This is a genomic window from Vibrio sp. (assembly GCF_050299255.1).
Lineage (GTDB): Bacteria > Pseudomonadota > Gammaproteobacteria > Enterobacterales > Vibrionaceae > Vibrio.
Genome location: NZ_JBNKVP010000008.1, coordinates 1 through 57,671, shown reverse-complemented (window position 1 = coordinate 57,671; position 57,671 = coordinate 1). Strand labels below are relative to the sequence as shown.

The following is a 57,671-nucleotide window of genomic DNA, read 5'->3' as shown; positions in this document are numbered from 1 at the left end:
AGCTCTGACTCGTCCAGAGCTATCAGTCTTGGTCGCTTACGGTAAAATGGTTCTGAAGGAGCAGTTAGTCCACGATGACATCGCCAATGATCCATTCCATGCACAGCAGCTAGTCAATTACTTCCCAACTGAGTTACGTCGTAACTATTCTCAGTACATGGATAACCATCCGCTACGGGCGGAAATTATCGCAACGGCGTTGGCGAATCAGATGGTCAACGAAATGGGCTGTAACTTTGTCACCCGTCTGCAGGAAGAGACAGGGGCGACAGTGGTCGATATTGCCAACGCCTATGTGGCCACCCGAGAAATATTCGGACTGGGCGATATCATGCAGTCGATTCGCAAACTTGATAACATCGCCACCACTCGTGCCCAGTACGACATGCTGTACTTCATCCGTCGTACATTACGTCGTCTGTCTCGTTGGCTACTTCGTAACCATGCAGGTAAACAGAGCGTAGTGGAGCTGGTCGAATTGTATCAACAAGATGTGAATACCATTCGCGAAAACCACGACAGTATGCTGGTCGAATCTGAGGTAGAAGAGCACAATCAGTTGGCACAGAAATGGATCGAAAGCGGAGTGGAAGCTCAGTTGGCGAACCTGGTTGCCCGCATGCAAAGCTTGTTCTCGGCACTGGATATCTCCACAGTGGCCCGAGAGAAACAGAAAACTGTGCTTGAGACCGGTAAACTCTACTACAACCTGGGTGATCGTTTATCTCTGCATTGGTTCCTCAAACAGATCAATGCTCAGGCAATTGACAACAACTGGCAAGCTTTGGCTCGCGCCGCTTTCCGTGAAGATCTGGATTGGCAACAGCGTTTGTTGACCGCTCAGGTGCTAAGTTGCCATTGCGCTGACGAAAAAGAGTTCGATGTTTTGAAGGCTTTGGAAGAGTGGATCGAACGTAACCAGGTGTCGTTGCAACGCTGGGAAAGCGTACTGAACGAGTTTAAAGTCGGTTCGGTACACGAGTTTGCAAAATTCTCGGTAGCATTGAGGGAATTGGTGCTATTAAATTTGAATTGTTCGGCAAATGAGTAAATAATAAGGCCCCGTTTATACGGGGCTTTTTTCTTTCGGAGGCACAATGCTTTACCGTTTAGCCAGAACAGGCTTATTTCAACTTGACGCCGAGAAGGCGCACGATCTCGCAATAGAAAATTTCAAACGCTTTACTGGCACTCCACTTGATCTTTTTTACCGCCAACAACTTCCGCAACGACCAGTCGAATGCATGGGACTGACTTTCCGTAACCCTGTGGGTCTCGCGGCTGGGTTGGATAAAAATGGCGAATGCATCGAAGCATTTGATGCCATGGGTTTTGGCTTTGTGGAAGTCGGTACCGTCACGCCACGCCCACAACCTGGTAACGACAAACCACGTCTGTTTCGTCTGATTGAAGCAGAAGGCATTATCAACCGTATGGGTTTTAATAACCTGGGTGTGGACAATTTGGTAGAGAATGTCAAAAAAGCCAAATTTAACTGCGTCCTCGGCATTAATATCGGCAAGAACAAAGATACGCCGATAGAGAAAGGGGCGGAGGACTACTTGATCTGCATGGAAAAAGTTTATCCGTATGCAGGTTATATCGCCGTTAACATCTCATCACCAAATACACCGGGACTGCGCAGTCTGCAATATGGTGAAGCACTGGATTCACTGCTAGCAGAACTGAAAACCAAACAGGCTGAACTGGCCAAACAGCATGGCAAATATGTACCGCTGGCTCTTAAGATCGCGCCAGATCTGAGTGATGATGAAATTGATCAGATTTGCCAGTCGTTGATCAAAAATGACATCGACGGAGTGATCGCAACCAACACCACTTTAGACCGTTCACTGGTTGAAGGTATGAAGTTCGCCAACGAAGCGGGTGGGTTAAGTGGTCGTCCGGTACAATCGCGCAGCACAGAAGTCGTTCGTCGACTGCATGCCGAACTTGGCGATGCCGTGCCCATCATCGGGGTAGGCGGAATTGACTCTTATGTCTCGGCAAAAGAAAAGCTGCTGGCTGGGGCCAAACTGGTTCAGGTGTACTCAGGTTTTATCTACCACGGTCCAGGCCTGGTACGCGACATCGTCAAGAACCTGTAACTGGGTGACGCCGTAACCTGTTAATAATACATGGTTTTAATAGCTTGAAGAGGAAATGAGTGAAATCATTTCCTCTTTTTTTTTAATTTACCGCTTCTTACTATTTAGGTTAGCTACGGAAAGGTAACTAAACGTTTTACCTGATTGATACGCAACCGAGATTGGAACGATGCTCAAACCCAGTGACAAATGGACTTGGTATTATGACGACAGGGAAGGCCACCTGATGCTTGACCTGGGCGATGACATGATATTCAAGACCAATCTTCCAGAAAAGCTTCTCGTTGACTGTGCAATTGGTATCAACGAGTTTTCCGTTGATGATGCTTCGGCATTTCAAACCTTCAAAGAACAGCTGGCTCAATTACCGCTCAGTGAGCCAAGACAGGCCGAGCTGGCACTGTATTGTGCAGCTGCAAAGCGCTTCCATAAGCCTGTTCAGCCGAAAAGCTGGTTCTTTGATGCACAGCTTTCGTCAGAGATAGCCCCAGAAGAAGGGGATATCATTGAGTTGTCTAACGCATACAACCGCAGTCCGTTCATTGTTCTCGAAGTAGGAGAAACGGCAAGTTTGTGCGCTCTGATTGATTTAGAGTCATTCAAATTGACAGCAAACAAACAGCTTATATTTGGCCAGGCCATAAAAGTAATGCATGACCGGATGGCAGAAGTTCGTTACCAATTACCTAGAATTGCCATGGTCGGTTAATCCGGGTTGTCTATTTACAGGGGCGCTATCGCTCCCAGCGAATAGAAAACCAGCTAAAAATATTCCTTTGATTCGTTCCTTTGTTTCATTTCCTATCGGCCAACTGGCCGATTTTTTTTGCCTGCTGATTAGGTCCGGTAACTAACTTGGTCAATATTAAATCAAAAATGTGACCCAACTAGAAAGTAGGTCAAAAAATTTTTACCCCATTTCTGACTAATTCTACTCGGCACTTAGCCAGCCGACAGCCATAAATTCCCCCTTTAACGCCATTTTGTAACTTATTTACAGTGTAAAAACGCCTCTGGTATAGACCAAAAATGGTGTAAATAAGTATTCACTTCTGCTGTGAAGCAGATTTTTACATGTTGAGTGAGAGAATTTTCGCTTTGAGGTCAAACTGCCGGCAAGTTAGCCAGTTAGCAGAGGGATGAGAGAAAAAATCGGATAGGTTTAACGCAAGTTGGGTAATGTCAGTTATAATCATCGGCTAATTTTTATGATCGACAGAACGTTATGCACCAATATCTTGCGGTTACTTCAAATGGCCTGGAAAATTTGCTGGTTGAAGAGTTGACCGAACTCGGCATTAATAATGCAAAACCCGTACAGGCCGGCGTTAAATTTAAAGCCGACAATGAACAGATATATCGTTGTTGCCTATGGAGCCGGTTTGCGTCCAGATTCGTAAGAATTCTGGCTGAATTTAACTGCCAGGATGATATGGACCTTTACTTGTCCGCCTCAGCTATCAACTGGTCAGGGCATTTTGACTCTGATAAGTGCTTTGTGGTTGATTTCAACGGGACTAACCGTGAGATTCGCAACAGCCAATATGGTGCGATGAAGGTAAAAGACGCGATTGTCGATAGTTTTAACAAGAAGAACTTACCGCGTCCTTCGATCAATAAAGATCATCCAGATCTTCGGGTTCATGTGCGTCTGTTTAAAGACAACGCACTGCTGGGAATCGATATGGTCGGTAGCGGCTTACATCAGCGCGGCTACCGGACAGAAAAGGGGGCAGCACCGCTTCGTGAAACCCTGGCTGCTGCCATTGTGGCGCGAAGTGGCTGGAAACCTGGCGAAAACCTAATCGACCCTATGTGCGGTTCGGGGACGCTGCTAATTGAAGCTGCGATGATAGCTGCCAAGATTGCGCCTGGACTACAACGCGAAAAGTGGTGCTTTGAATCACTCAATGACTTCGAACAGTCCAGCTGGCTGGAGATCAAATCTGAAGCGAATGTCATGGCACGCCGTGGTGTCAAAAATGTTGACGGTAAGTTTTTCGGCTCCGATAAAGACGAGCGACTGATTAAAATTGCCCGTCAAAACGCCAAACGTGCTGGTGTCGAAGAGTTAATTGAATTTAACGTTGCTGATGCCACGACTCTGACCCGTCCACAAGATTGTGACAGCGGTGTCATCGTGTGTAATCCACCATATGGTGAACGTCTAGGCACCGAACCTGGCTTGATAGCCCTCTATACCGCATTTGGCGGTATGCTCAAATCTCAATTCGGCGGCTTCCGGGCATCTATCTTCTCAAGCTCGGACGAACTGCTGAGCTGTCTGCGCATGCGTGCTGACAAGCAGTACCGCCTGAATAATGGTGCGTTACAGTGTCACCACAAAAACTACACTATTGCCCAACGTCAAACGGAAAGCGACGCACCACAAGCACAGATCGCACCGGATTTTGCGAACCGATTGAAGAAAAACATCGCTAAAATCGGCAAGTGGGCCAAAAAGGAGCAGCTTGATTGCTACCGTATTTACGATGCCGACCTGCCGGAGTACAACGTCGCTATAGACCAATACCAGGATCATATCGTTATCCAGGAATACTCGGCGCCGAAAAATATTCCAGAAGAGAAAGCCAAGCGTCGCTTGACTGATATTATTCGTGCGACCATCCAGGTTACCGATACCGCCGCCGACAAAGTCATTCTTAAAGTTCGGGAAAGGAAAAAGGGCCGTAGCCAGTATGAAAAGCTGGCACAAAAGTCGGAAACTATGCAGGTAAAAGAGTACGGCGTGAAGTTAATCGTCAACCTGCACGACTACCTGGATACCGGCCTGTTTTTGGATCATAAACTTACTCGTAAACGACTGGGTGAAATGGCCAAGGGCAAAGACTTCCTAAACCTGTTCGCTTATACCGGTTCTGCAACCGTTCATGCCGCCTGTGGCGGAGCTAAGTCGACGACAACGGTTGATATGTCGAACACTTATCTGAACTGGGCAAAAGAGAACATGCAGCTGAATGGTCAAGTTGGTCGTCAACACCGTTACGAACAGGCTGACTGCCTACAATGGCTGGCGAAAGAAACCAATCAGTACGACCTGATCTTTATCGATCCACCAACGTTCTCGAATTCTAAACGTATGGAGCAATCATTTGATGTTCAGCGCGATCATATCGAGCTAATGACTCAGCTTAAGCGTCTGTTGAGACCAGGTGGTACCATAGTATTTTCCAACAATAAACGGCACTTCAAAATGGATGTCGGTAAGCTAGCGGAGTTATCGCTTCGGGCTACCAATATTTCGTCGCAAACGCTGCCACTCGATTTTGCCCGCAATAAGCAGATTCACAATTGTTGGATGATAGAACATATCGACTAGAGGCAATTCAGGTGATCAAACTTTACAGTACAGAAGGGTGCCACTTGTGTGAGATGGCCCAGGCACTGTTACAAAGCGCCAACGTGGAACAGCAGATCGAAGTGGTCGACATCGCCTTTGATGATGAGCTGTTTGAGCGTTACGGCGTCACGATACCAGTACTTAACTTCCAAGGGGCTGAGCTAAACTGGCCCTTTGACCTGCAACAATTACAACAATGGTTAGACGATAATGGCATTACTTACCATTCATAACGGCCAACTGGCATTTGGCGATCATCCACTGCTCGATAAAGCAGACTTTGCTTTGCAAGAAAATGAACGGGTCTGTTTGGTCGGTCGAAACGGGGCGGGTAAATCCACCCTGATGAAAGTTCTCGCCGGAGAAGTGCAGCTCGATGATGGCAAAATCCAGGTCATGCAGGATGTGGTGGTGTCGCGCCTCGAGCAAGATCCACCGCGTAATGAAGCCGGCACTGTACTGGATTACGTTGCAGAAGGCCTCGCCGAAGCGGGTGAGCAGCTTAAGATCTATCAAGATCAGTTGGATCTTGTCGCAAAAGACCCAAGTGAAAGCAATATCAATCGCTTGGCCAAAGTTCAGGAACAGTTAGAGCACAGTGGTGCGTGGCGTTTTGAAGACAGAATCAAAAACGTTTTGACGGCGTTACAACTGGATCCGCATACGTTACTGACCGACCTGTCCGGGGGCTGGCAACGCAAAGCGGCTCTTGCCCGGGCGCTAGTATGCGATCCTGATGTCCTGCTGCTTGATGAGCCAACCAACCACCTGGATGTAACTACGATCGAATGGCTGGAAACGTTTCTGAAAGATTTTCGTGGTTCGATCGTGTTTGTTTCGCACGATCGTGCGTTTATACAGTCGATGGCAACCCGTATTGTCGATCTGGACAGGGGCAAACTGGCATCTTTTCCCGGCAATTACCAAAATTACCTGACCGAAAAAGAAGAGCAGCTCCGTGTAGAGGAGATGCAGAATGCAGAGTTTGACAAAAAACTCGCTCAGGAAGAGGTTTGGATTCGTCAGGGCATCAAAGCGCGTCGTACTCGTAATGAAGGCCGCGTTCGAGCACTGAAAAAGTTGCGTGAAGAACGCCAGAATCGCCGCGAAGTGCAGGGCAAAGTGAACTTACAGATAGACGATGCAGCAAGATCCGGCAAGATCGTCTTTGAAGCGGAAAATCTTAATTTCGCCTTTGAAGGCAAAAAGATCATTTCAGATTTCAGCTTTACCATTCAACGTGGTGACCGGATCGCCCTGATCGGGCCTAACGGCTGCGGTAAAAGTACACTGCTCAAGCTGCTTCTGGACGATCTTAAGCCAGATTCCGGTCATATCCACTGTGGTACTAAGCTGGAAGTCGCGTATTTTGACCAGTATCGGGAGATATTGGACCCAGAGAAGACGGTTATCGACAACCTGGCTGATGGTAAACAGGAAGTGATGGTCGGCGGTAAACCACGCCACGCACTAAGTTACCTGCAAGACTTTTTGTTCGCGCCCAAGCGTGCCAGAACACCGGTACAAGCGCTTTCCGGCGGTGAGACAAACCGTGTGTTGCTGGCGCGTATTTTTCTAAGACCCAACAATTTGCTGGTTCTCGATGAACCGACCAACGATTTAGATATTGAAACTTTGGAACTTTTGGAAGATTTGCTTGCCAATTATCAAGGTACTTTGTTGTTGGTCAGCCACGATCGTCAATTTGTCGACAATACGGTAACTACCAGCTGGATCTTTGAAGGCGAAGGTAAAATCGAAGAGTTTGTCGGCGGCTATCATGATGCTCAGCAGCAACGTTCTCAGGTTAAAGCGTCCAGATTGGCTGAAAAACCAGCAGTTAAAGCCCAGCCGGTTGAGGAAAGTCCCAAAACTCAGCCAGTTAAGGCTAAAGCGAAAAAGTTATCCTATAAACTTCAGCGGGAATTGGAAGCTTTACCAGCTTTATTAGAACAATTAGAGTCAGAGATAGAAGATCTGCAGCAACAAGTTAATCATCCGGACTTTTTTAGTCAGTCGGTTGACACCACGCAGCCTATCTTGGACCAGTTATCTGCCAAGGAGCAGGAACTTGAAACTGCATTTGAGCGTTGGGAAGAGCTCGAAGCAATGCAACAGGAAAGCTAATTCATAATGAATTCTAAGACATACAAACTATCGTTAGTCGCAATCTCTATTATGGCGGCCAGCCAGGCCAATGCGGCTCTGTATGACATATATGAAATTGCAGTACCCGGTGAGATCACCGAATTTGCAGAAGTGCGTAGCGCCGCGATTCAACAAGAAGACGACGCTCAGAGCTGTTTTAGCCGTAGCTGTGATAACACTACCTATAAAGCCGCCGCAGAGACATACAACTGGAGTCCGGGTTTCGGCTATCGTGAAGAAGTTCCATATGCAATGGATAACCGCTTCCGTTACATCGTCAGCCGTCGTGACTTTGAACAGTATTGTATCGACCAATTGCGTTATTCGACCTGTTTAACCTGGTCAGAAGTGGAGTGGAACGGCTATTCACGTGAACGCGCGGGCAACTACGGCAATGCATTCTCTTTTGTTGAAAACGGCGATGTCTATGCCAACTACAACGCTGTGATCAACAGTATTGATAGCGACGGCGCTGCGATCGGTAATCAGCGAGTAGATGCAACGGTTCGCAATGAAGCATTTGTCGGAGCTTCTCCGTTGGTATATCCAACCAATGCAGCCCAGACCAGGGCCTGGAAAAAGAACGGCAATCTGGTTATCGGCAGTGTCTCGTTTTTTGAAGCTAATGACCGCAATAGCGAAAGCAACAAAACCTTCTACTCGCAGCCGGCAATCTGGGACGTTACCTCCCCGAATGATCCGGTTAGGTTATCTTTTGGATCTGGCGGATCCACCAAATCGAACGAGTTGTTAGGTCAGGGAAGCTTGCGGGATATTCTGGACGACGGCACCAATATCTATGCAGTCGGCTACAACACCTATAGCCGCCAGCGTATGGATGCCACGATTTTCTCTGTCGCATCGGCTGACTGGGACAATCCATCGTCCTGGCAAAGCAAACAGGTAGCCGATGCAACCAGTGGCGACAATTATCGTTTCTCCAACTCGGTCGTGACCGCAGTAAACCGCAACTACAAAGCGATCGGAAACGCGAAGCTGGCTGGCGATAAACCATCAAATGGTGCCGCGTCAAACTTACTGTTCTATATCGACGATATTCGTAATCCGCGTGCAACTTACTTTAGTGGTGGGATCTTCTTTGAAGGGGCTGGCGGTAAAGCAGGTGCCATCAACAACCATAACGAAATCGTTGGCCAGGTTGATGCCGAACAGATCCGTGAAGTCCGGGGCAAACAGCGTCGTAAACGCGGCTTCATCTATCCACTTGATAGTAACAGCAATGCCATATTCCAGGGGAAATCCTGGTTACTGGATGATCTGACCAATGATGGCAGCGCAAGTTCGGTAAACAACCAGTACCGTATTATCGATGCTACCGACATCAACGATGCAGGTGTAATCTCTGCAACGGCGATTAAGTGTGAAGGCGGCTATGATACTACGGCTCACAACTCTTTCTGTGGCCAGGGCAGTAAGCAAGAATCTATTGTCGCGATCAAACTGGTACCTAAATCCGCTGATACTTCGATCATCACACGCGGTGTGGACCAAGGATCTAAGGTGGAACGTAAGGGCGGTAGTCTGGGTTGGTTAGGACTTGGCTTGCTGGCGTTGATTGGGTTCCGTAGAAAATAGGTTAAATTTTATTCTAGGGCACTGCTTCACATTTTTGTGGCAGTGCTTTTTTTTGTGCTTGAGAATGACTCAGATTTGATCGATCCTTAATAACGGAGTCACAAAAACTCCATCAAATGTTAATAGTAGTACGTTAAGAAACACCCAATGTATGAGGACGACACTATGAAGAGACAAAAGCGTGACCGCCTGGAACGAGCTCAATCTCAAGGCTACAAAGCCGGATTGAATGGGCGTTCTCCTGAAGCTTGCCCTTATCAGCAAATGGATGCCCGGTCTTATTGGCTCGGCGGTTGGCGTGATGCCAGAGATGACAAACAAAATGGTCTCTATAAATAAATCTTTCTCCACATACAGAATAAGGAATGATAAGCCCCGTCACGGGGCTTTTCTTTTGCCGCAAATCTGGCGGGTTGGGTGGTCCATCAGGCAGAGTAAGTTTAACGTCTAGGGTTTTAGAAAAGATTTGTTACTTAAAATCCAGATACAAAAAAGCGGCCACAAGTGCCGCTTTTGTCAGTTCAACGTTATGAGAACTAAATTAGAATGCAGAAGTATCCTGGAACAGACCTACTTTCAAATCTTTCGCGACGTAAATTTCTTTTCCGTCAACCAGTACACGACCATCTGCCAGACCCATAACCAGTTTACGGTTCACAACGCGTTTCATGTGAATTTCGTAGGTAACTTTTTTCGCAGTTGGCAGGATTTGGCCTGTGAATTTCACCTCACCAACACCCAACGCGCGGCCTTTACCTTTACCGCCAACCCAGCCCAGGAAGAAGCCTACCAGCTGCCACATGGCATCAAGGCCCAAACAGCCAGGCATTACAGGGTCGCCAGGGAAATGGCAGTCAAAGAACCATAGATCAGGAGTAATATCTAACTCAGCTAAGATCAAACCTTTACCGAAATCGCCTTCAGTCTCAGACATTTTGGTAATTCTGTCCATCATCAGCATGTTTGGTGCTGGCAATTGAGGGTAACCCGGTCCGAACAGTTCACCTTGGCTAGACGCTAGAAGATCTTCGCGGTTATAAGATTCACGTTTGTTTTGCATTATCAATCACTCCAATTTTTGATAGGGGCATGTTAGTGAACACGTGTACGCTTAACAACTCCGATCAGTGCGATAAAAACCAGTTTTTGATGCGTTGCACAATTCCCTGTGAGTGGTCTTGTCTTTCATAATTTTCAATGCGTTGAGCAATCATACTCACGACACTGGATTCGTCATCACCACGGAACGGTTTACCCATAATAAGTGGGATTGCTTCATCCACATGTGATACCGACCAAATATGAAATTCCTCACGAGCAATACTATCGAGTACGTCTTGGTGCAGTGCCAGATTTCTTAAGTTCGATTCAGGTAAAATTACCCCCTGATTGCCTGTCAGCCCCTGATGTTTACAAACATGGTAGAACCCTTCAATCTTTTCATTGAGACCGCCAACGGCCTGGACCCGACCAAATTGGTCCACAGCGCCGGTCACCGCGATCTGTTGATTGATCGGGTATTCAGACAGCGCACTGACAAACGAGCAGAGTTCGGCTAGCGAAGCACTGTCACCATCTACCTCGCAATAAGATTGCTCAAACACCACAGAAGCGGAATAAGGTAACGGTTCCTCTAACTTTAGCGCACTGGAAACAAATGCCTGCATGATCATCATGCCTTTCGCGTGCAGGTTGCCACCAAGTTCTGCTTTCCGCTCTACATCGGAAATGTCGCCATCACCGAAGTGAATCACGCAGGAAATACGCGCAGGTTCACCATAGGATACCGGATGGCCAGGGACATCAATCACCGTTAAGCCATTAACCTGGCCGACGCGTTCACCGCTAGTCTCAATGATTACGTGACCGTCTAGGATGTCTGAAGCGACACGCTCTGGCAGATAAGACTCACGGGTATATTTGTGCTCGATAGCGCGTTCAATATCGGCCACATCAAGCTGCTGGCCATTACAATCCAGTGATGCTTCTTCGAACAGGGTCAAGTACCACATGATATCTAACGGCTGATAGCGTTGATCTTCGGTAAAACGCGCGCCTGCAACCAGAATACGCTTAACCGCGTCTGCGGTCAGTGAAGGGAACTGGTACTGCTGACAAATCCAGTTTAAAAAGCCAAGCAGGGTAACGATGCTGTCTGGATTGATTGATATCTCAGTTTCCAGTTCTGAGTACAGGCTCAGGCCGCCGTAGATGTCGTCATCGAGATAATCCACGTCAGCTAACTGATTTCGATCGCCCATGATGATCAGTTTGATATCAAAGCGCTGCTCTGATGTCTGACTTAAGGCTTTCTGCTTCGATAATTTTACCGCAGCGACTGGCTCACCAAGCATAGCTGCTTTCAGTACCGGCCAGACATGGGGATTGGCTAACAATAGATTGGCCGAGACAATCAGGTAACCGCCGTTGGCTTTTTCAAGCAGGCCAGGGGAATGCTGGATGACTTTGCCCTGATCGACTTCTTCACTGCCTAGAATATCCTTCATATCAAAAGATTCAGTCGCAACGACAGGCGCATCTGAAACTATGGAAGCAAGTTGTGTGGCAATCATTTTGCGATACAGTGAATTGTCAGGAGAGTTCACTAACAAAATTCGCGCGATACGTTGCATGCGAACGAATTGGTTCACAGCATCTAGAAATCGTGGTTGAGTTTGGCAATAGGTGACAGGTTCAATTTCAGCCAGTGTCTCAATGGTTGAATTTAGATTGTCGTATTGAGGGGTGACGGTACGCCAGGTTTCTTGCTTCATTAATAAAGAACGTTCTAAGTAAATTAGCGCCAGTATATAGAAAATACCCCAGCGGATATAGTCGGATTATTGTCGCGATTTTGAACAGCAAACATTGCTAAAGTCTAAAGCTTGAGTTACGCTGTCACCGTAACTGTGTGGAGTGGCTTCTCGATGAAATATCAACAACTTGAAAACTTAGAATGTGGTTGGAAATGGAATTATCTGGTCAAAAAATGGAAAGAAGGAGAGTCGATTACTCGCCATATTGATTCGAGTGAAGCAGAAGCAGCAGTTAAACAGTTGCTGGCACTTGAGCACAAACCTACTGAAGTGCTGGAGTGGATAGATAACAACATGGCTCTGGAATTGGATATCAAGCTAAAGCAAGCCATTCGGGCCAAACGTAAAAGACACTTCAACGCAGAACAGATTCATACTAAGAAGAAATCGATCGACTTAGACTATCGCGTTTGGGAAAAACTTTCGCATCAAGCTAATCAACTTGGCTGTACCTTATCTGATGCGATCGAATACTTGCTCTCTGAAGCCTCCAGAAGTGAAAAAGCAAGCAAAGCGGTTAGTAGTCTGAAAGAAGATCTGAGCAAGTTATTGTCTGACTAATCGGAGTATTAATGCCATGTTATACGTAATTTTGGTAGCAGCAGCGGTTATCTTTTGGCTTGTAGTTATCGACCGACCCGTGTTGAAGGTTAGCTTCAAATCGGGTGCAATCATCAAATCAAAGGGACATTTCCCACCCAAATTCAGACACAATGTCACTGAGATAGGCGAAATTGTGCCGTTCGACGGTGACATGAAAGTCTATCAGCAGCGCAGTGGTATGAAATTGGTGTTCTCAGATCAGGTACCAAAAAAGGTCCAGCAACGCATTCGTAATGTGTTTCCACATCAAGGCTTCAAATCGACCAGCGCGACTAAAAAAGCGCGTTAACCTTACCTTATCGTAACGGAAAGCCAGTGTAATGCACTGGCTTTTTTTGTGTATGAGCCCCTTATCCGTATGGCATTCAAAATTTATAATGCATGCCGATTCATAAGCATTTCCTGTGCTACGCTTTTTATATGTAGAGTTGAATACAGAGACAGATCTTTGCTGGTAACAAAGAAAAAATATACCAAAGAAGCAACAGCGTTAGCGGCCAAAATAACCAAGATGACGTTGGATCGTCACGCGAAGTGGTTGATAAATAGAAAATACATAATTGATCAGTCGGATGTGGACAACACCTTAAGCCGCCAAACCGAGTTTTGTGAAAGCGTAATTGTCTGTGAAGAAGAGCGGGTTTCGAGTAATCAACGTATTCTGCTTAAGTGCGAAACAGACAGAGTCGAAGAAAAACTGCGTAAATTGCAAGACAGGCAAAAGCTTCATCAAACCGTAATGGAAGCGGTTGTTCAACGTTGCCGAAGCCGAATGGAGCAGCTACTGACAGAAATGGACGCTCAACGTCTCTTTAACCGCTTTCCTGATTACACTCATTTTTTGCAAATAGCTTATTCATCTTCATTAACGTTTTCAAAACTAGAGACATTGATTACGTTAGACAATCAACTCAAAAACAATTTGCTGGAACTGGTCAACAACCCGGCTTTCTGCCAACGTACGGGGAAGAGTGTGCGCAATATCGTTGATCCCAAAATGGCATTAAGTTCGTTGGGTATAGATAATTGTCAGCTGCTGTTTCCGATACTAATGGCCAAGCCTTTACTCAAGTGGGATGATCCAATCACCAAGCAAATCGCCCCGAAACTTTGGCAGCATTTGATACTAACCGCCAATGTTTGCCGCATTCGGCTGATGGAATCGCAAGTGGACCATCCGGAGCAAGGTATAGTCCTGGGCGTTGTCAGAGCACTGGGTTATTTTGCCATCGTTAATAACTTTACACAGATATTCGATGACGCACTTAAGGAGATCATGCAAGAGTATAGAAACAAGAATTTGCGTGAAAATTATTATGCCTGTGCGGAAATTGCGCCCTCTATTGATATATTACCCGGGGCGATAATTACCTTGGAGAAACAAGTAACTAAGAATATTGTTGAATCGATTGAGTGGACGGATAGTAATCGGCACCTGGAACAAGCGTTACATGATGACTTAAACAGCCAGGACATGTCAAAACGCAGTGAATTTGGTATCGCACTGGCTCAAGCACAGGCATATTCCGTTTTCGACACAATGCAAAGAAGCAATGCGTTTGAAGAGAAACACGCCCAATACTGGTTTGCAAATGTGCTTATGCCTTTGGATTCCATTAAGAAAATCAGGCTGCAGCACCCTGGTAAACTCATGCTCAACTAGCCATCATGACATCAGAGACTAGAAAAGTAGGGCATCGATTATTTTCCGGTTGACACTGTGATTACCTCTAAGTATTGCTTTACAGTTTCAGATTCTAAGTAAGGTAACGAACCTTCATACCGAACGTTGGTTACGCCAAATTTTGCCATGTCACTAATGCTGTAAGTCCAGCCATTTTTCTGGCTTTGCTCTAGTTGCTCTATGGTTGCAGGGCGCAAACCATGTACCGCCAGCTCGATATCAACACCGATTTCCTTAAAAAACTGCTGCTCATCACGCGACGTACTTTCAAATCGTGATATCTCGCTTTTTATTATTTCTTCGATTGCTTCACTATCTTCAGCTATGCCAGTGTCTATAATGGCTTGCCGCAAATCTTGCTCTAACAGTTGCCTGGACGATATACCAGCGTCTTGCGCCAGTACTTCATACTGAACCTCGGCACCGTGCCAACCGACGAAAGCGTCTTCTGCAATAACTTTGTTTTTGGCAGCCGGGAAAATATAGTTTGCGCAAGAAGAAAAACAGCCACCGATCACCTTAACATCCACGTTATTATTATGTACCCAACGGCCGATTTTTCGCGCAGAATCTGTTTCTCCGCCACCGGAGTTAATCACCAGCTTCGTCACAGCCGGTTTAGCATTCGATACCATATCAAGCAAGTTGCTGGCACTCGCATCACTAATGTTTCCGTTGTAATAAACAACATTATTAGCCAATCGAATCTCTGCCGGATCCGTTAAAGATATGGGGATTATTGCAGCCGCTGACGTCAAACTGAACATGGTGCCGATAACCGTTATCAGCATCTGGCTGCTTATCTTATAAGTTCCAACAACATTTCGCATAAAAAGTACCCTTTAACAACGTTGAGTTTAAACCATCATAAAAGATGGCCGACAACGGTGGTGTACGTAATTGTCTGATTCTGTATAGAAAAACCGCTGCTAAAACAGAATACGGTGCTTAGATTGACGATCTCCAATAATTTCATCTATCGGTTATAACGATGGAATCCAACTACTATGTAACGGTTAATGTGATAACTTAGTACCATAGATTTTCAAAAGGAGTTCGTTATGAGAACAACATCAGATCGCATTCGCCACGCCATTGGTTTTGAAGTTATAGGGCTGATCTTGCTAGTTTTTGGACTCAATCAACTTGGATTTGACATGGGCCATGTTGGCGCCGTCGGCGTATTTTTCTCTGTTGTCGCGACCGTATGGAACTTTTACTATACCAAATGGTTCGATTCTGTAATGCCGAAGCTATTCAAAACAACAGTGAAAACATCATTGCACCGGGTGTTGCAAAGTATTGGCTTTGAAGCCGGGCTACTTATACTGACTATTCCAGTTCTCGCCTGGGTACTGAATGTAGGCCTATGGCAAGCGTTTCTGCTGGATCTGGGAATGGTGATATTTTATCTGGTCTATTCGTACTTCTATAACTGGGCATATGATTCAATCTACCCAGTAGCAACAGTACAGGCTAAGTAATCAAAACAACAATTAGTAACACCTTTTATACAGAGCAAAAGCCACCAATAATAGGTGGCTTTTGTTGTTTTTCGGAGAACACTCAATCAAACTACGAACCATCTCAACCGATAGAACTTACTCAGAGCCAGGCAACCATCATTGAAAAATGACAAAGGAACTCACTGGTGAAGTAGGGAATTCAGCCGTTCATTCGCTCGTTGATGCAACAACATCTGTTGTATCGAGCGATTTGAAGAGAATGTGATCCTGTAACATTTTGTGCCATTGTATTCGATTGCTATGTAGGCGAACTGAGCAAAAATAAAACTTAGCGAGAGTCTCAGTCAATATTCGGCCGTCTTGGCGACAATGAAGCTACGAAATTTGGTTAGTATACGGAATGCGTTGTGAGTGTAGAAAACGCCGCAACCAGAGATATACATTTGGTAAAGCGCTTAAACGAAAACAGCCAGATTCAAATAGCTCGCGTAAATTTTCTTGAGTAAATGATGGCGAAAAACCTTAATTCAATTACCTAAAGCAGGAAAATCTTAATACAAGTAACCATCAGTTCATAACGCACAGAAAATAGCGTGTAATCAGCTTTAAATAACTAGATGCGCTTGAGTAAGATTGAGTCGCTGTTAGTACCACGCTGACCGCAATGAAAATCCAGCGATTAAGGCGCATTGGGAAGCGATTGCAAAAAAGTTTAACGGGCTTGGATTGACTGGAATGACAATGGCTTACGGGGCTGTAGCGTTGATGGCAACCACACCCAAACAAGCCCTAGCTCAGTGCGCATTATGTATGATGAATTATGTTAAATGAAGGATTTTATCTAAGGTAGTTAAGCCGCGTTAAGGCTGTCCTGCCGCTAATAACCTCAGTCTATTCAACATAACTGGATTTACCATAAAATACCTAATAACTACATTTATAACTGACGTTCAAAATGCAGTTATTAGCCTAAACAACTTGGTATTGGCTTTTGGATTCGTTGATTAGTGCTGTTGGTTAGCTTTGGCTAATAACGATATTGAACGTAAAAAAACGGGAACCTTAATGGCTCCCGTTTTTACTAACAGCTGTTTTTACCTTGGAATTGAGCTAATGGTACAAATTGCGGAAACGCCTGGCACATTCGCTAAGCAGTCCACTTCAATCAAATTTGTACTGAGTATTATCGGTGTTGCTTTGCTTTCACCGCCAACCGTTTGGGTTCCGACTACTGTCACAGTCAGATTTAAAGTTCCGTCTGCATTTGCGGACAACAAACTCAGATCTTCCTGTAGCCTATACGCAACTTCAGAATCATCTAATGGCCGGGTTGTACCATCGGTGAACTCGCCAATAGCAGTAATATCAGCTGCCGTATCACCCAAAGCGATAATGTAAGTATCAGCCGATACCACACTTAAAAGGCCAGAACCAGGTTCGGCATGTAATGTAATCGCCATTAGCTCAGCTGCAGTAACATTCACCGTTACTGGCGAACTATCTACACCTTCGTAACGTGCACTCGCTGTCGTGGTTCCTTCATTAACACCGGTTAATTCTCCTGCATTATCAACTGTTGCGATACTAGTGTTCCCGGTACTCCAGCTCGCTAGTGACGTGACATCCTGCGTACTACTGTCTGTAAATGTCGCTGTTGCTGTCAGTTGTACAGCTGCTCCTTTCGCTACATCAATAGGTGACGGCGTAACACTTACATCAGTTACCGTTGCATTAGTTACCGTTAACACTTCAATATTGGATTCAATGCCAGAAAATGTTGCCTTGATATTGGAGGTTCCGGTAGCAACCGATTCAGCCAAACCACTAGAGTTAATGGTCGCCACAGAAGAATTGCTACTTGTCCAGCTTGCCTGGGTTGTAACATCTTGATTAGTAGCATCACTAAAAGTTGCTATTGCGGTAAACGGCTGGTTCGTACCATTAGCAATTGATGGACTCGCCGGTGTGATCAACACACTATTTACTGTGGCAGCCGTTACGGTTAAGTCAGCATCATTCGACGTTTTGCTCTGGTAACTGGCAGTGATAACCGAGCTACCCTGCCCTTGTCCCGTCGCGGTACCGCCGGACTCAATGGTAGCAACACCAGTATCACTACTTGCCCAACTCGCTTGATTAGTTATATCCGTGGTGGTTCCATCTGTGTAGATGGCGGTAGCAGTAAAGTCTTGCGTCGTACCGAGCGCAATAGAAGCATTTGTTGGCGTTACGAGAATACTACTAACTGTTGCAGTGGTGACAGTTAAGTTAGCATCTGATGACTTAACTGCGCCGTAAGTGGCATTAATTACCGCACTACCAATATCTTCTGCATGAGCATTGCCGGCGCTGATCGTTGCTACCGTTTCATCGTCACTAGACCAACTCGCAATGGTCGTCACATCCTGGGTGGTATTGTCACTGTAATGCGCCGTGGCGGTAAAGCTGGTATTCGTACCTTTAGCAATACTGACTGAAGCCGGACTTACGGTAACTTCTGTCACAGTTGCGTTGGTCACCGACAGAGCGGCATTGTTAGACACTTTTGTCTGATATGTCGCGGTGATATTGGTACTGCCCACATCTAAAGCATCAGCAAGACCTGATGGCGAAACCGTTGCTACCGACTGATTACTACTACTCCAACTTGCCAACGAGGTAACGTCCTGACTGGATCCATCGGTATAATTCGCGGTGGCGGTCAACTGCTTGGTATTGCCTTTGGCAACACTGCTGCTCGCTGGTGCCAGTTGCACAGAAACTACCTGTGCATCTGTTACCGTCAGCGAAGCCGCATTAGATGGTGTTCCATCGTACGTTGCTCTGATGGAGGTGTTGCCAGTATCTTCACCGGTCACTAACCCACTGGTTGAAATCGTGGCTACCGTATCATTGCTGCTTGTCCAGCTTGCCTGATTGGTGATGTCCTGGCTGGTACCATCACTAAAGTACGCGGTTGCTACGAAATTTACTGTTGTACCTTTCGCGATGCTACTGCTACCTGGCGTAACCTGCACGCTGGAGAGTGTCGCGGTCGTTACCGTTAAACTGGCGTTATTGGAGTTTTCCCCCATAAAGCTGGCGCTGATAGTCACGGTCCCTTCAGCTAAGCCCTGTGCCTGACCGGAATTACTGATTGATGCAATGTCAGAGTCTGAACTGTACCAGGTCACCTGACTGGTCACATTTTGGTTACTCCCATCAGAATAGATTGCTACTGCGGTATACGCCTGACCGGTTCCTTTGGCAATGGCTGCCGTACTCGGGCTGACCTGTAAATCTGTGATGGTCGCAGCCGTCACATTCATCGTTGCCCCGTTAGATGACACTCCACCAAACACCGCTGTGATTGTGCTGCTGCCTTCTGCCAGTGCGCTCGCTTCCCCATTACCGTCTATGGTGGCAACCGATTTGTTGGTACTGTTCCAGCTGACCTGATCTGTCACATCCTGAGTTGTCCCATCGGAAAACGTTGCCACGGCGGTAAACTGCGCAGTGGTCCCATTCGCGACACTGGCGGTTCCCGGAGTCACCTGGACGCTACTGACGGATGCCGCTGTAACGGTCAAGGTCCCGTTATTGGAAGTCTGGCCCTGGAACTGTGCTGTAATAACGGTACTGCCCATCGCCAGACTGCTGGCCAGCCCTTTTTCTATGGTCGCGACCGATTTGTTACTGCTGTCCCAGGTTGCCTGGCTGGTGACATCCTGACTGGTACCGTCACTGAAAACCGCGACCGCTTTAAGAGCTTTTGTAGTACCTTTGGCCACAGTAGCACTCCCGGGAGTTAACTGCAGGTCATCAACGGTTGCGCTGGTAACCGTCACCACAACACCAGTGGAAGACTGCCCCAGATAAGTGGCGATTATATCTGCCGTACCCTGTCCTTCTGCGGTTACCGTACCACCACCGCCAATAGTCGCAACATTGGGATCAGTACTCGACCAGCTAACCTGGTCGGTGACATCCTGGCTGGTACCATCACTAAAAGTAGCCGTGGCAGTCAAGGAGCCGGACGTACCTTTTGCTAATGTCATACTGCCCGGTGATACCTGAATTGATGTTAGTGTCGCAGCGCTTACATTCACGCTGGCAGAATTGGAAGTCACTCCCTGATAGCTCGCGGTTACGGTAGTTGAACCGGTACCGTTTGCTTGTAGATTGCCTTGGGTATCGACAGTAACGATACCAGTGTCATTACTTTGCCAATTTGCCTGCGAACTGATGTCCTGACTGCTATTGTCGCTGTATATTGCGGTCGCAGTTAAGGTGCGGCTAGTACCGTTTGCCAGGTTGACACTTCCAGGCGAGACCTGAATTTCATTAAGGGTCGCCGCCGTTACTGTCATCGCCGCACTGTTTGAAACAGTCCCCTGGAATGTCGCCGAAATGTTGGCACTGCCAGCTTTAAGTGCGGTCGCCTTACCTTGCTGATCTAATGATGCGACAGTGCTGTCACTGTTTTGCCAGCCCGCTTGGTTGCTAACATCGAGACTGCTACCATCACTATATATGGCTATGGCTTTGAACGGCTGCTGAGTCCCTACCGCAACACGTGCACTTCCTGGAGTAACCTGCAAACTAGATACCGTGGCGGCGTTAACGACTACGTTAGCAATATTGGACGCTTGACCAGAAAATGTTGCGGTAATGAGGGCGTTACCAACACTGGCAGCTGTAACCAGACCAGCGTTACTCACATCAGCAATTTGTGGTGCGGTCGAGGTCCACGTAGAATCTGCGCTAACGTCGCGACTGGTTCCGTCATCAAAAGTTGCAATTGCTAGTAAAGGTCGGCTTGCATTGATCGCTAAGCTTAGATTTGCTGGCGTGATCTGGACCGTCATGACCGTTGCCTCACGAACTGAAACCTCTACCGGCGATGATGTCACTCCCATGAAACTCGCTTGAAGCTGACTGTTCCCGGTAGCAAGCGCCGCAGCCAGCCCATTGTCGTCTATGCTGGAGACAGTTTCATTGCTACTTTGCCAATCTGCTTGAGAGGTGATCTCTTTTGAACTCCCGTCGGATAAATAGGCAATCGCGATAAACGGTTGAGTTGTCCCAACAATTAGATTCGCACTGCCTGGAGAGACTGAAATGCTAACTACAGTTGCGGCCGTCGTAACCAGATTGGCCATATTACTTGGCATGCCACTGTAACTGGCCGTGATTTGTGCTTCACCGACTGTTGAAGCGATAAAGTGACCAGCTGTTTCAGTAACCTCTATTCCGTCACCCTGAAACGCCCAGCCTGCAGCATCTGTAACATCTTTGTAGCTGCCATCGCTGTACATCGCGGTCACCTTGTACTCCTGGCTCATCCCTTGTGTAACAGTAGAACTGCTGGGTAACAGTAGTAACTGGGTCAAACTAATATCAGATACCCCCACGTTGGCAGGTTCGCTACTGATACCATCTAAGCTCGCAACAATCTCTGCAGAACCGGCAGCTTCGCCGGTTACTATGCCCTGTTCATTGACACTAACACTGGTGACATTGTTGGACTGCCATTCAGCCTGGCTAGTTACATCTTGTTGTTTGCCGTTGGTAAAGGTTACCGTGGCTTTTAAAGCAACTTTTTCCTGTAGAGCTAACTGGCTTTGTGACGGCGTCACTGATATCGACTGTACAACACCTTCAAAATCGCCAGGCTTACCTTGTGCAGGAAAACCGGAATCCTCGCCACACCCGGTTAGCAGGCCAAGTGACAGTACTGAGCAAAGACCATATTTGAAAAATTGACTAATCATGGCGTTACCTCCATGTCGAAGGATGGTGAAACCAACTTGACTCTGCGGTTCATTGCGCGGTTTTCAGCAGAATCGTTGGAAACCAATGGTTTTGATTCACCAAACGCTTGTACCGAAATACGTTCAGAATCTATTCCTTGCTCAGCAAAATACGACTTAACCGAATCCCCCCGCCTTTCTGATAGTTTCTGGTTGTAGCTATCGCTACCTTTGCTATCGGTATGACTTTCGATCACCAAAGCGGCTGACGGGTAGTGACTCAGTCGCTCCAGCATTGGCTGTAAACGCTCGGCCATGGCGGGCATCAATTCGGCTGAATCAAATTTGAAGTATACGGTGGAGTCGCTGCCGCCTAATTCCAATGAATACTCTTTTACTGTGATGATTTCTGCAAGTTGAGGCACTGTTGCGACTGCGACAGGCATAAGTTCTGGAACCGGTTGCTGTTGCCGACTGATAGGTTCAGCTGATCGCCCAAATCGCCAGTGAAGGCCTAGAGAAAGAGTATGTAAGGTGGCGCCGCCGGTATCCGTTCCCCCTACGAGCGGGGTAAAACGATATTTAGCGGAGGCAATCCAATCAGAACTGAGGTCGTATTCCCAACCTAATGCCAGAGTTGGAGAAACACCTGTATCTTTGCGAGAAAGTGGCTGGCCGTACTCTGCTCCTTCATCTTTTGTACGCCATGCCATGGCTCCGAGGCTGAGCGCAATACTATGTCTGTCAGCAACTTTGAACAAATATCCGCCGGACAAATCCAGCGAATGTAGGCTGCCCTCGTAGGGAGAAACTTGCTGCGGATTCTGTAAAGCCGGGTAATCCGCGTGATAGCGGCCTAGATAGTGGTAACCGGCTTCCAGATAGTAGGGCAAATTGAATTGGTACCGATATAGCGCGGATATGCCCGGTGATGTTTTGTCACAATTCAGATGATGAGGCTGACAGGCATCATCGGCATAAGTCCAGTCTGCCTCTATCCCTATCCGTTGCGTACTGGCAATACTAAAAGATGGGTAGATTAACGAACTGACGAGAAGCGAATTGGCAATACTAGTGGTGCATTTAATTATTTTTTTGGTAACCATCGAAAGTTCCCTTATTCCGATACGGTATACCATTAAAGCTAGATCTAATTTTTGAGAATGCCATAATATATGATGCGGTAAAGCGTTGCTTGCGATCACATATTTGAACTGAATTGTATGAAATTAAAATTAATTACTCTTTTGGTTTAGAACCCTTACTTTAAATAAGTTTAATTTTTACAATAAATGAACCTATATTTTGTGTGTGAATATTCCATATCAAGTTATCTTCCAGGTTTGAATAAAATTAACTTATAAGGTTTTCTTGAAATGTTTTTTGTTGTGTTCTATGTGTAAATGATAGATTGGTTAATATAGAGGTTTTGTATGGATATCCGGATCTAAATTTAACTTAAGCAGACACTATTTATTCGTATCAGTATCAGGATGTGATGGCTTACCGTTGATTATCTGCTCAGACACCACTTGTTCTATCGCATCTCGCAGTTTCTCTAACCTGACTGGTTTGGCAATAAAGCCCTGCATTCCGGCTGTCTGACAGAGTTGTTTATCTGTATCCATTGCGTGTGCGGTAAGCGCTATTATAGGGGTTAAGATATTGAATTTTCTAATCTCTTTTGTCGCCGTAATGCCGTCCATAATTGGCATCGAAATATCCATAAGTACAATATCGATGCCAGTGAGGTGGTTATTCTCAGCAAATTTGACGGCTTCAAATCCATTTTCCAGAATAGTGACATTGTAACCGAGTCGTTCCAGCAATAATTTAATGACCATCTGATTAGATTTAGTATCTTCAACCAGTAACACATTTAGTCGCGGGTATGAGGTATTTTGATTGTCATCCGTTTTGGCTGGTTTTTTGGTCGAATCTGGCAAACTACTGGTAGGAATACTGACCGAAAATATCGATCCCCTACCCGGTTTACTGGCTACTGTTATTTCACCATTCATTAAATCAACCAAATGTTTCGTGATCGCAAGGCCAAGACCTGTGCCACCAAATTGTCGAGTTACTGTATTATCGACTTGTTGAAAAGGCTTGAACAATAATTTTAACTGTTCTTCGCTAATTCCAATACCGGTATCAGAAACCTTTATTTCTAACTGGCTATTATTGAATTCTATTGTGAGTTGAACCTCGCCTCCTTGAGTAAACTTGACAGCATTCCCCAATAAATTAAAAACAATTTGCGAGAAACGCGTTGGATCAAGCCAATAAAAGTGGTGTTCGAGTACGCGAGATTCAAATCTGAAATCGAGTCTTCGGGCCAGACACAATTTGGAGAAATGCTCGACAGTTGGCTTGAGTACCGTATCTAAGTTCACCCACTGATGATCCAGTTTGAAATGGCCTGACTCGACTTTGGTCAGATCGAGGATGTCGTTAATCAAGACCAATAAAAGTTCAGCCGAGGATGCCATCTGCTCCAACACCGGTCGGTTTTTGCTGCTGGTTTGTTCATCGCTTTTCATGACATCGATGTAACCAAGAATAGTATTCAGCGGTGTCCGCAATTCGTGACTCATCATCGCGAGAAACTGTGATTTTGCTTGGTTGGCTTCTTCCGCTTTCTGCTGTGCCTGCTGTAATTGGTGAGTTTTGATCGAAACCAGTTTCTGCAATTCTGCTTTATGTTCGATATCGACTATCGCTCTTTCGATCAATGGCCGGAAGCGAGCCAGTGTATCTCTGGTACTCAGATCAAAACGACCGCGCTGGCGTGCCAATAGTAAGATTACAGACTGGGACGCCTGGGCATTAACCCCAGTAACGATAGCAGAGCGGATTTCATCTCTGACAAATGCATTCAGTGTATTGAATTCCGGAAGATTTTCCGGTTCAAACAACACAATACAATCTCCGTTCAGTACCCGTTCAAACTTGCTGTTGCACTGCCAACGATGATGCAAAAATACCTGGTTCGTGGTGAGATAGGTATCAAAATCTGAGCCGTTGTTATCGCGGGAAAGAACCAAAAAGTCATCAAACTGAATATAGCCGGCAAGAACCTTATTCAGCTCTTCAAATATCTGATGCTTATTGGTCGCGACAGAAATAGCAGAGATCGCGTCCAGGATAGAACGGTTCTCTCTGGCAAGTTGCTCTTCGCGCTGCTGGCTTCTTTTCAGCTCCAGCATCACTTCATTGAGATGTTCTTTTTGGTTGTCGTACATAAGCTATCAGTGGGTGGAATGAAAAATTGCAGTTGTCACCATTAGATTACCATGGCCATTTTCACCGCCGATAAATCTACCTTGCTCACCAAAAGTGAATGGGCAGATAAACGGAACCTTACCCATGATTTTAGCGATTTGTTCATATGTTGTTTGCAAATCATCACCCAACAAACGCATTGGTCCTGCACATATAATACACACAGCGCCCAATTTATTCATACCGAGAGGGTTATCCCGATGAGCTTCGGCCAGCACTCTGGCCGGACGGCTGATTAGTTGCTCACGGTTACCGGACATCAGGGTAATTTCATCACCTTCATTTATATTGGTAAATAGATGTAAGCCATTGTTATTACTCTTCCGAATTGGATGAGACAGTTTGTAATACTGCTGTTGTTTTGTAAATTCACCGGCAATTCGGCCGATGGGATACTGAGTGACCAACTCAAAAACAAACTCTTCTGGCACATCAACACCTGCATGGTCACTGATCCATTCGCGGTAAACTCGCTCAGCAGGTAGATGGTCTATTTCTATTAGTTCACGGCCACTGGCTTTGGTGACAGTTCCAGAAAATTCTGTTGGAGAGAAGCCTCCGCTAAATCCGGTCGATATTTTGTCTGAAGGATAAAATACCATTAGGGCCATGCCGTTAGAGCTGACTCCCAACTCAGAGAATACTGACCAATTGCCTTCTATTTCGGCGTCAGCTGCACTTCCGCCGATAATGGGGATCGCGGTGTGCAGCCGGCCATCAATGGCATCGATGATGGATTCCTCACTCCCCGGTGTAGCATGCAGCATGATAAAACTGGGCAATTCACCGACTCGATCAGCTTGCTCAATAGCACTTTCCAATGCCTTTATGGCCGCGATATCGATAGGTTGCTGGCTGTCGAAATTGATTAACCCCGTACCGTACGCACTCAGGCCTTCATCATATATAAGTAACAGACCGATAACAGGCCCCTGATGGATACCCCGCTCAGTTAGTAGCGCACCACATGTGCTACAACCGATAGTTGCGACATTAGGGAGACGCTGAGTGAGGTATTTCTGGATTTGCAGCGGAGAATAATCGCTAGTGTAATAGCAGACCACGCTGGCTAAGGATGTATGGTCGACGCCAGACAACAGGTCTTCCAGCGCCTCCGGTCCATCCGTCTTTTGGGATACTCGGGTCTCTATTTGCATAAGATTCTAGCCAATTCAACAAGTTATTGTCTTATACCTAATTCTTGCGCGATTTTACAGAATACTTGCATGTTAAGACTGAATAACGTGACTACATTTGAACTTTTACTCGACTAGCTTGGTTTTCAGGCCCTGAAATTTCTAACTCTAAGGTATTAACGGCTGGATCAGTGTCAATTATCCATTCTGTGGATGAACGCTTAGTGATCTCCATCTCGTTTTTGCTAATTATGACCATTCCGCTGTTATTTGCGCTTAAATGGATATTAGTTGCGGTTTTCTCAATTTTAAACTCAGTGGAGTGAACCTTGAAGGTACACATAACATCCGCTTTGCAATTGATAAATAATGGTGATTGGTACGTTAGCGTGCGCCATGAGAATGCAATGATCAATATCACAAGTGTGACACTGATTTGTACCAAACGCCCTCTGGTAAGCTTTAGAGCAGCCATTAAAATGTGTTCTCCATGTAACAAAGTTCAAATTTTTGACATTAATGCTCAAAACCTGAACAACTGTAAGGTTACTATACTGTCATTGACTTGTTAATTGCAGTATAGTTGTCGCCTGAAAATGCCACTTTTTTTTAAAATCGGCAAGGACGTTGGCTAGTAATTAAGGCTTAATTTTCTTAAGGATTTGGGTGGCATTACGACTTCTGTCGTGTTGGAAAGTAAAGTGTAGTTAATTAAAAATTGGAAGCATGCAAATGAGCCAAGAAAAGCAGCTTGAACAAAACTACAACTATACGGTCGTTCGTCAGTTTACCCTGGTTACCATACTGTGGGGAATTGTCGGCATGGCTGTTGGTGTTTTGATTGCCGCTCAACTAGTATGGCCACAGCTCAACTTTGATACGCCGTGGTTGACGTACAGTCGCTTACGTCCACTGCATACTAATGCGGTTATTTTTGCGTTTGGTACCAGTGCCTTGTTCGCAACATCTTATTATGTTGTTCAACGTACCTGCCAAACTCGTTTATTTGGTGGCCCTCTTGTTCCATTTACCTTCTGGGGATGGCAAGCGATTATCCTGTCTGCCGCAATTTCTTTGCCACTGGGTTACACCTCGGGTAAAGAGTACGCAGAACTGGAATGGCCTATCGATATTGCCATTGCACTAGTGTGGGTAGCTTACGCAGTCGTGTTCTTCGGAACATTAATCAAGCGTAAAACTTCGCATATCTACGTAGCCAACTGGTTCTTCGGTGCCTTTATTATCACTGTTGCTGTATTGCACATTGTTAACAGTATGGCTATTCCAGTCAGTGCAGGTAAATCGTATTCGATTTACTCCGGCGCTGTCGATGCCATGGTCCAATGGTGGTACGGTCACAACGCAGTAGGTTTCCTTTTGACCGCTGGCTTCCTGGGTATGATGTACTACTTCGTGCCTAAGCAAGCTGAGCGTCCAGTTTATTCATACCGCCTGTCTATCGTCCACTTCTGGGCGTTGGTATCTCTGTATATCTGGGCTGGTCCACACCACTTGCACTACACTGCTCTGCCAGACTGGACTCAGTCTCTGGGTATGGTGATGTCTCTGGTACTGTTCGCACCTTCTTGGGGTGGTATGATCAACGGTATCATGACTCTGTCTGGTGCGTGGCATAAACTGCGTTACGACCCTATCCTGCGTTTCCTCATCGTTTCTCTTTCTTTCTACGGCATGTCGACCTTCGAAGGTCCAATGATGTCTATTAAGACTGTGAATGCCCTGTCCCACTACACTGACTGGACGATCGGTCACGTACACTCAGGTGCTCTGGGTTGGGTTGCGATGGTATCTATCGGTTCTGTATACCACTTGATACCACGTCTGTTCGGCCAGGAACGCATGTACTCAGTTGGTCTGATTAATGCTCACTTCTGGTTGGCAACAATTGGTACGGTTCTGTACATCGTTGCGATGTGGATTTCAGGCGTAATGCAAGGTCTGATGTGGCGCGCCGTTAACTCAGACGGTACGTTAACTTACAGCTTCGTTGAATCTGTACAGGCGTCTTACCCATTCTATACGGTTCGTTTCATTGGTGGTTTCATCTTCCTGGCAGGTATGTTCCTAATGGCATACAACGCTTATAAGACCATCACTGCACCAAAAGATAGCTTAAAAGCTATTCAGCAACCGGCATAAGGAGATTTAAAGAATGAGTTCTAATTCTAACAATCGCCACGAAGTTGTTGAACGCAATGTCGGTTTGCTCGCGATTTGTATCGTTTTCGCCATCAGTCTGGGTGCTTTGGTAGAAATCACTCCGTTGATCTTCCAAAAACAAACAACTGAACCAGTTGAGAACCTTCGTCCGTATACAGCTTTAGAGTTGGAAGGTCGTGACATTTACATCCGTGAAGGTTGTAACGTATGTCACAGCCAGATGATTCGTCCGTTCCGTGCGGAAACTGAACGTTATGGTCACTACTCTGTAGCTGGCGAAAGCGTTTGGGAACACCCATTCCTGTGGGGTTCTAAGCGTACTGGTCCGGATTTGGCTCGCGTAGGTGGTCGTTACTCAGATGAGTGGCACCGTGTCCACCTGATGGATCCACGTGAACTGGTTCCAGAGTCTAATATGCCTGGCTTCCCATGGCTGGCTGAAAACATGCTGGACGGTAAGCACACCCAACAGAAGCTGGAACTATTCCGCAATCAGTTTGGTGTACCTTACACAGACGAAGACATAGCTAACGCGACGAAAGTAGTTGAAGGAAAGTCAGAGATGGATGCCATCATCGCTTACCTTCAGTCTCTTGGTCACGCAATGAAGTAAGGGGTAATTATGGATATCGGTACTTTTCACAGTATTTGGACCGTATTGCTATTCGTTTGCTTTATCGGTGTCGTGTGGTGGGCTTACGGTAAAAGTCGTAAGTCCCGCTTCGACGAGGCGGCCAACCTTGTTTTTGCCGATGAACAGCAAGCCCCGACTAAAGAACAAGGAGTGACTAAGTAATGACTACATTTTGGAGTCTTTGGATCATCGTAATTACCGTAGGTACATTACTTGGCTGTGCTGCCGTCCTTTACTGGTGCCTGAAAGATAAAATGGGCGTCGAAGAAGGTGCAGACATGGGCCACGAGTACGACGGTATTCGCGAGCTGAACAACCCACTGCCAAAGTGGTGGACTTATCTATTTATCGGTACGTTTGTTTTTGCCGCTATCTATCTGACCCTGTATCCAGGTTTGGGTAATTTCAAAGGCGTTCTAGGCTGGCAGAGTTCTGACCAGACAGTTCGTTCTCTGGCAGAATCTAAAGCGTCTGTAGCAGCCGCGCAAGATAACAAACAGCTGGTGCAATACGCAAAAGAGCTGGATGATGCTGAAGCATATTTTGGTGAAGCATTCAAACGTCTGGCGTATGTGGAAGGCTCTAATGACCTTAGACCTATTCCTCAGATCGCAGCTGATTCTGAAGCAGTAAAAGTAGGTCAACGTTTGTTCCTGCAAAACTGTTCTCAGTGTCACGGCTCTGATGCGCGCGGTCAGCGTGGCTTCCCTAACCTGACCGACGATGCATGGCTGTATGGTGGTGAGCCAGAAGCTATCGTTACCACTATCGTGAATGGGCGTGTTGGTCAAATGCCTTCGTGGATTGATGCTTTTGGCGAAGATGGCGTTCAGGAAGTAGTAAGCTACACCCTGAGCCTGTCTGGCCGTAAAGTAAATGCACGTGAAGCTGAAGCGGGTAAAGCTCGATTCGTCGTCTGTGCAGCATGTCACGGTACTGATGGTAAAGGTAACCCAGCAGTGGGTGCACCAGATCTGACAGACAATGATTGGCTGTTCGGTGGTTCTCGCGCTGACGTGACTGAAACTGTAACTAATGGTCGTTCCGGCGTGATGCCAGCATGGAAAGACATACTGGGTGAAGATAAAATCCAGTTGGTTGCAGCTTACGTCTGGAGCCTGAGCAATTCCGATAATAAGTAACAATTCTAAAACAGCCCCTATCAAAGGGGCTGTCTTTTCTATACATTTAGCCTATCTTCTTTTTCGTTGTAGAGAACTTTTTTATGGTAAAGCCTTGGTATAAACAATTCTGGCCGTGGTTCCTGATTATTCTTCCATTGACAGTCGTTGTCTGGACACTGATTACAGTCTACGTTTTTTCGCAGAATTCAGTCTCTTTGGTCACTGAGGATTACTATAAAAAAGGTAAAGGCATCAACGTAGACCTTTCAAAAATTAACGTTGCCAAAGAGCTTGGACTGAAAGCCACCATCCAATCTCAGGATAATGCCGTGGTGATCCGATTGGATAAAGGCAAGTTAGAACACTACCCTGCGGTCAAGGCGATGTTTGCTCATCGCACCCTTGCGGATCGTGATTTTTCGCAGCTGATCACAGCTGATGCCAAAGGCAATTATCGCCTTACTCTGACTGAGCCACTGCAAGGTCCGTGGTTTATTGAACTTACTCCACACGATGAGCTCTGGTTAGTACAAGGCCGGGTGAACTTCCCATCTTCCATCGCTATCGAGCTCAATAACTAAACGCTATGTGTGAATCGTGTTATCACTGCGGTGAAGAGGTACCAGCAGACACGGACTACAAAGTCGAAATACTGGGTGAGATCCGTGATATGTGTTGCCCCGGCTGTCAAACAGTGGCGCAAACTATCGTCGACAGTGGCCTGGTCTCTTACTACCAATATCGCACTGCTCCCGCAGAAAAGGCTGATTTAGTTCCAGAACAACTCCAGGCGTTGATCCATTATGACAATGAAGACGTGCAAGCCGAGTTTGTCCGAAATCAGGACGATAGCGGACAATGAAGACGTGCAAGCCGAGTTTGTCCGAAATCAGGACGATAGCGCCGAGGTCACCTTGTCTTTAGAAGGCGTGTCTTGCGCTGCTTGCGCCTGGCTTATCGAGAAGCAAGTTGCCAATAAACCAGGCGTGCTGTCTGTCAGGGTTAATACTACCACCAACCGCGCGCTGCTTAGCTGGGACAAGTCTAAAACCCGATTAAGCGAACTATTATCCGTTATTCATAAACTGGGTTACAAAGCGGCCCCGTTTGAAGCCGATCAACAAGAAGCCTCTTACCATCAGGCAATGAAACAATACCTGTATCGTCTTGGTATTGCTGGCCTTGCCACAATGCAGGTGATGATGTTGGCGGTTGCGCTGTATCTGGAAGTGTTTGGTGATTTGGACACGGAGTTTAAAAATTACTTTCGCTGGGTCAGTTTGATTTTCGCCACACCGGTGCTGCTCTACTCGGCGCTGCCGTTTTATATCAATGCCTGGCGCAGTATTAAAGGCCGAACCTTGGGCATGGATGTTCCGGTTTCACTGGCATTGATCTTTGCCTATGTTGCCAGTCTTATCGCTACCGTTACGCAGCAGGGTGAAGTGTTCTTTGAATCGATTTCCATGTTCACTTTCTTCCTATTGGTTGGGCGTTATCTGGAAATGCGCGCCAGACGCAAAGCTGCAGCGGCGAGTGGTAACCTGCTCAAGTTAATCCCCGCAATCGCCACGAAACTGGACGGTGAGCAGATCCCGGTGAAGTCCCTCAAGGTTGGCGATAAGATTCGTGTCCTTCCGGGCGAACATATCCCGGCAGACGGAAGAATACTGAGTAATCGGGTTCATATTGACGAATCAATGTTGACCGGTGAGTCGGTTCCAGTCGCGAAACAAGCCAATGACACGGTGTTTGCCGGTACCTTGAATGGTGAAGAAGCATTTGAGCTTGAAGTGCTCGCCCTTAAGGCTGACTCAGTTATTTCTAACATTGTCCGCCTGCAGGATGCCGCTCAGCTATCGAAACCCAAGCTTGCCGAAATTGCCGACGTGGTCGCGCGTTATTTTGTTGCTGTCATCCTGATTATTGCTGCAGGCACCTGGCTTTATTGGCATCAGCACCAGCCAGATGATGCGTTCTGGATCATGTTGTCGGTCCTGGTTGCAACCTGCCCCTGTGCATTATCACTGGCTACGCCAACTGCGATTACCTGTGCTACGTCCAGAATGGGTAACTTTGGCATCTTATTGCGTAAAAGCCACGTGTTTGAAACCCTGTGTAAAGTGAACCATCTTGTGGTCGACAAAACCGGCACACTGACTCAGGGAAAAATCGAGCTGCAGCAGGTCACTACTTTTCACAACCAGGACGAAAATACCGTACTGTCTCTGGCGGCGGCACTTGAATCCCATGCCAACCACCCTATCGCAAAAGCCTTTGCCAAATATGAAGACGCAGCTGTAGACGTCGAGCAGATAGAAAACGTCATTGGTAGCGGAGTTCAAGGCACCTATCAGGGTAAACTGGTAAAAATCGGCAGCGCAGAATTTATTCAGCCAGACGCTGACAACATTGTAGCTAACGGCATCTATCTGTCGGTAGATGGTCAGCATCAGGCGACGTTTGTTTATCACGATCCGGTCCGGAAAGAATCCGCTCAACTGATCAGCCAGTTCCGCCAAGCCGGTATGAAAGTAACCCTACTCACGGGCGATACAGAGCAGAACGCGCTGCCCATTGCAGAGCAGTTTGGCATAGAGCATGTTATTGCCAGCGCAAAACCGCAGGACAAACTGTCTTACCTTAAGCAGCTTCCTTCCGACGACATTAGTATGATGATCGGCGATGGCATCAACGATGCCCCTACTCTTGCCGGGGCCCATCTATCCGTTGCGATGGGCGGCGGCACTGACGTTGCAAAAGCTTCTGCGGATATGGTCCTGCTTGGCGACAACTTGGCTAATTTGCTAGAAGCACGTAAACTGGCACTGCAAACCAGATCAATCATCAGGCAGAATCTGGCGTGGTCATTGGGCTACAATGTGTTGATTTTGCCTCTGGCCGTTTCAGGTTTAGTGGCCCCCTATTTTGCCGTAGTGGGTATGTCCGCCAGTTCTATTATTGTCGTGTCTAATTCGTTGCGGCTGCTCAAAAATCAAGGTTGAACATGGAAAGTCTCTACATCTTAATTCCAATTGCTATCGTACTGGTTTGTGTTGCCGTGGCGATATTTCTATGGGCGGTAAAAAACGAGCAGTTTGAAGATTTAGAACGTCAGGGACACAGTATTCTGTTTGATGAAGATCAGCAGAACAAGGATCAGCACAAATGACACCAGACTGGCTGGGAGCGTTTGTCGTCGGCCTGCTTGGTTCAGGTCACTGCATGGGAATGTGTGGTGGCATCGCTTCCATGCTGTCGCTTGGCAGCAACAAACCATCAGCGGCTGTGCCGATCTATTACAATTTTGGCCGAATTGTAAGCTACTGCTTTGTTGGTGCCCTGGTTGGCGGAACCGTGGCGTCGGTCGCCGAATTCAGCAACGTAAACCAGGTGCTGGTCTGGCTTCGCTTATTAGCGGCACTGCTGATGATCGTTTTAGCTTGCTATATCGGACGTTGGTGGTTCGGTCTGTTAACCATAGAAAAGGTCGGCCAGTCACTCTGGCGCTTCATTTCTCCCGTTGGCAAACGCTTTTTGCCAATTAAAGCCCCCATACACGCGCTGCCATTTGGTTTTATCTGGGGATGGTTACCTTGTGGATTAGTCTATTCGACGTTGACCTGGTCAGCGGTGTCAGGTAGTGCAACCAATGGTGCCTTGGTGATGGCGGCGTTTGGGTTAGGCACTTTACCAGCAATGCTTCTTGTCGGGTACGGAGCTTCTAAATTTTCACAGCTACAGCAGTCAAAGGTATTTAGAAACTCGGCCGCAATTGTACTACTTATCTATGGTGTTTATACCGCCGTGAACGCGGTAAAAATTTTGCTAAACATGAGTTAGATAATTGTGCCACATCGCCTTTTTGCCCTACCTTTTAGGGGTAATGGGTGCTAAAATATTGACGTACATCAAATCGTGAAAGGTTATTATGATTTCTGAAAAGCCGGCGACAAAACGAATTCAATCAGGGGGTTGCGCCATCCACTGTCAGGATTGCAGCATCAGCCAATTGTGTATTCCTTTTACGCTTAATGAGTCTGAACTGGACCAGTTAGATCAAATTATTGAGCGTAAAAAGCCGATTCAAAAAGGACAGGAGCTTTTCAAAGCGGGTGACGAATTGAAATCGCTCTATGCGATTCGTTCAGGCACGATAAAAAGCTACACCATTACAGAGCAAGGTGATGAACAGATCACTGCGTTCCACCTGGCGGGCGATTTAGTTGGCTTTGATGCCATCACTTCTGATATGCACCCTAGTTTCGCGCAAGCACTGGAAACTTCTATGGTCTGTGAAATTCCATACGAAATCCTGGATGACTTGTCAGGCAAAATGCCTAAGCTTCGTCAGCAAATTATGCGCTTGATGAGTAACGAGATTAAAGGTGATCAGGAAATGATCCTGTTGCTGTCAAAGAAAAACGCCGAAGAGAGACTGGCTGCATTTTTATACAACCTATCTACCCGTTTCTCCCAGCGTGGTTTTAGTCCAAGAGAGTTTCGTCTTACCATGACCCGTGGTGATATCGGTAACTATCTGGGTTTAACGGTTGAAACGATCAGCCGTCTGCTTGGCCGTTTCCAAAAATCAGACATCCTGAGCGTTAAAGGCAAATATATCACTATTCTGGACCATGACGCGCTGATGGATCTGGCTGGTGTGTCAAAAGAATCTTAATAACATCAATGATGTAGCTCAAAAATGAGCTACATCATACTTCTTCCCTTCCTACTGCACTTTTGCTAATAATCTCCAGCCAACTAGGCTAAAGTATTCATAGGATCCTCCTCATCTCTAAGGAGTCTATATGAGTATCTATAACAAGATTCTGGCAGTCGCAGACATCAACAAAGATGAACAACCCGCCCTGGCGCGTGCGATACAACTGGCTGAAAAGAGCCGCTCTCGCAGTCACGTGACTTTCTTTCTGTCTATTTACGATTTTTCCTATGACATGACCTCTATGCTATCGATAGATGAGCGTGATGCCATGCGCAGAGGCGTGATTCAGCAGCGTGAGGAGTGGATGAGGTCAGTAGCCAAACCTTACGTTAGCGAAGATATAGATTTTGAAGTTAAAGTGGTATGGCACAATCGCCCTTATGAAGCGATCATCGCTGAAGTGTTTGCCGGCGAACACGATATCCTGATTAAAGCGACCCGTAAGCACGATGTGCTGGAGTCGGTCATCTTTACCCCGACAGACTGGCACCTATTGCGTAAATGTCCTTGCCCGGTATTACTGGTTAAAAATTCTGACTGGCCGGAAGATGCCAGCATTCTGGCTTCGGTCCATGTTGGTTCTGAAAATGACACTCACCTTGACCTCAATGATCGAATGGTGGAGCAACTTAAAAGCCTCTGTGAACGGTTAGGCGCCAAACCCTATCTGGTAAACGCTTATCCTGTAACTCCAGCCAATATCACCATTGAACTGCCCGAGTTTGACCCGGCAATGTATACCGACGCGGTGCGAGGTCATCACCTTACTGCGATGAAGGCACTACGACAAAAACACGGCTTAAATGAAGATCAGACCCTGGTCGATCAAGGTCTACCTGAAGACATTATTCCTCAGGCAGCAGAGAGTTATAACGCAGCGATGGTGATCATAGGTACTACCGGACGAACTGGTCTGTCTGCGGTATTCATCGGTAATACTGCCGAGCACGTCATCGATAAGATTAACTGCGATGTTCTCGCGCTAAAACCTCAGGGCTACATTAGCCCGCTGGATCCCAAAACCGCCACCTGACCATTACTGATTTCCCCTTCACTACGAAGGGGAAATTTTTACCACAAACTCTATTATCGCTGGCATCTGGCGTATTTATCCGTATCATACCCACTTCTTTTTTGTATAGAAGTACGATTGAAACGGCAAGCGAATGACAGAGCAAACTCAAGAGCGCAGTAAGGCGCAGCAATACAACTTCAACAAACTGCAGAAACGGATCCGTCGTAATACCGGTCAGGCTATCCAGGATTTCAATATGATTGAAGATGGCGACCGTATTATGGTCTGCCTGTCCGGAGGCAAAGACAGCTTTACTTTGCTGGACATGTTGATGAGTTTGCAGAAAAGTGCCCCGATTTCATTCAGCTTAATCGCGGTAAACCTGGATCAGAAACAACCGGGTTTTCCTGAGCATATTTTGCCTGAGTACCTCGACCAATTAGGTGTAGAGTACAAAATTGTCGAAGAAGATACCTACTCTATCGTTCAAGACAAGATCCCTGAAGGTAAAACCACTTGTTCACTCTGCTCGCGCCTGCGTCGCGGCATTCTGTACCGCACCGCTAAAGAGCTGGGCGCGACAAAAATTGCCCTAGGCCACCACCGCGATGACATCCTTGAAACGCTGTTTTTGAACATGTTCCACGGCGGAAAAATGAAAGCCATGCCACCAAAACTGGTGTCAGATAATGGCGAGCACGTTGTGATTCGTCCGCTGGCCTATTGCCGTGAAAAAGACATCATCAAATATTCTGAGCTGCGCGAATACCCGATTATTCCGTGTAACCTGTGTGGATCGCAGCCTAACCTTCAGCGCCAAGCCATCAAGCAGATGCTGAATGACTGGGACAAACGCTATCCAGGCCGAATCGAAACCATGTTCCGGGCAATGCAGAATGTGGTCCCAAGCCACCTGGCTGATTTCGAACTGTTCGATTTTAAGTCGATTGATAAAGACTCTGGCGTCATCAACGGCGGCGATATCGGCTTTGATAAAGAAGAGATGCCGACAGCATCAGATTTCCAGGAAGCCGAAGATGTGCAGAGCTTTGATCCTAAGCTGGCTCTGGATGTAACCAACATCTAGTTTCACCATTTAGAGAAACAAAAAGGGGCGAATATCGCCCCTTTTTGTTTTGCAGTCGATCTACTTGCGCGCGTCTGGTAAGTACGGCAACACCCTGATAGTGCTTGCAGGCAGGGTGATATAACCTCCCTTACCGATTTCATCTAAGGTGATTTGGGCTTTGCCATTGATAAGCTCAGCAACTTTTCCATTGGAAAACTCGATTACCCCTTCAGTCTTAGCGGGGAATTCAAATGTCAGCCCTTCGACTTCCGGAGTAAACCAGCTGGCAAACATTCCACCCAGGCCTTCTAACAGTGCCTGCATTTGTGGCAATAAGTTGGCCATCTGCTGATCTGTCACTTTCCCGTCGAACTGTTGTCGCGCCATCACTACCGTGGAAAAATCACAGCGCAAATCTTGCGGCGTACGTACAAACACTAACGGGTTGGCTTGTTTGAGGTTGTTATCCAGTGGTAACAGCAGCTCTTTGCTAGGAGCCACTTTAAGCTCCTCGTAATGCTGTTCTTTCTCCATCCAGGCTTTTTCAATCTCACAAAGCTGTTTGGATTGCGCGTTAACAAAAAAGATACCAACTTTTACATCGTCGTGTCCTTCCTCTACATTATTCTTCAACTGACTGAATAACTTAGAGTAGGTAAACATATATTCTTGCGCACTCGCAGGTACGGCACTCAACAGGCTCAAACCCGTCAGTAAAACGGTGGTAATTTTATTCATTATTGTGGGTTTCCCAATGACTTTGGTTGTGGCGAATCATAGCTTTCAGGTCATTGACGTAATCGAGACCTCGCTCCGAGTATTTAAGCAGCCCGTCAGTGAGATGGAGGGCAGATTCAGTGCCTAGAAGATCTTTGCCTTGTTCAACTAATGCTTCCCGTAACTGGCGAAGCTCCTGATAGGCGGCGTTGCGGTTCACATTCATGAAATAGTTGTGAATAGACTGCTGAGCGGACTTAAATTTGGCGACTTCGTGCGTCATGCCCTCTACCCGGCTTAAAGGCACTAAGCCACACCCTTGCTGATAACACCACTGACCGAAGTAGTTGTTACCCTGCCTGGCAAATCGTGACGTACCCCAGGCCGATTCGTTAGCGGCTTGAGTCAGAACCAGCGGATACGGGATCACATTGACTCGCACGAGCATTTCGTCAAACCAGTCTAAAGAGAACTCATTCTTCTCGATTGGTAAGTCATATTTGCGCGCCAGACGATTTAGCTGTTTAGTCTGTTTGTCCGATAGCTTGCTTTGCTGAAAACTCTTTTTGGCCCCGTCAAGTACGCTACGTTCTTGCAGAATGCGCTGGTTCTCGTAAGCCACTCCAGGCAGCAAGAATCCAAAAAATGCACTCTTCTTTTCATTCACGTCACTAAAGGACGAGAAATCGGGCGCCTCTCCTACCGGATGACCATCAAGGTCTTGCAGATAGTCCACTCGATCACGGGTAGAAACATCCGCCGTGACCTGATAACGATAAAAGCTACAACTGGCCAGCAACACGGTAGTGGCCAGGAGCAATAATTCTGTTTTACGCATCGAAAGTCTGTGATTGATTGTTGTCGTGGTTGCGTGGCGGCTGGTCATTATCGTCGTCGCTATGGTTATCCTTAGCCACAATTTTTAGTTTTATACCAAACATATTGCGGTAGATAATGCCCTTCGCATGGAAAAATAGTGGCAGCACTATAATTAGGCCAATGCCATAAAACATGGCAGCCAGAACGAATAATAACATCAATATCAGATAGATACCTGCAATCGCAAACAATTTTTTATTGACTGCACGCAGAGACAACAGCAGAGACTGCATTGGCGTAATGCGTTTTTCACAAATCAGTAAAATGGCATTGCTGAACGCCAGTGACAGATACATTGAAAGAAATGGCACCAACATTCCGGCAATTCCCTGCAGCACCAGACTGAAGAGCGTCGCAATGATCACCGGAATGGTGAATTGAAGTCCCTTTCCGATATGACCTAAACGGGTGGATAGACCGGCGGAATGGCTCATCGCCATTAAGCTGATACCAGCGTAAATGGGGGCACTGATCACTTCATAGCTGAAGTTCGCAACAAAAATCGCCTGAATGATAGACTGATCAAACAGTTGCGGATCTTGGATGGCATCTAATAATCGCGCTGCGTCTCCCAGTTGTAACTCTAGTGCGATATAGAATATAGCCACTTGGACCGCCATGAGGATAATGATGGCCGGTGAAAATGACCAGAAATGCTTTATGGTATTCTTCCAGGCTTCACCAAGCACTTCGGTGACTTTTAGCTGGTACTTGCCAGACAACGCCTGATCTATCGACCCGCCGAGGTTAAAGTCTTGTTCAATTTCTTTATTCATCTATCCTTTCCAAGGTATGACTGTAATGTTCAACTTAGTCGTTGATATATTATGCGCCATTATACTTAAATGCACCTTGCGCCAAAATCCGATCTACACGTTTCGATACTTTTAACTGTTAATTGAGCAATATTTCGACAGCTTTACTTTACAATCAGCCACTTCAGCCAGTTCGTATATCGATGCTAACTGATTGAACTTGAAAATACAGTCAACGTGAATGATTATGGTAGAACTAATATAACTGCTCTAATCAACGCAATGATGAACACTTTTGATATGCAGCTTGGCATGTCAGTCGAATCAAATAGAAAGTGAAGTAGATTTAATGAAACAACGCGTACTTGCCGCACTTTTCTGTACCTGCGCTCTGTCGACAGGCTCTGCATTTGCCGCCGAGCCTGTATTGAATTTTTATAATTGGTCAGACTATATCCCGAGTGAGATATTGGATGACTTTAGTGAGCAAACTGGCATTAAAGTCATCTACTCCACATACGATAACAATGAGTCGATGTACGACAGTTTGCTCAACAATCCCACCGCGTACGATTTAGTCATTCCGTCGAGCTATTATGTCTCTTTAATGCGGCGCGAGGGGCTATTGCTACCACTGGACAAATCAAGACTATCTAACTTTGAACAGTTAGATCCGCAGTATCTGAATAAATCATTTGATCCGAACAATCAGTTTTCAGTTCCGTATGTTTGGGGAGCGACCGGCATCGGTGTCAATGCCGATATGCTAAACGCACAGTCAATCAGTAACTGGGCAGATCTGTGGGATCAGAAATGGGAAAGCCAGCTGATTTTATTAGATGACGCGCGTGAGGTGTTTCATATTGCTCTGGTGAAACTTGGCTTTTCGCCCAATACCCAAGATCCGGAACAAATCAAAGCGGCCTACCAAGAGCTACGTAACTTACTGCCGAATGTTTTAATGTTTAATTCTCAGTATCCTTCAGCCTCATTCCTGTCAGGTGAAGTTTCGCTGGGGATGTTATGGAGTGGTTCTGCATACAGGGCGCGTCAGGATGGTTCACCTGTAAACATTATCTGGCCAGAAAACGGCACCATATTGTGGATGGACAGCCTGGTTATTCCTGCAGATGCACAAAACAAAGAAGCCGCCTACCAGATGATCAACTTTTTGCTTAAACCAGACAACGCAGCCAAAATCAGTCTGGAAATGGGTTATCCCTCACCTGTTAAAGGGGTAGATAAGCTGTTACCGCGAAACTTCCAGGAAGACGATCAGATTTATCCGCCGCTAAGGGTTATGGAAACCGGAATTTGGCAAGGCGATGTGGGGCCAGCGGTTGAGTTATACAACGATTATTATCAACAGCTTAAATCCGAGCTGGGTAAGCAGTAATGTTGCCCCCAATACGGGGGCTTGAAAAACGGGTGTTAAGCATGTTTTTGTTTTGGCCGCTGAGCGGACAAAATTTCTTCCACTAGCCTCGGCACTTCTACACTTGCTTTTCCGTAACGCTTTTCCTGAAATTCACTCTCTATAGCACTCGGTTCGAGGTTGATTTCTATTGAGTGGGCTCCATGCATTCGCGCATCGTGAACAAACCCGGCAGCCGGATAGACAACACCAGATGTGCCGATAGAGACAAACAGATCTGCGTTTTCCAGCGCATGATAGATGTCGCCCATTCTTAGTGGCATTTCGCCGAACCAAACTACATGTGGTCTGAGCTGGGCTGGCATCTGGCAGCAATGACATAAATCGCCGGTATGGATATCACCGAGCTCTTCGATTACCTGGTTGGAATGGCTGCAGCGAGCTTTGAGCAGTTCACCATGCATGTGAATTACGTTAGTGCTGCCGCCCCTTTCGTGCAGGTTATCGATATTCTGGGTGATTATGGTCACAGAACCTTCCAGCTCCTGCTCTAATCGCCCCAGAGCCTCGTGAGCTAGATTGGGATGAATAGTGGGATCTTGCAGCTTGCGCCGGCGCTGATTATAAAAATCCTGCACCAAGTCCGGATTACGATCAAAACCTTCTGGCGTTGCAACATCTTCGATATGGTGGTTTTCCCACAGCCCGTCCTGAGCACGGAAAGTCTGAATGCCGGATTCGGCTGAAATACCTGCTCCAGTCAGCACTACAACGTTACGATATGGAAAACTCATAACTCATCCCTGTCTAAAAACTACGTAATTTAGTTTAGCACCGACGCCAGGACAACAGTAGTTACAGGGAATACGACATAAGTCGAAGTACAGTACGTTTTAGTCACTTCTGTGAAGTAAAACGATAACAGGAGCGAGAATCGCTCCTGTGGGTTGAATTAATCTTCCGAAGTTGCGGAGATTTTGTGAATTGCCAAGTCTGCCCCGTTGTACTCATCTTCTTCAGATAGACGCAGGCCCATCACTTGGTGCACGACACCGTAGACCAGGTACGCTCCTACCACGGCTACTGCAATACCAATCAAGGTGCCCAGCAGTTGCACGGTGAAGCTCACTCCGCCGAGTCCGCCAAATGCAGACTGACCAAAGATACCTGCGGCAATACCACCCCAGGCACCACAAACACCGTGCAGTGGCCAGACACCCAGGACATCATCAATCTTGGTTTTCTGGACCAACGTAAACAAGTAAACAAACAGCGCGCCAGCAATGACACCGGTCGCCAGTGCACCAATTGGGTGCATTAGGTCTGATCCCGCACATACCGCGACCAAGCCAGCCAAAGGACCATTGTGAATAAAGCCAGGGTCATTCTTGCCGGCGATTAATGCAGCAACAATGCCCCCTACCATCGCCATTAATGAGTTCATCGCGACCAAGCCACTGATCCCTTCAATGGTCTGTGCTGACATCACGTTAAAACCAAACCAGCCAACACACAGAATCCAGGCACCAAGCGCCAGAAATGGAATGTTGGACGGAGCGAAGTTGGTGTGCTTACCCGCGCGAATCCGGCCTTTTCTCATACCAAGAAAGTAAACCGCTACCAGTGCAATCCAGCCGCCAACACCATGGACAACAACCGAGCCGGCAAAATCGTGGAACGTAGCGCCAAACTGAATTTCAAACCACTCTTGTAGGCCGTAGTTGCCATTCCAGATCAAGCCTTCAAAAAATGGGTAGATAAAACCGACCGTGAAAAAGGTCGCCACCAATATCGGGTAGAATCGCGCTCGCTCGGCGATACCGCCAGACACAATCGCCGGAATAGCAGCAGCAAAGGTAAGCAGGAAGAAAAATTTCACCATTTCATAACCGTTGTTCTGAGCCAGCGTTGCTGCGTCGGCAAAAAACGTGGCGCCATAAGCGACCCAGTAGCCGATGAAAAAATAGGCTAATGCCGAAATGCCGAAGTCGGCCAATATTTTAACCAGAGCATTGACTTGGTTTTTTTGCCGTACCGTGCCCACTTCCAGAAATGCAAACCCCGCATGCATTAAGAACACCATAATGGCACCCAGAAGTAAAAACAGCGTATCTGAACTTTGAGTCAGAGTCTGAACGGCCCCGTATACCTGACTGGTTGTCACGCTCATTGTTATCATTCTCCATTCTCTTGTAGCGCACGCTTCCTGTGCACCAAAATATTTTTCTCACCAAATTGGTGACTAAATTATAAAGAATGCTTGGTAGCAAATTACATTCCAACCCTATTGATTGACGAGTAAATATCGACGAAATATTAATTATATCCTTAATTAACAACATGTTACATATTACAAATAAAAAGTCCATCGTGTGGTATCGATTAAGGCCAAACTAAAAATATCGCACCAATATGGCCCATTCGCACCATAATGATCCGCACAATTTTTGGTCACTGCACAAACGTGGAGTCGGATAAGGCCGACGATTTTGCTCCTGTCCATACTCCTGCAAAAAGTTATCAGGGTTATTGTCAAGTAACATGGAAAGAAAGCTGGATAAAAAATGCCCCGACAATAAGCCGGGGCATTGATTGAGTCTAGTGGTGAGGGCCTATAAGTTGACACCGTGAATGGTTTTTTGCGGTAGGTTTTGACTGAGTAACCGCATTCCCTGGATCATTCGGTACAACCAAAACAAGATCGCGATGGCAGCAATGAATGCGCCCACGTAAGGAATGGCAACAGCGATATCCTCCACTCGGGTTGAATCACGCACCCAATAGTCGCTCACTCCCATTAGAACCCCATTACTGGTTGCAACCGTCACGATTAACACCACAAAGAAAGTCAGGAAGAGGAAGAAGTTATGAATCATTCCGTAGTAATGAGTATTCGCAATATCTCCATCTTCATCTTTGTCCAACCGGTAGCCGACATAAATCATCGCGATCACGCCACTGATCAGCACAGTGAAAGGAGTAAGGAGACTCAACACATAGGCAATCCAGATACCATTACGTTGATTGTTCATTCACTTTTCCTCCTGTCTTGGGGCGATCGGTTGGCTCAACAATCTTATCTGGCTGGTTTTTTACTTCCTCGTACCATAGATCGTGATGCTCTTTGGCCCAGGTTTCATCCACTTCACCGGTCACCATACCTTCCAGTGCGCCTTCCATACCGAACAAACCTATGTAGATGTGGAAAATAAAACCACAAATAAGGATCAAGGCGGAGATCATGTGAACCAGGTTAGACAGTTCCATTTCGCGGCGCGTCTGTTCGAAGATCGGAAAGTCCAGAAACAGGCCACTGCCTGCAGCGAACAATCCGACGATGATCAGCATCCAGTAGACGACTTTTTCCCCTGCGTTGGAAAAGCCAGCAGAAGGATGATTGCCTTTATTTCTACCAACCAGACCGCCCAGTTTGGCAAACCAGTGGATATCCACCTTTTTGAACAGAGATTTACGCCACCATTTTACCAACACGCAGATCAGCAAAATAAAGAACAGTGGCCCAACATAGTTGTGATACTGCTTAGCCAAATTAATGGTAAATCCCCATATTTCGTCTGATACATATGGTCTTAGCGAATGTTTACCGTATACCAACAACAGGCCGCTTAGCGCCAGAGTAATGAAAGTAAACGCCATGCTCCAGTGAAGTGCTCTGTCCCACCTCGACCAACGCTTGATCTTCCTGCCGGTTCTGGCCGCACTGAGTCGCAATGGACCTACGACGACAAAAGCAAAAACCACCAGTAAGATACTGCCAAATATGGCGATAGCACCGAGCGGCGACATCCATTTCTCTTTAAGAATGTACCAGGGTTGACTAGGTGCGCTGATCAAAGTGCCGTGCTCGGGTGAGCGGGAGGTTGTTGTCCCTTGCACTCCCTGACGTACCTGTCGCCAATAGTCTGCGCCCGCCAGTTGAACTATTTCCTTTTGGGCAACCTGGGACTTCTCTTCTTGTTGTGCCACAGCCGGTAGCGAAACGGCCAGCATCAGCACTGCCAAAAATGACAGTACTGATTGAGAGGCACGTACTATTGCTCGTATCATGACACTCTCCACTGTTAGCTCTTAGTCGCGTCGTACGACAGGTCTTCACCATTGGTCCAACCGGCCCCTTTTGCACCCCGCTCGACGACACGCTGACGGAAAATCTCCGATACTTTTTCCGCATCACCAGCGAGTAGTGCTTTAGTGGAACAAAGCTCAGCACACATCGGAAGCTTACCTTCGGCAATACGGTTAGCGCCGTATTTCTTGCGTTCCTCTTCCGAGCCGGGTTCCGTTTCTAACCCGCCAGCGCAAAAGGTACATTTGTCCATTTTGCCCCTTTCACCAAACGCGGACGTTTTCGGAAACTGAGGTGCACCAAACGGGCAGGCAAATAAGCAGTACCCGCAGCCGATACAGAGATCTTTGTTGTGTAGCACAATACCATCTTCGGTATATTGGAACACATCCGCTGGGCACACGGCCATACATGGGGCATCGGTACAGTGCATACAGGCGACCGAGATAGAGTTTTCTCCCGGCTCACCGTCGTTCACTGTAACCACCCTGCGCCGCTGAATCCCCCATACGAGCGCATCGTCATTTTCATTTTTGCAGGCAGTGACACAACTGTTACATTCAATGCAGCGTTTGGTGTCACAAAGGAATTTCATTTTAGCCATGGGATGACTCCTTACGCTTTGCGAATATTACAGAGAGTGACTTTGGTTTCCTGCATCTGGGTGACCGGGTCATAACCGTACGTCATGGCCGTATTGGCCGCTTCGCCCAAAATGTATGGATCCATGCCTTCAGGGTATTTATCACGCAGATCTTTACCCTCGAAGTGGCCACCAAAGTGGAACGGAATAAACGCCGTACCGGGTCTAACCCTGCGGGTAACCATAGCTTTGACGTTAATCCGGCCTTTTTCTGCACCTTCAACCCAAACCATGTTGCCGTCCTGAATACCCAAGTCATTGGCGTCTTTCGGGTTAATTTCGACAAACATCTCCTGTTGTAACTCGGCTAGCCATGGGTTTGAACGAGTCTCATCGCCACCACCTTCGTATTCAACCAAACGTCCTGAGGTCAGAATAAGCGGATATTCAGCCGTTTTATCCTGATCCTGAATCGATTTGTACATAGTTGGCAGACGATAAATAGACTCACTGTCCGGCCAGGTTGGGTAGTCAGCAACCAGATCACGACGTGGCGTATACAGAGGTTCTCTGTGTAAAGGCACGCGATCCGGGAAGGTCCAAACTATCGCACGAGCTTTGGCGTTACCGAATGGGATACAACCATGTTTGATCGCCACCCGCTGGATGCCGCCAGACAGGTCGGTTTTCCAGTTTTTGCCTTCCGCAGCGGCTTTTTCTTCGGCAGTAAGATCGTCCCACCAACCGAGGCTTTTCAGCAGTTTGTCAGTGAACTCCGGATAACCGTCTTCGATCTCAGAGCCTTTAGAGAAACTGTCGACCGCTAACAGGTTTTTACCTTCAAATTCCACACCAAAGCGCGCTCGGAAGTTACCACCACCCTCAGCAACAGGTTTGGAGGTATCGTAAAGAACGTGGGTACCAGGATGCCCCATTTCCGGCGTGCCCCAGCATGGCCATGGTAAACCGTAGGTATCACCGTTGATTGGGCCACCTTCGGCAACCAGCGAAGTCTTATGGAAAGTATGCCAGTTTTGTTGGTGTGCTTTCAGACGCTCAGGACTCTGACCGGTGTATCCGATCGTCCACATACCACGGTTGAACTCGCGGGTAATGTCTTCAATCAGCGGTTCATTGTTTTCAACTTTGATGTTTTTAAACAACTGATCGGCAAAGCCCAGTTTTTTCGAAATCAAATACATGATCTCATGGTCAGGCTTAGACTCGAACAGTGGTTCTATCACTTTGTCACGCCACTGCAGTGAACGGTTAGACGCGGTAACACTGCCGTAGGTTTCAAACTGAGTGGTAGCAGGAAGCAGGTAAACACCATCGGTTCGATCGCTCATCACCGCGGCAACCGTTGGGTATGGGTCCACGATCACCATCATGTCCAGCTGTTCCATCGCTTCTTTCATTTCAACACCGCGGGTCTGGGAGTTCACCGCATGACCCCAGTAGAAAATCGCCCGGAGGTTATCTTTCTGCTCGATGTTGTCTTTGTTTTCCAACACGCCATCAACCCAACGAGATACCGGGATACCCATATTATTCATCGGTTTTTTGCCGCGATATTCGTTCTGGTCGAAGCGGTTTTTCACCCACTCGTAATCCAGATCCCATACTCGGGCCCAGTGCTTCCAGGAACCATCGGCCAACCCGTAGTAACCAGGTAAGGTATGAGATAACACACCCAAATCGGTAGCACCCTGAACATTGTCGTGACCACGGAAGATGTTTGCCCCGCCACCGGATTTGCCAATATTCCCCAGCGCTAATTCAAGCACGCAGTAGGCGCGAGTGTTGTTGTTACCTGTGGTATGTTGGGTTCCGCCCATGCACCAGACCACACAACCCGGACGATTATCTGCCAAGATTTTTGCGGTTTGATAAACTTCATCCCGAGTCAGGCCGGTAACCCGTTCAACTTCAGCAGGCGTCCATTTTGCAACTTCAGCCTGAATTTCATCCATACCAAACACTCGTTGGCGGATAAACTCCTTATCTTGCCAGCCATTCTCGAACACGTGCCACAAAATACCCCAGATAAACGCCACGTCAGTACCGGGTCGAAGCGGGACAAAGTGATCCGCTTTGGCGGCAGTTCGGGTTCGGCGAGGGTCGGCAACAACGATCTTACAACCGTTCTTCTCTTTGGCGATCAGGATATGTTGCATCGCAACCGGGTGAGCTTCTGTGGGGTTTGAACCGACAAACATGATTGATTTGCAGTTATGCATGTCGTTAAACGAGTTAGTCATCGCGCCGTAGCCCCAGGTGTTGGCCACCCCGGCTACTGTGGTGGAGTGACAAATACGCGCCTGGTGGTCGACATTATTGGTTCCCCATAGAGAGGCCATTTTACGGAACAGATAAGACTGTTCATTGCTGTGTTTCGCACTCCCCAACCAGTACACCGAATCCGGGCCTGACTGTTCACGAATTTCCATCACCTTGTCGCCGATTTCGTTGATCGCCTCATCCCAGCTCAGTTTTTTCCACTTGCCGTTTTCCAGTTTCATCGGGTATTTCAGCCGACGTTCACCATGGCCGTGTTCACGCACTGCAGCACCTTTGGCACAGTGCCCGCCAGCATTGAACGGGTGGTCAAAAGCCGGTTCCTGGCCTGTCCAGACGCCGTTCTGAACTTCCGCGTAAATACCACAGCCTACGGAGCAGTGTGTACAGACGGTCCGTTTGATTTCGGTTTTGCCATCCGCCATCGGCGCGGTTTCAGCCTGGGCTTTTTTGATCATTCCGGGAGACAACAAACTGGCTCCGGCAACGGCCCCACCGGCGGCCAGCGAGGTATTCCTCATAAAGGCGCGGCGACTAATGCCCAGTTGATTTTGCTCTTTGCTCACGTTATTGGAGCGTTTGATTAATTTCATTGTCCACTCCTATAAACTGTCGTAGTAATCGCGGATATGCTGCGTTTCGCGATAACCTTGTTGATTATTAATGATGGGTTTCTTTTCCTCAGTTTCTGAGGCGGATGCCACTGAACTCGTTCCAGAGGCAATTGCGCCAGCAACTGCTGCAGTCGTTAAACCTTTCAGCAGTTCCCTGCGGCTGGTATCAATTGGTTTGTTATCTTTCATTGATCCGTTCCTTACCAGTTAGGCAGTTTGGAGGCTTAGCCTCCTGATAGAGATGTGGAGGGTTACTATTGCGACTGCTCATACTGAGTAACGTTTTTCACATCAATTTTGGTTTTTATCGGTTGGCCATATTTGTTCTGACTAAAACTAACCTGTTCATAGCCACAAAACGCCCGGCATAAGTTCGCGACAGCCCGGTAGAAACTGGCGTGCTCAGCTTGTTCAATCTGAGTCGCCAACTTTTCGTACCAGGAGCCGATATGCCGATTAAAAAACTGTTGCTGAATCTGCTTGTCTTCACTGCTAATCAGTGACATCACCTCGCACAGTGCAGCAATATGGTCTTCCGGCTCTTTAACCTGTTCTTCTCGTTCTAGCCCTAATCGAGCTAAATCCTGACGTACAGCAGCTAATGGCTTCTCCATCAGCGAACCGGTCAGGTGCCATGAGGCAAACGGCACCACTTCTCCCCGGCCAATACCGATGAACAGTTCCTGATATTCGTCTTCAATTTGCTCAGGAGTATGTTCGGCTGCCGCCTCGCGTAATTGATGCCAGGCTTGCTGCATCGGGCCGTCTCCGGCTTCACACTCAAGCTCGGTCAGGAACTGATGCAGTGGCTGATTAGGTGGCTGGCGAAACAAATTGGCCAGCAACAAGTAAATCTCATTCCGTAACGTTTGATTGGCTGGGTTGTCCACGATTCACTCCTAATATTTCAGCTGTTGTTCCGGGTCATTAATCATTGCTTCGACCATGTCCACTACCCGACAGTCTTCACACATGGCAATCCGATCTATCGCCGACTGATCGACAAAATGTGAGTGACCCCGTAACTTATCCTGTAGCATGTCAATCATTGACTGTGGTGCGAAAGGCTTATGACAGCGGATGCATTTGGCAGGTTGCTCTTGATGGATTATCTGGGCTTGTTGCCGCGAATGGGCTTGCCAGTTGATGCGGGGCTCTAGCGACAAAACGTTCTCCGGGCATGCCTTGGCACACATGCCGCATTGCACACAGTCTTGCTCAACAAATTGCAGTGAAGGTGATTCTCCGTCAGTGTGTAACGCTCTGGTCGGACACACCGCAACGCAGCTCATACACAAAGTACAAGCCTCGGTTTTGCACTGAACACTGCCAAATGGGGCTGAAGCGGGTAATACTCCGACCTCTGATTGCACGGGGTATTGCTCGCTCAGCGCGTCCAGCGCCTCAAACAGACGCTGACGTTTGTTGCCATTTAATTCGCCTACAACTAGCTCCAAAGTCTGCTCAATCAGAGTTGGTGGCTCTTCACGCAAATTTTCCAGGTAGAGAACATCAATACGTCCGGTATCCAGGCCCAGCTGCTCGAGCATTGTCTGGGCGAGTTCCACTTCACCGGACAACACTTTGAGTATGGTTGCCGGCATATGGCGACTGGCTGCAAACAAGACCTGACTGGCGCCATTGACGAGTGCGGCAAACCAGCTGTCGATCCCCACCGATGGCAGCTCTTCCAGGGTAATGGGAATAACATTGTCCGGGAGCATATTCAGCGCCATTACGTTGTAACGTTCATGGCGAGAACTACAGAATAGAATGATCGCATTTTCGCCACCGGCCAGCCGATAATTGGCCAGGGTTCGCTCAATGAATTTTTGGGTGTCTTTAGGATCCGGCAGCGCGTACTGAATGGCTTCTGTCGGACAGGCCGTCGAGCAGGTCCCGATGCCTTGACACAGGTATGGATTTATTTCGATTCGGTGGCCAATTTTGTCGTTACCCTCGCTGGATAACGCGCCGGCCGGGCACGCATCGACACAACGTTCGCAACCTTTTACCCCGCGGGAGCTGTGAGCACATAAATCGGTATTGAGGCGAAAATACTTTGGTTTATCAAACGTCCCCATCAGCGTTGGGATTTCTTCCAGTGCATCGGCCAATTTAGGGTGCCCTCGGCCAACCGGATAATAACCGGGCGCAGGCACTTCCTGTGGCATACAGCTGTTGAGACAGAGATCCAATACGACATCAAAACAGTCCTGGCCGATAGCGACCTTCGCGAGATTGCTGCTAGTGCCGCTGTTTTCCACTAACACTTCGAATGCGCCAAGAAATCCTGATACCTGAACCGAATTGGTAAAGAATAAGTTGTCATGCTGTCCCTGCTCCCCGTCGGTGGAAAGCAGCGTCAGGCTCGGCATGTCGGCCAGTTGCTGTGCCGCGCCTTCAATGATGACGGTTGGCCCGATAATCAGAGTGTGGCCGCCAGTCTCATAACTGACGGTGGGGGGGATCAGGTTATTGAGTTCTACTGTATTTTCAACAGCATACAATCTGGCATTGCCGTTTTTAGAGGTTGTACTTTGTAGTAACTTTTTCAGCATGGGTCAGTTCCATTGTCCACATAAAAGAGGCTAGGAACTGATTTTGCAATTCTTGTACCAAATATTAATTACTTATATATCATATGGATAGATTAAATTGTTACACAAAGTGGTACATTGTTAACCAATTGAGACAAAATGTCCCGCTAATAAACCAAAGTCACTAGGTCAAAATGTACCTATTGTGAATGTGGGTTATTTTGTCTCACGCTCTTTAGCTACTGGCGGTGTCTTCTTCTCCTTCTCCCGGCGGATTATCACCCCCCACCACTGTCTGTTCCGGGCTAGCTTTAACCGTTTGGTTTTTCTCGTCATTCGTTTGCTCAGCTTGTAGTGCCGGAGAGTCATGATTATCTTCCTGGTTATCAGCACTTTGCTGTGAGTTATCGTCTTCTTGGGTAGTCAGCCAGTTGCGCAATTTACCGGCCACCTCCGCCGATAACTCGCCCACGGCCTTGTAGTCGTGGTCGTAGTCATTCAAACCATCTAATTCGTTAAATGCCCCGCTGAAAAATAGCTTGCGCAATGCGGCTTTCTTCACTGCCGATTCCGCACCAGATGCCATTAGCTGTGCCAGACTGGGAGCGCCAGATGATGTTGTTGTGTCCTCTGAATCCTCTGCGACTGCGCTTTCTAAGGCTTGAGTACCCGCGCCACCAGCCGGCTCATTTGGGCCGGTTTCAGCTTGATCTTCCGGTGGCAGGGATGCCTGGTTTTCAGCGAGAGACTGGCCAGATTCCTCGCGGGTCGTTTGTACACGATCCGGCTCTGGCGACTGCTGGAGAGGTTTGTCGCCTTCAGTGTCAACATGTTGCCGATCTAACTTTCGTAAAGACCAGCGCTGTATAAAATTATTTTCCACTCGATCTCCCTGCCCCTTTACGCTTTTTCTTCCTGATTTCCAACAACTCACCATGACGCCCGATGTAGGCTTCCATCCAGGCCTGGACAGGCAGCGGCATATCCTGCGACAGGACTAAATAGTCACCATCCATATATTGCCCGGCCACACTCTGAGACGCCGTCAGCATGACTAACTTGGGCTGCTCTTCCGATTCCATTGTATCCAGAACTAAAAACAGTTTAGGCCGTTGAGAGCTGAGATTGAAACGGTAGTCAGTCCGCTCATCTTTGTGTAGCTGCAACGCTGCAAGATAAGGCAGCCCAGCCTGTTCAGGCGCTAACACAAAGCCGGTTAACCGCCATTCCGTTGTTTGCCAACGACCGCTACTGTGCTCCAGGTGCTCCAGCAAGCACTGAACAGTCCATACAGATTGATTTTTTTCGATAGGCAGTTGTTGAGAACTTGATTGTGTCATCGTTTACTCTGGTCGGTTGTCGATATACTTAGCTTAGCTGCAATTTTTATACCCAAGGGGCGGTATCTCTTTCAGGCCTCAATAGGAACGAATTTTGCCTAGTTTTTATTTACAAGCTAATCGATACCCCAAACCAGAGGATCTCACGTGGTAAAACCGCACATAATTAAAACCAGCGACAATCCAATGCAAACCATCGAAGTGGAAGTGTTTGATGAATATGGCGAGCGGCTCGTGAAACAGATCGCCTGTGAACGGCCTCTTACCGTCCTACTTAACTGGCAGGAAGTGGTCACTCTGATGACCCTGGGTTCAAGACCTGAATCTCTGGTGCTGGGGTATCTTAAGAATCAGAGCTTTCTGACTGACCCTGACGCCATTGAATCAGTGATCATCGACTGGGAAACTCATTCAGCGGCTGTCGTAACCAAAGAAAGTACTGACCATCTGGAAGGCGCGCTTAAAAAGAAAACCGTCACCTCTGGCTGCGGACAAGGCACCATGTACGGCAACGTGATGAAGCAGTTGGAAAATTATCAGGTTCCGCAGGTAACGCTTAAGCAGTCACAGATCTACGCCGCTCTGGAAGCGCTAACTCATTACAACGACACTTATAAAAAAGCCGGCGCGGTACACGGCTGTGCCGTCTGTCAGGGCGATCAGGTGCTGTCGTTCGTTGAAGACGTGGGTCGCCATAACGCAGTCGACACGCTGGCCGGAGAAATGTGGCTCGACAACCAGACTGGTGAAGACAAAATTTTCTACACCACCGGCCGGCTGACTTCAGAAATGGTGATAAAAGTAGCGCAGATGGGGATCCCGGTTCTGCTATCTCGATCCGGCGTAACCCAAATGGGGCTGGATATGGCGCATCAATTTGGTATCACCACCATTGCGCGTGCCAAAGGTTTACGTTTTCAAGTCTTTACCGGTGCAGATAAAATTGAATTTGATGTAAAAGGAACCGTAGAGTCGGAATAAAGTAAATTGGTACGGCATCGAACGAGGGTTAAGAGCCGTAAGTCGCGTAATCGCCGGCTAACTGGCCGTAGAAACCAGCAACGGAATATCGGCTTTTTTCGGCAAGTAGATACTGAACTTGCTGCCCTTACCCCATTCAGACTCAACCCTGAGCTCCCCTCCGGTCTGGCTGAGAATACTCTGTGACACAGCCAGACCAAGCCCGGTTCCATCTCGTTTAGTGGTATAAAAGGGAGAGAATATCCGCTGCAGGTTTTCAGGCCGGATCCCGCTGCCTTCATCAATGATATCGATGATCGCCCCCAGCTCTTCGCCTTTTTCATACCAGTCATAACTGTGGATGGTCAGCTTCCCCTTGCCTTGCATTGCATGGATAGCATTCATCTGTAGGTTGACCAGGATCTGCAGCAGTTGATGGCGGTTAACCTCTACGTGACAGTGGGCGTCCAGCCTGGTTATAAATTGGATATTTCGTTTTTTGCTTCCCGTTTTGACCAGAGTAATGCTTTCATCGATGATCGGATTCACATGTTGCCAGGTGATCTCATCTTGCACGCCGCCTTGTCGGCTATACTGCAGCAAGCTGCGAGTAATGTTACGAATCCGGTCAATCTGGTTATGAATGGTCTCAATTTCTTCAGCGACTATGCTCGCCTGATCCCCCAATTCAAACTGGATTAACTCGACATTACCCAGTATCACCGCTGCCGGGTTATTTATCTCGTGAGCAATGCCGGCGGTCAGTTCGCCCAATGCAGCCAGTTTTTCGTTAGTGACCAGTTTATTCTGAGTCTGATTCAGTAGCTGAATGTGTGTCTGGAGCTGATCCGTACGCTCTTTCAAACTGGCAGTACGATGGGCAACCTTTGCTTCCAGTTCGGTGGCAGCCTGCTGCAGCGCTTCATTTTGCTGACTGAGTTGATCCAGCATATTGTCAAACTGCCTGGCCAATTGCGCCAGTTCATGCTTGTCATCCAGTTTTAGCTGACCGATCCGCACGTCTTTACCCAGTTGGATCAGTTTCACCACCCGGTGCATGTGTTCAATCGGGTTAAACAGATCACGTGCCCCCCGATACACAATGACGCCAGAAACGAGTAACAGCATCAAGGTAATAACGCTTACCTCAACAATATTCGTCAGGTAGGCACTGACAAATGGCCACATTAAATAGCCGGTATACAACATACCGATGACCTGCCCGTATTGATCCCGGATCGGCTGATAGGCGCTGATATACCAGGCGTCATAGACATAGGCACGATTGACCCACTGCCCGCCCTCCAGCAACACAGCGCGTTTCACCTCGGCTGATACCCGGGTGCCGATCGCCCTGCCGCTCATGCCATCGCTATCGAGTGGTACATTGGTGCTGACTCGCAGATCATCCAAAAACAGGGTCAGGGTTCCAAGCGGACGCAGGGGATCTCGCTGAGAGGGATAAATCAGGTCACGGATCTGATCCACCAGACGGGTGGAGTTATTGAGCAGTAAACCACCGTCTAAAACCCCGATTAATTGCTGCTGGTCATCATAAACCGGGTAGACACTGCGGCTGACCAGTCCGCGTGTTTCACGCTTCTGACTGGTTAGAATAGTAATTTGCGCTTTTTCAGCAAGGTCTGCCCCTAGCTGCTGCAATTGCGCTTGGCTCAGGACGGTAAAAAAGGAATCTTTCCGGGTTAAATCTAACCAACGAAATTGGTTGTCGATGTCGTTGATACGGTGAAAATGCAGAAAATCCAGACCATACTGGGCTTTTTGCTGTGAAACCCAGAAGGACAACTCGCGCTCGTCAGCACTGCGGTTTAAGCGGCTACGAAACTGATAAGAGTCGGCAAAGGCCCTGATGTTATCGGCTTGTTTCTGCTGGATCAGCTGAACGCTATTGTTTGCCACGCCCAACCGTTCGGAAACATCCACCAGCGCACTCTGCCAGGTGTAATGGATGGACCAGTACATGGTCATCGCCAGTAACGCCACCAGCGTGAGAAAAATAGGCGCTGAAGTAAGAAATAATAACCGGTATCGCACCATGGTATTGAAGCGATAACGCCATTTCCCTAGCCACCCGGCGCTACTGAGCATAGCGGGAATCCTCGTTTTCCCAGTCCTTAAACTTTCGCTCCAACGTTTTACGCGCGACACCCAGATCTCTTGCAGCGGCAGACTTGTTACCCTGGTGATACTCGACCAGCTGCTTGATGTGCGCCCGTTCAACATCTTTCAGGCTCCAGTGGTTCGGGTAACCATTGGCGATATCCTGTTCGTTGTCCGCGGCGCTTAAGCTCTGTTCGTTCGCGTCGGGCATCGCTACCACGACCGGCATATTGCCACTCATTTCACGCCAATAGTGAGCGGGTGGTTTTCCTAGCAAGATACAGCGCTCAATCAAATTTTTCAGTTCGCGTACGTTGCCCGGCCAGTCATATTCTGACAGCGCGACCATGTCTTCATGTGCCCATTTGGGTTCCGGCAGGCTGAGTTCAGCGGCCAGAATACGGGTAAAGTACGGCACCAAATCAACAAGGTCTTCTTTGCGATCGCGCAGCGGGGTAACGTCAATTTTAAGCACGTTGAGCCGATAGTAGAGGTCGGCGCGAAATCTTCCCTGCTCTACTTCTTTTTGTAAATTTCGGTTTGTGGCGGCTACTACCCTGACATCGACTTTGATCTCTTTCTCACTGCCAACCGGCCGAATGGTTCGCTGTTCCAAAACCCGCAACAGGGCCGACTGCATCGACAGTGGCATTTCGCCGATTTCATCCAGAAACAGGGTGCCTCCATTGGCCACCCGAAACATACCTTCTCTGCCTTTCTTAGCCCCGGTAAAAGCGCCGGATGTGTGACCAAACAGTTCACTTTCCAGCAGGTCCGGTGCAATCGCGCCACAGTTTATCGGTACAAAGGGACCCGTTCTGCCGCTTGACGCATGAACGCCTCTGGCAACCAGTTCTTTACCGGTACCAGACTCCCCTTCGATCAACACCGATCCTTTAGAAGGAGACAACTGGGCCACCATTTTCTTGAGTCGCTGCGTTGCGGCAGAGTGCCCTATCAGTTCCGATTTCGCCATCCGGTTAACATCGTGGCGCAGCGCATAATGCAACCGTTCATTTAAACGACGTTCCATACAGCGTTTAACTGCACTTAACATCTGCTCAAGGTTGAATGGTTTGAGAATAAAATCACTGGCGCCAAGTTTTAACGCGGAAATAGCGGTTTCCAGATCGGCGAAACCGGTCATGAAGATCACATCCGCACGCTTATCCGGATCGTCAAACGCCTCCTGCCATTCAATACCGGAACGACCGGGCAAATTGATATCAAGAATAATCAGGTCGTAATGATTTTCGCTACGAAGTTGTTCGGCCGTTTCGACGCAATCCGCCGCGTCGACTTTGGCAAACCATTTGCCCAGTGACTTGGTTAAAATGGCCTGCATGCCCGGTTCGTCATCGACGATGAGCACTGAAAACGCTTCAAACTGGCTGGGATTGGAACAAGATAACGCGGCAACCATAGTAACACTCATAAAATCATTCCGTTATCAATCAGTGTATCAACGAAATGCACATCCAACCGGACTAATATGCGACATTTTGTCTCAGCTCAAATTTTTTAAACCTAACTCTTTGAAAAAATGTCCTAAACTTAGCCATACTGGTTTTCATCAACCAGTCCTCACAGGCTGGATTGAATACTCAAATACCCCCGTATAAAACACAAAATAGAACGAGAGAATTATGAAACTACCCCACTACGTCTCAGCATTGGCTACCCTCTGTATTTTCAGTTTCAACGCCCAGTCGGCGACAGATGAGAATCATATTCGACTGGCTACCACGACCAGTACTTATCATTCGGGCTTACTGGATTACTTGCTGCCGGAATTTGAACAGCAGACCGGTATTCATGTTGACGTTATTGCCGCCGGTACCGGCAAATCTCTTAAAATGGGTGAAAATGGTGACGTTGATCTGGTGATGACCCACGCACCGAAAGCGGAAGCACAATTTGTCGCACAGGGGTATGGGATTGAACCCAAGGCACTTATGTATAACGACTTTGTTATCGTCGGCCCTAAAAACGACCCGGCAAAAGTTGCTGCAGAAAAAACCGCGGCACGAGCTATGGCAAAAATTGCCAGTATGAACGCGACCTTTATCTCTCGCGGGGATGATTCCGGTACCCACAAAAAAGAAAAAGGTCTCTGGCAACAATCAAGCATAGAACCGGATTTTGGTGGCTATCGTTCTGTTGGCCAGGGCATGGGGCCAACCCTAAACATGGCCGCAGAAATGCAGGGATATACCCTCACCGACAGAGGCACCTGGCTGGCTTATCAAAACAAACTGGATTTAGCTATCGTTTTTGAAGGCGACAAGGGCCTGTTTAACCCGTATCAGGTTATACTGGTGAACCCGCAACGCTACCCAGATATTAATTATCAGGGCGCCAAGGTGTTCAGCGATTGGCTGGTCGCCAAACACGGTCAGCAACTCATCAACCAATACAAGAAAAACGGCCAGCAACTGTTTGTTGCCAATGCCACTAATTAGAAGCTAGATATGAATTTATGGCAAACCACACTAGATGCTTTCGCCCTGTTGCTCAGTTTTGATGCTGACTTGTGGGCGATCGTTGCCGTCTCATTCCGGGTCTCTTTAACGGCCATTTCTCTGGTGTTGGTTCCTGCTATTCTGCTGGCATTTCTGCTGGCTTACAGTAATTTTACCGGCAAGTGGTTATTGCTATCTTTAGTGAATACCTTGCAAGCGGTCCCGACGGTGGTTATCGGCTTGATTCTGTATATGT

At 47.4% G+C, this 57,671-nt stretch carries 49 protein-coding genes and 3 pseudogenes (1 of these 52 running past the window's edge); 28 read left to right on the top strand and 24 right to left on the bottom strand.

The annotated features are described in order from the left end of the window. The 8 genes from ACQY6F_RS04505 to rmf all read left to right on the top strand — a co-directional run. Positions 1-1,051: the end of an NAD-glutamate dehydrogenase gene (locus ACQY6F_RS04505; protein WP_428772509.1), read on the top strand. Its footprint begins 3,794 nt before the window's first position; 1,051 of the gene's 4,845 nt are visible here — the last part of the coding sequence; the start codon falls outside the window, past its left edge; the stop codon is at positions 1,049-1,051. A gap of 46 nt (positions 1,052-1,097) precedes the next feature. Further along, positions 1,098-2,108 (top strand): quinone-dependent dihydroorotate dehydrogenase, encoded by a 1,011-nt coding sequence (gene pyrD, locus ACQY6F_RS04500; RefSeq protein ID WP_428772507.1) that lies wholly within the window; start codon positions 1,098-1,100, stop codon positions 2,106-2,108. Between the two features lie 169 nt (positions 2,109-2,277). Next, the gene (locus tag ACQY6F_RS04495) at positions 2,278-2,817 is read left to right on the top strand and encodes a cell division protein ZapC (protein WP_428772506.1); all 540 of its coding nucleotides are present in this window, start codon (positions 2,278-2,280) and stop codon (positions 2,815-2,817) included. A gap of 516 nt (positions 2,818-3,333) precedes the next feature. After that, positions 3,334-5,448, top strand: a complete 2,115-nt coding sequence (gene rlmKL / locus ACQY6F_RS04490) for a bifunctional 23S rRNA (guanine(2069)-N(7))-methyltransferase RlmK/23S rRNA (guanine(2445)-N(2))-methyltransferase RlmL (RefSeq protein ID WP_428772505.1) — start codon at positions 3,334-3,336, stop codon at positions 5,446-5,448. An 11-nt stretch (positions 5,449-5,459) separates the two neighbouring features. Then, positions 5,460-5,702 (top strand): glutaredoxin family protein, encoded by a 243-nt coding sequence (locus ACQY6F_RS04485; protein ID WP_428772504.1) that lies wholly within the window; start codon positions 5,460-5,462, stop codon positions 5,700-5,702. Then, the gene (locus ACQY6F_RS04480) at positions 5,680-7,596 is read left to right on the top strand and encodes an ABC transporter ATP-binding protein (protein ID WP_428772503.1); all 1,917 of its coding nucleotides are present in this window, start codon (positions 5,680-5,682) and stop codon (positions 7,594-7,596) included. Before ACQY6F_RS04485 ends, ACQY6F_RS04480 begins: the two co-directional genes overlap by 23 nt. 6 nt (positions 7,597-7,602) lie before the next feature. Further along, a complete protein-coding gene (locus ACQY6F_RS04475; protein WP_428772502.1) occupies positions 7,603-9,213 on the top strand; it encodes a DUF3466 family protein in 1,611 nt (536 codons plus the stop codon). A gap of 165 nt (positions 9,214-9,378) precedes the next feature. After that, a complete protein-coding gene (gene rmf, locus ACQY6F_RS04470; protein ID WP_428772500.1) occupies positions 9,379-9,552 on the top strand; it encodes a ribosome modulation factor in 174 nt (57 codons plus the stop codon). A gap of 202 nt (positions 9,553-9,754) precedes the next feature. Here the strand turns inward: rmf and fabA are convergent, their stop codons facing one another. Together fabA and ACQY6F_RS04460 are read right to left on the bottom strand one after the other, a co-directional pair. Beyond that, a complete protein-coding gene (gene fabA / locus ACQY6F_RS04465) occupies positions 9,755-10,273 on the bottom strand; it encodes a bifunctional 3-hydroxydecanoyl-ACP dehydratase/trans-2-decenoyl-ACP isomerase (protein WP_038141483.1) in 519 nt (172 codons plus the stop codon). A 64-nt stretch (positions 10,274-10,337) separates the two neighbouring features. Further along, positions 10,338-11,987 carry an AAA family ATPase gene (locus tag ACQY6F_RS04460; protein ID WP_428772498.1) on the bottom strand — a complete coding sequence of 550 codons (1,650 nt, stop codon included), beginning with the start codon at positions 11,985-11,987 and terminating at the stop codon, positions 10,338-10,340. 153 nt (positions 11,988-12,140) lie between these two features. Between ACQY6F_RS04460 and matP the strand changes: the two genes are divergently transcribed. The 3 genes from matP (at position 12,141) to ACQY6F_RS04445 (ending at position 14,295) form a co-directional block, all read left to right on the top strand. Further along, positions 12,141-12,590 carry a macrodomain Ter protein MatP gene (matP, locus tag ACQY6F_RS04455; protein ID WP_428772497.1) on the top strand — a complete coding sequence of 150 codons (450 nt, stop codon included), beginning with the start codon at positions 12,141-12,143 and terminating at the stop codon, positions 12,588-12,590. Between the two features lie 16 nt (positions 12,591-12,606). Then, entirely contained in the window at positions 12,607-12,921 is a 315-nt protein-coding gene (locus ACQY6F_RS04450; RefSeq protein WP_428772495.1) for a DUF3634 family protein, read from the top strand. Positions 12,922-13,080: 159 nt separating this feature from the next. Beyond that, entirely contained in the window at positions 13,081-14,295 is a 1,215-nt protein-coding gene (locus ACQY6F_RS04445) for an HDOD domain-containing protein (protein ID WP_428772493.1), read from the top strand. Between the two features lie 38 nt (positions 14,296-14,333). On the opposite strand, the gene ACQY6F_RS04440 is transcribed toward ACQY6F_RS04445, so the two are convergent. Then, positions 14,334-15,146 carry a hypothetical protein gene (locus tag ACQY6F_RS04440; protein ID WP_428772492.1) on the bottom strand — a complete coding sequence of 271 codons (813 nt, stop codon included), beginning with the start codon at positions 15,144-15,146 and terminating at the stop codon, positions 14,334-14,336. 231 nt (positions 15,147-15,377) lie between these two features. Between ACQY6F_RS04440 and ACQY6F_RS04435 the strand changes: the two genes are divergently transcribed. Together ACQY6F_RS04435 and ACQY6F_RS04430 are read left to right on the top strand one after the other, a co-directional pair. Beyond that, on the top strand, positions 15,378-15,800 hold the full coding sequence (locus tag ACQY6F_RS04435) for a PACE efflux transporter (RefSeq protein ID WP_428772491.1): 423 nt from the start codon (positions 15,378-15,380) through the stop codon (positions 15,798-15,800). Between the two features lie 645 nt (positions 15,801-16,445). Beyond that, a pseudogene (locus ACQY6F_RS04430) lies at positions 16,446-16,613 on the top strand (DUF3693 domain-containing protein); the annotation flags it as partial. A 263-nt stretch (positions 16,614-16,876) separates the two neighbouring features. Here ACQY6F_RS04430 and ACQY6F_RS04425 read toward each other — a convergent pair. The 5 genes from ACQY6F_RS04425 to ACQY6F_RS04405 form a co-directional block, all read right to left on the bottom strand. Next, a complete protein-coding gene (locus tag ACQY6F_RS04425) occupies positions 16,877-21,535 on the bottom strand; it encodes a beta strand repeat-containing protein (RefSeq protein ID WP_428772489.1) in 4,659 nt (1,552 codons plus the stop codon). Next, positions 21,532-22,620: an OmpA family protein gene (locus tag ACQY6F_RS04420; protein WP_428772487.1), complete on the bottom strand. Its 1,089-nt coding sequence runs from the start codon at positions 22,618-22,620 to the stop codon at positions 21,532-21,534. Before ACQY6F_RS04420 ends, ACQY6F_RS04425 begins: the two co-directional genes overlap by 4 nt. A 363-nt stretch (positions 22,621-22,983) precedes the next feature. After that, positions 22,984-24,759, bottom strand: coding sequence for an ATP-binding protein (locus ACQY6F_RS04415; RefSeq protein ID WP_428772486.1), 1,776 nt, complete (start codon positions 24,757-24,759; stop codon positions 22,984-22,986). A gap of 6 nt (positions 24,760-24,765) precedes the next feature. Next, positions 24,766-25,956 (bottom strand): FIST signal transduction protein, encoded by a 1,191-nt coding sequence (locus ACQY6F_RS04410; RefSeq protein ID WP_428772485.1) that lies wholly within the window; start codon positions 25,954-25,956, stop codon positions 24,766-24,768. Positions 25,957-26,047: 91 nt separating this feature from the next. Next, positions 26,048-26,410 carry a hypothetical protein gene (locus ACQY6F_RS04405; RefSeq protein WP_428772484.1) on the bottom strand — a complete coding sequence of 121 codons (363 nt, stop codon included), beginning with the start codon at positions 26,408-26,410 and terminating at the stop codon, positions 26,048-26,050. A 257-nt stretch (positions 26,411-26,667) separates the two neighbouring features. Between ACQY6F_RS04405 and ccoN the strand changes: the two genes are divergently transcribed. The 11 genes and pseudogenes from ccoN (at position 26,668) to ttcA (ending at position 36,702) form a co-directional block, all read left to right on the top strand. Further along, positions 26,668-28,095, top strand: coding sequence for a cytochrome-c oxidase, cbb3-type subunit I (gene ccoN, locus ACQY6F_RS04400; protein WP_428772483.1), 1,428 nt, complete (start codon positions 26,668-26,670; stop codon positions 28,093-28,095). A gap of 13 nt (positions 28,096-28,108) precedes the next feature. Continuing rightward, entirely contained in the window at positions 28,109-28,729 is a 621-nt protein-coding gene (gene ccoO, locus ACQY6F_RS04395) for a cytochrome-c oxidase, cbb3-type subunit II (RefSeq protein WP_428772482.1), read from the top strand. 9 nt (positions 28,730-28,738) lie between these two features. Beyond that, complete coding sequence (locus ACQY6F_RS04390; RefSeq protein ID WP_428772480.1) at positions 28,739-28,912, top strand: cbb3-type cytochrome oxidase subunit 3; 174 nt, start codon at positions 28,739-28,741, stop codon at positions 28,910-28,912. Further along, positions 28,912-29,892, top strand: coding sequence for a cytochrome-c oxidase, cbb3-type subunit III (ccoP, locus tag ACQY6F_RS04385; RefSeq protein ID WP_428772479.1), 981 nt, complete (start codon positions 28,912-28,914; stop codon positions 29,890-29,892). Before ACQY6F_RS04390 ends, ccoP begins: the two co-directional genes overlap by 1 nt. An 83-nt stretch (positions 29,893-29,975) precedes the next feature. Beyond that, positions 29,976-30,455 carry a FixH family protein gene (locus tag ACQY6F_RS04380; RefSeq protein WP_428772478.1) on the top strand — a complete coding sequence of 160 codons (480 nt, stop codon included), beginning with the start codon at positions 29,976-29,978 and terminating at the stop codon, positions 30,453-30,455. Between the two features lie 5 nt (positions 30,456-30,460). Beyond that, a pseudogene (locus ACQY6F_RS04375) lies at positions 30,461-32,879 on the top strand (heavy metal translocating P-type ATPase). Between the two features lie 2 nt (positions 32,880-32,881). Further along, the gene (gene ccoS, locus ACQY6F_RS04370) at positions 32,882-33,046 is read left to right on the top strand and encodes a cbb3-type cytochrome oxidase assembly protein CcoS (RefSeq protein WP_428772477.1); all 165 of its coding nucleotides are present in this window, start codon (positions 32,882-32,884) and stop codon (positions 33,044-33,046) included. After that, positions 33,043-33,717 carry a sulfite exporter TauE/SafE family protein gene (locus ACQY6F_RS04365; protein WP_428772476.1) on the top strand — a complete coding sequence of 225 codons (675 nt, stop codon included), beginning with the start codon at positions 33,043-33,045 and terminating at the stop codon, positions 33,715-33,717. The genes ccoS and ACQY6F_RS04365 overlap by 4 nt, the downstream gene beginning before the upstream one ends. Positions 33,718-33,805: 88 nt before the next feature. Further along, positions 33,806-34,555 (top strand): FNR family transcription factor, encoded by a 750-nt coding sequence (locus tag ACQY6F_RS04360; protein ID WP_428772474.1) that lies wholly within the window; start codon positions 33,806-33,808, stop codon positions 34,553-34,555. 130 nt (positions 34,556-34,685) lie between these two features. Continuing rightward, a complete protein-coding gene (gene uspE / locus ACQY6F_RS04355) occupies positions 34,686-35,633 on the top strand; it encodes a universal stress protein UspE (protein ID WP_428772472.1) in 948 nt (315 codons plus the stop codon). A 133-nt stretch (positions 35,634-35,766) separates the two neighbouring features. After that, on the top strand, positions 35,767-36,702 hold the full coding sequence (gene ttcA, locus ACQY6F_RS04350) for a tRNA 2-thiocytidine(32) synthetase TtcA (RefSeq protein WP_428772471.1): 936 nt from the start codon (positions 35,767-35,769) through the stop codon (positions 36,700-36,702). A 60-nt stretch (positions 36,703-36,762) separates the two neighbouring features. On the opposite strand, the gene ACQY6F_RS04345 is transcribed toward ttcA, so the two are convergent. The 3 genes from ACQY6F_RS04345 to ACQY6F_RS04335 are packed head-to-tail and all read right to left on the bottom strand — an operon-like array spanning position 36,763 to position 39,056. Next, positions 36,763-37,422 (bottom strand): DUF2987 domain-containing protein, encoded by a 660-nt coding sequence (locus ACQY6F_RS04345; RefSeq protein ID WP_428772469.1) that lies wholly within the window; start codon positions 37,420-37,422, stop codon positions 36,763-36,765. After that, complete coding sequence (locus ACQY6F_RS04340; RefSeq protein ID WP_428772468.1) at positions 37,415-38,239, bottom strand: glucosaminidase domain-containing protein; 825 nt, start codon at positions 38,237-38,239, stop codon at positions 37,415-37,417. Before ACQY6F_RS04340 ends, ACQY6F_RS04345 begins: the two co-directional genes overlap by 8 nt. Then, a complete protein-coding gene (locus ACQY6F_RS04335; protein ID WP_428772467.1) occupies positions 38,232-39,056 on the bottom strand; it encodes a hypothetical protein in 825 nt (274 codons plus the stop codon). The genes ACQY6F_RS04340 and ACQY6F_RS04335 overlap by 8 nt, the downstream gene beginning before the upstream one ends. 328 nt (positions 39,057-39,384) lie before the next feature. Between ACQY6F_RS04335 and ACQY6F_RS04330 the strand changes: the two genes are divergently transcribed. After that, complete coding sequence (locus tag ACQY6F_RS04330) at positions 39,385-40,431, top strand: extracellular solute-binding protein (protein WP_428772466.1); 1,047 nt, start codon at positions 39,385-39,387, stop codon at positions 40,429-40,431. Between the two features lie 35 nt (positions 40,432-40,466). Here ACQY6F_RS04330 and cobB read toward each other — a convergent pair whose 3' ends face one another. From cobB to ACQY6F_RS04275, 11 genes are all read right to left on the bottom strand, one after another. After that, a complete protein-coding gene (gene cobB, locus ACQY6F_RS04325) occupies positions 40,467-41,204 on the bottom strand; it encodes a Sir2 family NAD+-dependent deacetylase (RefSeq protein ID WP_428772465.1) in 738 nt (245 codons plus the stop codon). 158 nt (positions 41,205-41,362) lie between these two features. Next, positions 41,363-42,580 (bottom strand): ammonium transporter, encoded by a 1,218-nt coding sequence (locus ACQY6F_RS04320; protein ID WP_428772464.1) that lies wholly within the window; start codon positions 42,578-42,580, stop codon positions 41,363-41,365. 442 nt (positions 42,581-43,022) lie between these two features. After that, complete coding sequence (locus tag ACQY6F_RS04315) at positions 43,023-43,442, bottom strand: hypothetical protein (RefSeq protein ID WP_428772462.1); 420 nt, start codon at positions 43,440-43,442, stop codon at positions 43,023-43,025. Beyond that, positions 43,426-44,478: a formate dehydrogenase subunit gamma gene (locus ACQY6F_RS04310; protein WP_428772461.1), complete on the bottom strand. Its 1,053-nt coding sequence runs from the start codon at positions 44,476-44,478 to the stop codon at positions 43,426-43,428. The genes ACQY6F_RS04315 and ACQY6F_RS04310 overlap by 17 nt, the downstream gene beginning before the upstream one ends. A gap of 14 nt (positions 44,479-44,492) precedes the next feature. Further along, positions 44,493-45,101: a formate dehydrogenase FDH3 subunit beta gene (gene fdh3B / locus ACQY6F_RS04305; RefSeq protein WP_428772460.1), complete on the bottom strand. Its 609-nt coding sequence runs from the start codon at positions 45,099-45,101 to the stop codon at positions 44,493-44,495. A gap of 11 nt (positions 45,102-45,112) precedes the next feature. Continuing rightward, entirely contained in the window at positions 45,113-47,971 is a 2,859-nt protein-coding gene (locus ACQY6F_RS04300) for a formate dehydrogenase subunit alpha (protein ID WP_428772459.1), read from the bottom strand. A 9-nt stretch (positions 47,972-47,980) separates the two neighbouring features. Next, positions 47,981-48,181, bottom strand: a complete 201-nt coding sequence (locus ACQY6F_RS04295) for a twin-arginine translocation signal domain-containing protein (protein WP_428772458.1) — start codon at positions 48,179-48,181, stop codon at positions 47,981-47,983. Positions 48,182-48,246: 65 nt separating this feature from the next. Beyond that, the gene (locus ACQY6F_RS04290) at positions 48,247-48,882 is read right to left on the bottom strand and encodes a TorD/DmsD family molecular chaperone (protein WP_428772457.1); all 636 of its coding nucleotides are present in this window, start codon (positions 48,880-48,882) and stop codon (positions 48,247-48,249) included. 9 nt (positions 48,883-48,891) lie between these two features. Beyond that, positions 48,892-50,553, bottom strand: a complete 1,662-nt coding sequence (locus ACQY6F_RS04285) for a 4Fe-4S binding protein (RefSeq protein WP_428772456.1) — start codon at positions 50,551-50,553, stop codon at positions 48,892-48,894. Between the two features lie 214 nt (positions 50,554-50,767). Then, complete coding sequence (locus ACQY6F_RS04280) at positions 50,768-51,415, bottom strand: DUF3306 domain-containing protein (RefSeq protein WP_428772455.1); 648 nt, start codon at positions 51,413-51,415, stop codon at positions 50,768-50,770. Next, a complete protein-coding gene (locus tag ACQY6F_RS04275; protein ID WP_428772454.1) occupies positions 51,405-51,872 on the bottom strand; it encodes a DUF3305 domain-containing protein in 468 nt (155 codons plus the stop codon). Before ACQY6F_RS04275 ends, ACQY6F_RS04280 begins: the two co-directional genes overlap by 11 nt. Before the next feature lie 147 nt (positions 51,873-52,019). Between ACQY6F_RS04275 and ACQY6F_RS04270 the strand changes: the two genes are divergently transcribed. Then, complete coding sequence (locus tag ACQY6F_RS04270; protein WP_428772453.1) at positions 52,020-52,853, top strand: formate dehydrogenase accessory sulfurtransferase FdhD; 834 nt, start codon at positions 52,020-52,022, stop codon at positions 52,851-52,853. A gap of 57 nt (positions 52,854-52,910) precedes the next feature. On the opposite strand, the gene ACQY6F_RS04265 is transcribed toward ACQY6F_RS04270, so the two are convergent. After that, a complete protein-coding gene (locus ACQY6F_RS04265) occupies positions 52,911-54,941 on the bottom strand; it encodes a sensor histidine kinase (RefSeq protein ID WP_428772452.1) in 2,031 nt (676 codons plus the stop codon). Further along, positions 54,931-56,376 (bottom strand): sigma-54-dependent transcriptional regulator, encoded by a 1,446-nt coding sequence (locus ACQY6F_RS04260; RefSeq protein WP_428772540.1) that lies wholly within the window; start codon positions 56,374-56,376, stop codon positions 54,931-54,933. Before ACQY6F_RS04260 ends, ACQY6F_RS04265 begins: the two co-directional genes overlap by 11 nt. Before the next feature lie 223 nt (positions 56,377-56,599). On the opposite strand from ACQY6F_RS04260, the gene ACQY6F_RS04255 reads away from it, so the two are divergent. Continuing rightward, positions 56,600-57,415 carry a substrate-binding domain-containing protein gene (locus ACQY6F_RS04255; protein ID WP_428772451.1) on the top strand — a complete coding sequence of 272 codons (816 nt, stop codon included), beginning with the start codon at positions 56,600-56,602 and terminating at the stop codon, positions 57,413-57,415. Between the two features lie 9 nt (positions 57,416-57,424). Then, a pseudogene (locus tag ACQY6F_RS04250) lies at positions 57,425-57,671 on the top strand (ABC transporter permease); the annotation flags it as partial.

What these genes read in the sequence shown, in the direction of transcription:
- ACQY6F_RS04255 (WP_428772451.1), top strand. Translation starts at nt 56,600, where the DNA reads ATGAAACTACCCCACTACGTCTCAGCATTGGCTACCCTCTGTATTTTC.
- ACQY6F_RS04410 (WP_428772485.1), bottom strand. Translation starts at nt 25,956, where the DNA reads ATGCAAATAGAGACCCGAGTATCCCAAAAGACGGATGGACCGGAGGCG.
- ttcA (WP_428772471.1), top strand. Translation starts at nt 35,767, where the DNA reads ATGACAGAGCAAACTCAAGAGCGCAGTAAGGCGCAGCAATACAACTTC.
- ACQY6F_RS04315 (WP_428772462.1), bottom strand. Translation starts at nt 43,442, where the DNA reads ATGAACAATCAACGTAATGGTATCTGGATTGCCTATGTGTTGAGTCTC.
- ACQY6F_RS04495 (WP_428772506.1), top strand. Translation starts at nt 2,278, where the DNA reads ATGCTCAAACCCAGTGACAAATGGACTTGGTATTATGACGACAGGGAA.
- ACQY6F_RS04475 (WP_428772502.1), top strand. Translation starts at nt 7,603, where the DNA reads ATGAATTCTAAGACATACAAACTATCGTTAGTCGCAATCTCTATTATG.
- ACQY6F_RS04285 (WP_428772456.1), bottom strand. Translation starts at nt 50,553, where the DNA reads ATGCTGAAAAAGTTACTACAAAGTACAACCTCTAAAAACGGCAATGCC.
- ACQY6F_RS04360 (WP_428772474.1), top strand. Translation starts at nt 33,806, where the DNA reads ATGATTTCTGAAAAGCCGGCGACAAAACGAATTCAATCAGGGGGTTGC.
- rmf (WP_428772500.1), top strand. Translation starts at nt 9,379, where the DNA reads ATGAAGAGACAAAAGCGTGACCGCCTGGAACGAGCTCAATCTCAAGGC.
- cobB (WP_428772465.1), bottom strand. Translation starts at nt 41,204, where the DNA reads ATGAGTTTTCCATATCGTAACGTTGTAGTGCTGACTGGAGCAGGTATT.
- ACQY6F_RS04460 (WP_428772498.1), bottom strand. Translation starts at nt 11,987, where the DNA reads ATGAAGCAAGAAACCTGGCGTACCGTCACCCCTCAATACGACAATCTA.
- ACQY6F_RS04365 (WP_428772476.1), top strand. Translation starts at nt 33,043, where the DNA reads ATGACACCAGACTGGCTGGGAGCGTTTGTCGTCGGCCTGCTTGGTTCA.
- ACQY6F_RS04440 (WP_428772492.1), bottom strand. Translation starts at nt 15,146, where the DNA reads ATGCGAAATGTTGTTGGAACTTATAAGATAAGCAGCCAGATGCTGATA.
- ACQY6F_RS04415 (WP_428772486.1), bottom strand. Translation starts at nt 24,759, where the DNA reads ATGTACGACAACCAAAAAGAACATCTCAATGAAGTGATGCTGGAGCTG.
- ACQY6F_RS04335 (WP_428772467.1), bottom strand. Translation starts at nt 39,056, where the DNA reads ATGAATAAAGAAATTGAACAAGACTTTAACCTCGGCGGGTCGATAGAT.
- fabA (WP_038141483.1), bottom strand. Translation starts at nt 10,273, where the DNA reads ATGCAAAACAAACGTGAATCTTATAACCGCGAAGATCTTCTAGCGTCT.
- ACQY6F_RS04425 (WP_428772489.1), bottom strand. Translation starts at nt 21,535, where the DNA reads ATGATTAGTCAATTTTTCAAATATGGTCTTTGCTCAGTACTGTCACTT.
- ACQY6F_RS04380 (WP_428772478.1), top strand. Translation starts at nt 29,976, where the DNA reads ATGGTAAAGCCTTGGTATAAACAATTCTGGCCGTGGTTCCTGATTATT.
- matP (WP_428772497.1), top strand. Translation starts at nt 12,141, where the DNA reads ATGAAATATCAACAACTTGAAAACTTAGAATGTGGTTGGAAATGGAAT.
- uspE (WP_428772472.1), top strand. Translation starts at nt 34,686, where the DNA reads ATGAGTATCTATAACAAGATTCTGGCAGTCGCAGACATCAACAAAGAT.
- ACQY6F_RS04300 (WP_428772459.1), bottom strand. Translation starts at nt 47,971, where the DNA reads ATGAAATTAATCAAACGCTCCAATAACGTGAGCAAAGAGCAAAATCAA.
- pyrD (WP_428772507.1), top strand. Translation starts at nt 1,098, where the DNA reads ATGCTTTACCGTTTAGCCAGAACAGGCTTATTTCAACTTGACGCCGAG.
- ACQY6F_RS04310 (WP_428772461.1), bottom strand. Translation starts at nt 44,478, where the DNA reads ATGATACGAGCAATAGTACGTGCCTCTCAATCAGTACTGTCATTTTTG.
- ACQY6F_RS04405 (WP_428772484.1), bottom strand. Translation starts at nt 26,410, where the DNA reads ATGGCTGCTCTAAAGCTTACCAGAGGGCGTTTGGTACAAATCAGTGTC.
- ccoO (WP_428772482.1), top strand. Translation starts at nt 28,109, where the DNA reads ATGAGTTCTAATTCTAACAATCGCCACGAAGTTGTTGAACGCAATGTC.
- ccoP (WP_428772479.1), top strand. Translation starts at nt 28,912, where the DNA reads ATGACTACATTTTGGAGTCTTTGGATCATCGTAATTACCGTAGGTACA.
- ACQY6F_RS04265 (WP_428772452.1), bottom strand. Translation starts at nt 54,941, where the DNA reads ATGCTCAGTAGCGCCGGGTGGCTAGGGAAATGGCGTTATCGCTTCAAT.
- ACQY6F_RS04320 (WP_428772464.1), bottom strand. Translation starts at nt 42,580, where the DNA reads ATGAGCGTGACAACCAGTCAGGTATACGGGGCCGTTCAGACTCTGACT.
- ACQY6F_RS04480 (WP_428772503.1), top strand. Translation starts at nt 5,680, where the DNA reads ATGGCATTACTTACCATTCATAACGGCCAACTGGCATTTGGCGATCAT.
- ccoS (WP_428772477.1), top strand. Translation starts at nt 32,882, where the DNA reads ATGGAAAGTCTCTACATCTTAATTCCAATTGCTATCGTACTGGTTTGT.
- ACQY6F_RS04345 (WP_428772469.1), bottom strand. Translation starts at nt 37,422, where the DNA reads ATGAATAAAATTACCACCGTTTTACTGACGGGTTTGAGCCTGTTGAGT.
- fdh3B (WP_428772460.1), bottom strand. Translation starts at nt 45,101, where the DNA reads ATGGCTAAAATGAAATTCCTTTGTGACACCAAACGCTGCATTGAATGT.
- ACQY6F_RS04275 (WP_428772454.1), bottom strand. Translation starts at nt 51,872, where the DNA reads ATGACACAATCAAGTTCTCAACAACTGCCTATCGAAAAAAATCAATCT.
- ACQY6F_RS04340 (WP_428772468.1), bottom strand. Translation starts at nt 38,239, where the DNA reads ATGCGTAAAACAGAATTATTGCTCCTGGCCACTACCGTGTTGCTGGCC.
- ACQY6F_RS04450 (WP_428772495.1), top strand. Translation starts at nt 12,607, where the DNA reads ATGTTATACGTAATTTTGGTAGCAGCAGCGGTTATCTTTTGGCTTGTA.
- rlmKL (WP_428772505.1), top strand. Translation starts at nt 3,334, where the DNA reads ATGCACCAATATCTTGCGGTTACTTCAAATGGCCTGGAAAATTTGCTG.
- ACQY6F_RS04420 (WP_428772487.1), bottom strand. Translation starts at nt 22,620, where the DNA reads ATGGTTACCAAAAAAATAATTAAATGCACCACTAGTATTGCCAATTCG.
- ACQY6F_RS04260 (WP_428772540.1), bottom strand. Translation starts at nt 56,376, where the DNA reads ATGGTTGCCGCGTTATCTTGTTCCAATCCCAGCCAGTTTGAAGCGTTT.
- ACQY6F_RS04295 (WP_428772458.1), bottom strand. Translation starts at nt 48,181, where the DNA reads ATGAAAGATAACAAACCAATTGATACCAGCCGCAGGGAACTGCTGAAA.
- ACQY6F_RS04435 (WP_428772491.1), top strand. Translation starts at nt 15,378, where the DNA reads ATGAGAACAACATCAGATCGCATTCGCCACGCCATTGGTTTTGAAGTT.
- ccoN (WP_428772483.1), top strand. Translation starts at nt 26,668, where the DNA reads ATGAGCCAAGAAAAGCAGCTTGAACAAAACTACAACTATACGGTCGTT.
- ACQY6F_RS04390 (WP_428772480.1), top strand. Translation starts at nt 28,739, where the DNA reads ATGGATATCGGTACTTTTCACAGTATTTGGACCGTATTGCTATTCGTT.
- ACQY6F_RS04330 (WP_428772466.1), top strand. Translation starts at nt 39,385, where the DNA reads ATGAAACAACGCGTACTTGCCGCACTTTTCTGTACCTGCGCTCTGTCG.